54 protein-coding genes and 1 tRNA gene (2 of these 55 cut by a window edge) are annotated in these 55,149 nt (G+C 67.1%); 19 read left to right on the top strand and 36 right to left on the bottom strand.

Annotated elements, in window-relative coordinates:
- Positions 1 to 523, top strand: the 3' portion of a protein-coding gene (locus tag H289_RS0125575; protein ID WP_020103701.1) for a thioesterase family protein. Its footprint begins 269 nt before the window's first position; the window shows 523 of its 792 coding nt (coding positions 270–792); the start codon falls outside the window, past its left edge; its stop codon occupies positions 521 to 523.
- Positions 524 to 530: 7 nt separating this feature from the next.
- On the opposite strand, the gene H289_RS0125570 is transcribed toward H289_RS0125575, so the two are convergent.
- Positions 531 to 1,181 (bottom strand): winged helix-turn-helix transcriptional regulator, encoded by a 651-nt coding sequence (locus tag H289_RS0125570; RefSeq protein WP_029105740.1) that lies wholly within the window; start codon positions 1,179 to 1,181, stop codon positions 531 to 533.
- Between the two features lie 63 nt (positions 1,182 to 1,244).
- On the opposite strand from H289_RS0125570, the gene H289_RS0125565 reads away from it, so the two are divergent.
- Together H289_RS0125565 and H289_RS33505 are read left to right on the top strand one after the other, a co-directional pair.
- Positions 1,245 to 2,819: an MFS transporter gene (locus H289_RS0125565; protein ID WP_020103699.1), complete on the top strand. Its 1,575-nt coding sequence runs from the start codon at positions 1,245 to 1,247 to the stop codon at positions 2,817 to 2,819.
- Positions 2,820 to 3,256: 437 nt separating this feature from the next.
- Positions 3,257 to 3,739 carry a polymorphic toxin-type HINT domain-containing protein gene (locus H289_RS33505; RefSeq protein WP_196810087.1) on the top strand — a complete coding sequence of 161 codons (483 nt, stop codon included), beginning with the start codon at positions 3,257 to 3,259 and terminating at the stop codon, positions 3,737 to 3,739.
- A gap of 20 nt (positions 3,740 to 3,759) precedes the next feature.
- On the opposite strand, the gene H289_RS33185 is transcribed toward H289_RS33505, so the two are convergent.
- The 5 genes from H289_RS33185 to H289_RS0125535 form a co-directional block, all read right to left on the bottom strand.
- Complete coding sequence (locus H289_RS33185; protein ID WP_051634559.1) at positions 3,760 to 4,245, bottom strand: lipoprotein LppJ family protein; 486 nt, start codon at positions 4,243 to 4,245, stop codon at positions 3,760 to 3,762.
- 17 nt (positions 4,246 to 4,262) lie between these two features.
- Positions 4,263 to 5,465, bottom strand: a complete 1,203-nt coding sequence (locus H289_RS33815; RefSeq protein WP_231388125.1) for a hypothetical protein — start codon at positions 5,463 to 5,465, stop codon at positions 4,263 to 4,265.
- A gap of 189 nt (positions 5,466 to 5,654) precedes the next feature.
- A complete protein-coding gene (locus tag H289_RS33500; protein ID WP_020103695.1) occupies positions 5,655 to 6,674 on the bottom strand; it encodes a bifunctional GrpB family protein/GNAT family N-acetyltransferase in 1,020 nt (339 codons plus the stop codon).
- A gap of 72 nt (positions 6,675 to 6,746) precedes the next feature.
- Entirely contained in the window at positions 6,747 to 8,696 is a 1,950-nt protein-coding gene (locus H289_RS0125540) for a glycosyltransferase (RefSeq protein WP_020103694.1), read from the bottom strand.
- Positions 8,697 to 8,787: 91 nt separating this feature from the next.
- Positions 8,788 to 9,471, bottom strand: a complete 684-nt coding sequence (locus H289_RS0125535) for a GAP family protein (RefSeq protein ID WP_029105738.1) — start codon at positions 9,469 to 9,471, stop codon at positions 8,788 to 8,790.
- Between the two features lie 403 nt (positions 9,472 to 9,874).
- On the opposite strand from H289_RS0125535, the gene H289_RS0125530 reads away from it, so the two are divergent.
- Genes H289_RS0125530 through H289_RS0125520 form a run of 3 tightly spaced genes read left to right on the top strand, consistent with a single transcriptional unit; the run spans position 9,875 to position 11,360 of the window.
- Positions 9,875 to 10,201: an ArsR/SmtB family transcription factor gene (locus H289_RS0125530; RefSeq protein WP_020103692.1), complete on the top strand. Its 327-nt coding sequence runs from the start codon at positions 9,875 to 9,877 to the stop codon at positions 10,199 to 10,201.
- Positions 10,188 to 10,715 (top strand): SRPBCC family protein, encoded by a 528-nt coding sequence (locus H289_RS0125525; RefSeq protein WP_020103691.1) that lies wholly within the window; start codon positions 10,188 to 10,190, stop codon positions 10,713 to 10,715. Before H289_RS0125530 ends, H289_RS0125525 begins: the two co-directional genes overlap by 14 nt.
- A gap of 9 nt (positions 10,716 to 10,724) precedes the next feature.
- Positions 10,725 to 11,360, top strand: coding sequence for a flavodoxin family protein (locus H289_RS0125520; RefSeq protein WP_020103690.1), 636 nt, complete (start codon positions 10,725 to 10,727; stop codon positions 11,358 to 11,360).
- Here the strand turns inward: H289_RS0125520 and H289_RS0125515 are convergent.
- From H289_RS0125515 to H289_RS0125500, 4 genes are read right to left on the bottom strand one after another with little or no spacing between them, the layout of a single operon-like run.
- Positions 11,344 to 12,720 (bottom strand): FAD-containing oxidoreductase, encoded by a 1,377-nt coding sequence (locus H289_RS0125515; protein ID WP_020103689.1) that lies wholly within the window; start codon positions 12,718 to 12,720, stop codon positions 11,344 to 11,346. The two genes, H289_RS0125520 and H289_RS0125515, sit on opposite strands and share 17 nt — an antisense overlap.
- Positions 12,707 to 13,210 (bottom strand): DUF4126 family protein, encoded by a 504-nt coding sequence (locus H289_RS0125510; RefSeq protein ID WP_020103688.1) that lies wholly within the window; start codon positions 13,208 to 13,210, stop codon positions 12,707 to 12,709. Before H289_RS0125510 ends, H289_RS0125515 begins: the two co-directional genes overlap by 14 nt.
- Before the next feature lie 52 nt (positions 13,211 to 13,262).
- On the bottom strand, positions 13,263 to 14,108 hold the full coding sequence (gene hisG, locus H289_RS0125505) for an ATP phosphoribosyltransferase (protein WP_029105737.1): 846 nt from the start codon (positions 14,106 to 14,108) through the stop codon (positions 13,263 to 13,265).
- 17 nt (positions 14,109 to 14,125) lie between these two features.
- Positions 14,126 to 14,407, bottom strand: a complete 282-nt coding sequence (locus H289_RS0125500; RefSeq protein WP_029105736.1) for a phosphoribosyl-ATP diphosphatase — start codon at positions 14,405 to 14,407, stop codon at positions 14,126 to 14,128.
- Between the two features lie 162 nt (positions 14,408 to 14,569).
- Here H289_RS0125500 and H289_RS31370 point away from each other — a divergent pair, with 162 nt between their 5' ends.
- Positions 14,570 to 15,973, top strand: coding sequence for an HNH endonuclease signature motif containing protein (locus H289_RS31370; RefSeq protein WP_020103685.1), 1,404 nt, complete (start codon positions 14,570 to 14,572; stop codon positions 15,971 to 15,973).
- Positions 15,974 to 16,102: 129 nt separating this feature from the next.
- Here the strand turns inward: H289_RS31370 and H289_RS0125490 are convergent, their stop codons facing one another.
- From H289_RS0125490 to metH, 4 genes are all read right to left on the bottom strand, one after another.
- Complete coding sequence (locus H289_RS0125490) at positions 16,103 to 17,107, bottom strand: hypothetical protein (protein WP_020103684.1); 1,005 nt, start codon at positions 17,105 to 17,107, stop codon at positions 16,103 to 16,105.
- Positions 17,108 to 17,293: 186 nt separating this feature from the next.
- On the bottom strand, positions 17,294 to 18,748 hold the full coding sequence (locus H289_RS0125485) for a sugar porter family MFS transporter (protein ID WP_020103683.1): 1,455 nt from the start codon (positions 18,746 to 18,748) through the stop codon (positions 17,294 to 17,296).
- A 78-nt stretch (positions 18,749 to 18,826) separates the two neighbouring features.
- Positions 18,827 to 19,492 (bottom strand): HAD family hydrolase, encoded by a 666-nt coding sequence (locus H289_RS0125480; protein WP_020103682.1) that lies wholly within the window; start codon positions 19,490 to 19,492, stop codon positions 18,827 to 18,829.
- A gap of 5 nt (positions 19,493 to 19,497) precedes the next feature.
- A complete protein-coding gene (metH, locus tag H289_RS0125475; protein WP_020103681.1) occupies positions 19,498 to 23,262 on the bottom strand; it encodes a methionine synthase in 3,765 nt (1,254 codons plus the stop codon).
- Positions 23,263 to 23,527: 265 nt separating this feature from the next.
- On the opposite strand from metH, the gene H289_RS0125470 reads away from it, so the two are divergent.
- Complete coding sequence (locus H289_RS0125470; RefSeq protein ID WP_155899670.1) at positions 23,528 to 24,385, top strand: PAC2 family protein; 858 nt, start codon at positions 23,528 to 23,530, stop codon at positions 24,383 to 24,385.
- A 169-nt stretch (positions 24,386 to 24,554) separates the two neighbouring features.
- On the opposite strand, the gene H289_RS0125465 is transcribed toward H289_RS0125470, so the two are convergent.
- Genes H289_RS0125465 through H289_RS0125450 form a run of 4 tightly spaced genes read right to left on the bottom strand, consistent with a single transcriptional unit; the run spans position 24,555 to position 28,672 of the window.
- The gene (locus H289_RS0125465) at positions 24,555 to 25,982 is read right to left on the bottom strand and encodes a DUF1254 domain-containing protein (protein WP_020103679.1); all 1,428 of its coding nucleotides are present in this window, start codon (positions 25,980 to 25,982) and stop codon (positions 24,555 to 24,557) included.
- A complete protein-coding gene (locus tag H289_RS0125460; RefSeq protein ID WP_020103678.1) occupies positions 25,979 to 26,854 on the bottom strand; it encodes an SDR family oxidoreductase in 876 nt (291 codons plus the stop codon). The genes H289_RS0125465 and H289_RS0125460 overlap by 4 nt, the downstream gene beginning before the upstream one ends.
- Before the next feature lie 31 nt (positions 26,855 to 26,885).
- A complete protein-coding gene (mshC, locus tag H289_RS0125455; protein ID WP_020103677.1) occupies positions 26,886 to 28,124 on the bottom strand; it encodes a cysteine--1-D-myo-inosityl 2-amino-2-deoxy-alpha-D-glucopyranoside ligase in 1,239 nt (412 codons plus the stop codon).
- A 20-nt stretch (positions 28,125 to 28,144) separates the two neighbouring features.
- Complete coding sequence (locus H289_RS0125450; protein ID WP_231388124.1) at positions 28,145 to 28,672, bottom strand: tRNA-specific adenosine deaminase; 528 nt, start codon at positions 28,670 to 28,672, stop codon at positions 28,145 to 28,147.
- 116 nt (positions 28,673 to 28,788) lie between these two features.
- Here H289_RS0125450 and H289_RS0125445 point away from each other — a divergent pair, with 116 nt between their 5' ends.
- The gene (locus tag H289_RS0125445) at positions 28,789 to 29,340 is read left to right on the top strand and encodes a nucleotidyltransferase family protein (RefSeq protein WP_036421488.1); all 552 of its coding nucleotides are present in this window, start codon (positions 28,789 to 28,791) and stop codon (positions 29,338 to 29,340) included.
- Here H289_RS0125445 and H289_RS31365 read toward each other — a convergent pair.
- Genes H289_RS31365 through pucL form a run of 6 tightly spaced genes read right to left on the bottom strand, consistent with a single transcriptional unit; the run spans position 29,283 to position 37,325 of the window.
- Entirely contained in the window at positions 29,283 to 30,422 is a 1,140-nt protein-coding gene (locus H289_RS31365; protein WP_020103674.1) for an XdhC family protein, read from the bottom strand. The genes H289_RS0125445 and H289_RS31365 overlap by 58 nt on opposite strands.
- A gap of 2 nt (positions 30,423 to 30,424) precedes the next feature.
- Positions 30,425 to 30,907 carry a nucleoside deaminase gene (locus H289_RS0125435; RefSeq protein WP_020103673.1) on the bottom strand — a complete coding sequence of 161 codons (483 nt, stop codon included), beginning with the start codon at positions 30,905 to 30,907 and terminating at the stop codon, positions 30,425 to 30,427.
- Positions 30,904 to 33,642, bottom strand: coding sequence for a molybdopterin-dependent oxidoreductase (locus H289_RS0125430; protein WP_020103672.1), 2,739 nt, complete (start codon positions 33,640 to 33,642; stop codon positions 30,904 to 30,906). Before H289_RS0125430 ends, H289_RS0125435 begins: the two co-directional genes overlap by 4 nt.
- Before the next feature lie 34 nt (positions 33,643 to 33,676).
- Complete coding sequence (uraD, locus tag H289_RS0125425) at positions 33,677 to 35,602, bottom strand: 2-oxo-4-hydroxy-4-carboxy-5-ureidoimidazoline decarboxylase (protein WP_020103671.1); 1,926 nt, start codon at positions 35,600 to 35,602, stop codon at positions 33,677 to 33,679.
- Complete coding sequence (locus H289_RS0125420; protein WP_020103670.1) at positions 35,592 to 36,419, bottom strand: FAD binding domain-containing protein; 828 nt, start codon at positions 36,417 to 36,419, stop codon at positions 35,592 to 35,594. Before H289_RS0125420 ends, uraD (H289_RS0125425) begins: the two co-directional genes overlap by 11 nt.
- Positions 36,420 to 36,422: 3 nt before the next feature.
- Entirely contained in the window at positions 36,423 to 37,325 is a 903-nt protein-coding gene (gene pucL / locus H289_RS0125415) for a factor-independent urate hydroxylase (protein ID WP_020103669.1), read from the bottom strand.
- Positions 37,326 to 37,526: 201 nt separating this feature from the next.
- Between pucL and uraD (H289_RS0125410) the strand changes: the two genes are divergently transcribed.
- Genes uraD (H289_RS0125410) through H289_RS31360 form a run of 3 tightly spaced genes read left to right on the top strand, consistent with a single transcriptional unit; the run spans position 37,527 to position 39,204 of the window.
- Entirely contained in the window at positions 37,527 to 38,015 is a 489-nt protein-coding gene (gene uraD / locus H289_RS0125410; protein WP_020103668.1) for a 2-oxo-4-hydroxy-4-carboxy-5-ureidoimidazoline decarboxylase, read from the top strand.
- On the top strand, positions 38,012 to 38,341 hold the full coding sequence (gene uraH / locus H289_RS0125405; RefSeq protein ID WP_020103667.1) for a hydroxyisourate hydrolase: 330 nt from the start codon (positions 38,012 to 38,014) through the stop codon (positions 38,339 to 38,341). The genes uraD (H289_RS0125410) and uraH overlap by 4 nt, the downstream gene beginning before the upstream one ends.
- On the top strand, positions 38,341 to 39,204 hold the full coding sequence (locus H289_RS31360) for a MurR/RpiR family transcriptional regulator (RefSeq protein ID WP_051128597.1): 864 nt from the start codon (positions 38,341 to 38,343) through the stop codon (positions 39,202 to 39,204). The genes uraH and H289_RS31360 overlap by 1 nt, the downstream gene beginning before the upstream one ends.
- On the opposite strand, the gene H289_RS0125395 is transcribed toward H289_RS31360, so the two are convergent.
- Positions 39,134 to 39,919, bottom strand: a complete 786-nt coding sequence (locus H289_RS0125395) for a 3'(2'),5'-bisphosphate nucleotidase CysQ (protein WP_020103665.1) — start codon at positions 39,917 to 39,919, stop codon at positions 39,134 to 39,136. The two genes, H289_RS31360 and H289_RS0125395, sit on opposite strands and share 71 nt — an antisense overlap.
- 136 nt (positions 39,920 to 40,055) lie before the next feature.
- Here H289_RS0125395 and H289_RS0125390 point away from each other — a divergent pair, with 136 nt between their 5' ends.
- Positions 40,056 to 40,313 carry a hypothetical protein gene (locus tag H289_RS0125390; protein WP_020103664.1) on the top strand — a complete coding sequence of 86 codons (258 nt, stop codon included), beginning with the start codon at positions 40,056 to 40,058 and terminating at the stop codon, positions 40,311 to 40,313.
- Between the two features lie 64 nt (positions 40,314 to 40,377).
- Here the strand turns inward: H289_RS0125390 and H289_RS0125385 are convergent, their stop codons facing one another.
- The 6 genes from H289_RS0125385 to H289_RS0125360 all read right to left on the bottom strand — a co-directional run bounded on the left by H289_RS0125385 (position 40,378) and on the right by H289_RS0125360 (position 44,479).
- Positions 40,378 to 41,043 carry a GNAT family N-acetyltransferase gene (locus tag H289_RS0125385; protein ID WP_020103663.1) on the bottom strand — a complete coding sequence of 222 codons (666 nt, stop codon included), beginning with the start codon at positions 41,041 to 41,043 and terminating at the stop codon, positions 40,378 to 40,380.
- Positions 41,044 to 41,122: 79 nt separating this feature from the next.
- Positions 41,123 to 41,938 carry an SCO1664 family protein gene (locus tag H289_RS0125380; RefSeq protein WP_020103662.1) on the bottom strand — a complete coding sequence of 272 codons (816 nt, stop codon included), beginning with the start codon at positions 41,936 to 41,938 and terminating at the stop codon, positions 41,123 to 41,125.
- A complete protein-coding gene (locus H289_RS0125375) occupies positions 41,925 to 42,518 on the bottom strand; it encodes a DUF3090 domain-containing protein (RefSeq protein ID WP_020103661.1) in 594 nt (197 codons plus the stop codon). The genes H289_RS0125380 and H289_RS0125375 overlap by 14 nt, the downstream gene beginning before the upstream one ends.
- 29 nt (positions 42,519 to 42,547) lie before the next feature.
- Positions 42,548 to 43,267 carry a histidine phosphatase family protein gene (locus H289_RS0125370; protein WP_020103660.1) on the bottom strand — a complete coding sequence of 240 codons (720 nt, stop codon included), beginning with the start codon at positions 43,265 to 43,267 and terminating at the stop codon, positions 42,548 to 42,550.
- Between the two features lie 16 nt (positions 43,268 to 43,283).
- On the bottom strand, positions 43,284 to 44,114 hold the full coding sequence (locus H289_RS0125365; RefSeq protein ID WP_020103659.1) for an undecaprenyl-diphosphate phosphatase: 831 nt from the start codon (positions 44,112 to 44,114) through the stop codon (positions 43,284 to 43,286).
- A 53-nt stretch (positions 44,115 to 44,167) separates the two neighbouring features.
- Positions 44,168 to 44,479 carry a hypothetical protein gene (locus H289_RS0125360; protein WP_029105734.1) on the bottom strand — a complete coding sequence of 104 codons (312 nt, stop codon included), beginning with the start codon at positions 44,477 to 44,479 and terminating at the stop codon, positions 44,168 to 44,170.
- Between the two features lie 128 nt (positions 44,480 to 44,607).
- Here H289_RS0125360 and H289_RS0125355 point away from each other — a divergent pair, with 128 nt between their 5' ends.
- From H289_RS0125355 to H289_RS0125345, 3 genes are read left to right on the top strand one after another with little or no spacing between them, the layout of a single operon-like run.
- Positions 44,608 to 45,660, top strand: coding sequence for a YncE family protein (locus H289_RS0125355; RefSeq protein WP_051128596.1), 1,053 nt, complete (start codon positions 44,608 to 44,610; stop codon positions 45,658 to 45,660).
- The gene (locus H289_RS31355) at positions 45,660 to 45,959 is read left to right on the top strand and encodes a DUF5703 family protein (protein WP_051128595.1); all 300 of its coding nucleotides are present in this window, start codon (positions 45,660 to 45,662) and stop codon (positions 45,957 to 45,959) included. Before H289_RS0125355 ends, H289_RS31355 begins: the two co-directional genes overlap by 1 nt.
- Positions 45,960 to 45,969: 10 nt before the next feature.
- Positions 45,970 to 47,028, top strand: a complete 1,059-nt coding sequence (locus tag H289_RS0125345) for a quinone-dependent dihydroorotate dehydrogenase (protein ID WP_020103655.1) — start codon at positions 45,970 to 45,972, stop codon at positions 47,026 to 47,028.
- On the opposite strand, the gene H289_RS31350 is transcribed toward H289_RS0125345, so the two are convergent.
- Positions 46,953 to 48,029 carry an AraC family transcriptional regulator gene (locus tag H289_RS31350; RefSeq protein WP_036421440.1) on the bottom strand — a complete coding sequence of 359 codons (1,077 nt, stop codon included), beginning with the start codon at positions 48,027 to 48,029 and terminating at the stop codon, positions 46,953 to 46,955. The two genes, H289_RS0125345 and H289_RS31350, sit on opposite strands and share 76 nt — an antisense overlap.
- Positions 48,030 to 48,136: 107 nt before the next feature.
- Here H289_RS31350 and H289_RS0125335 point away from each other — a divergent pair, with 107 nt between their 5' ends.
- Together H289_RS0125335 and H289_RS0125330 are read left to right on the top strand one after the other, a co-directional pair.
- Complete coding sequence (locus H289_RS0125335) at positions 48,137 to 48,688, top strand: 2,4'-dihydroxyacetophenone dioxygenase family protein (RefSeq protein WP_020103653.1); 552 nt, start codon at positions 48,137 to 48,139, stop codon at positions 48,686 to 48,688.
- A 31-nt stretch (positions 48,689 to 48,719) separates the two neighbouring features.
- Positions 48,720 to 50,189, top strand: coding sequence for a WS/DGAT/MGAT family O-acyltransferase (locus H289_RS0125330; protein ID WP_020103652.1), 1,470 nt, complete (start codon positions 48,720 to 48,722; stop codon positions 50,187 to 50,189).
- Here H289_RS0125330 and H289_RS0125325 read toward each other — a convergent pair.
- From H289_RS0125325 to H289_RS0125315, 3 genes are all read right to left on the bottom strand, one after another.
- Positions 50,167 to 51,522: a hypothetical protein gene (locus H289_RS0125325; RefSeq protein ID WP_020103651.1), complete on the bottom strand. Its 1,356-nt coding sequence runs from the start codon at positions 51,520 to 51,522 to the stop codon at positions 50,167 to 50,169. The two genes, H289_RS0125330 and H289_RS0125325, sit on opposite strands and share 23 nt — an antisense overlap.
- 119 nt (positions 51,523 to 51,641) lie before the next feature.
- A complete protein-coding gene (locus H289_RS0125320) occupies positions 51,642 to 52,166 on the bottom strand; it encodes a YbhB/YbcL family Raf kinase inhibitor-like protein (protein WP_020103650.1) in 525 nt (174 codons plus the stop codon).
- A gap of 28 nt (positions 52,167 to 52,194) precedes the next feature.
- Positions 52,195 to 53,523, bottom strand: coding sequence for a M20/M25/M40 family metallo-hydrolase (locus H289_RS0125315; RefSeq protein WP_020103649.1), 1,329 nt, complete (start codon positions 53,521 to 53,523; stop codon positions 52,195 to 52,197).
- 74 nt (positions 53,524 to 53,597) lie between these two features.
- Between H289_RS0125315 and H289_RS0125310 the strand changes: the two genes are divergently transcribed.
- Positions 53,598 to 53,683: transfer RNA gene (locus H289_RS0125310), tRNA-Leu, on the top strand.
- 83 nt (positions 53,684 to 53,766) lie between these two features.
- On the opposite strand, the gene H289_RS0125305 is transcribed toward H289_RS0125310, so the two are convergent.
- Positions 53,767 to 55,149, bottom strand: the 3' portion of a protein-coding gene (locus H289_RS0125305) for an LLM class flavin-dependent oxidoreductase (protein ID WP_020103648.1). The gene runs 69 nt beyond the window's last position; 1,383 of the gene's 1,452 nt are visible here — the last part of the coding sequence; its start codon lies beyond the right edge, outside the window; it ends in the stop codon at positions 53,767 to 53,769.

The following is a 55,149-nucleotide window of genomic DNA, read 5'->3' as shown; positions in this document are numbered from 1 at the left end:
CGCCGAGATGACGGCGGCGCAGCGGGACGGTTCGGAGCGTGCGGTGGCGCGGATGTCGGCCTGGTTGTTGGCGACGACCGACACGCGGGACGCGGCCCTGGATCGCTACCCGCCGATGAAGCGGTTGCCCGACACCGGTTTCCGGCATCACTGGCAGGGCCGGCCCGGCTATCTCGAGACCGTCACCTGGGAGCCCCAGCCCGACGATGCGGGCGCGGCCGTCGTGTGGATGCAGCCGCTGGTCTCGTTGGTCGACGACGAGAAACTGACCGATCTGCAACGGCTGGCCATGGTCGTCGATTCCGCGAATGGCGTTGGCGCAGCACTGGATCCGAATGAGTTCATGTTCATGAACACCGACACCACGGTGCACCTGCACCGCGCCCCCGTCGGCTCGGAGTTCTGCCTGCGGGCGCGCGGTTCTATCGGGCCCGACGGCCTCGGGTCGACCACTGCCGAGCTGTTCGACGAACAGGGCTTCATCGGGACGTCAGCGCAAACGCTGCTGGTGCAGCGACGCTGAGTCGGGATCACTTCGCGACGTCGACGGCGGACGTGGGCGCGTCGAAGAAGACGCGCAACGCCGCGAGGTCGCCGGTGATGTCGACGAGCGGGGCGACGTCGTCGAGGGCAAGCAAGCCCGCCGCGAGCCCGAGAACAATCTGCGCCTCGGCCGTCAGCACGGCCTCGAGCTTGCCGCCGTCGGGCCAGCCGACGTCGATGCCGGCCGCAGTCGCGCTCAGTTGAACGGTGACACCGTCCACCACGATTCCCACCGTGGTCGGCCGATCGCCGGGCACACGCGCGGACAACAAGGCCGGCAGCGCCAGCAGCAGCCCGTCGGCGCGGAAGGAATCCCCCTCCGGGCCGCGGATCATCAGCGGCGTCGACCACCGGATCATGGCGTAGATCGGCTCCCGCAGCTGAGCACCCCACTCGGTGAGGGCGTACGTGATCGCGTTGGCCCCGTCTGACAGTCGCCGTTCCACCACGCCGGCGGATTCGAGATCGCGAAGCCGGTCTGTCAGCAGGTTCGTCGCGATCCCCGGCAGCCCCTCCCGCAGCTCACCGAAGCGTGCCGGACCGATCAAGAGCTGGCGCACGATCAGCAGGTTCCACCTGTCACCCACCACATCCAACGCCCTGGCAAGCCCGCAGTACTGGCCGTAGTCTCGACTCATCATCACCTACTTGCTAATTTAAAGTACAAATTATTATATCAACCATCTAGAGGGAAGGCGGCCATGACCATCGAACAATCACCAACTCGGCCCGCGCGCCGCAAGGCGGGCATTCTGGCCGCCGTCTACGTCGCCGTGCTCGCCATCAACATCGACGTGACGATCGTCAACGTCGCCCTACCCAGCATCGCGACCCAACTGCACGCCGATACCCGCGGCCTGCAGTGGGTCGTCGACGGCTACACCCTGACCTTCGCGGCGCTTGTGTTGGCAGCAGGCAGCCTGTCGGACCGCTATGGCCGCCGACCGGCGCTCCTCATCGGACTGCTCGGATTCGCCGTCACCAGCGGTATCGGCGCTGCGTCGACGAGCACGGAAGCCCTCGTCGCGGCGCGGTTCGGCATGGGCGTTTTCGCCGCGCTGATCTTCCCCACCACCCTGTCGATCATCACCAACACGTTCGACGACCGCCGCCAGCGCGCCGCGGCACTCGGCGGTTGGGGCGCCGTGGTCGGCGTCGGCGTCGCCGCCGGACCGGTCACCGGAGGCCTTCTGCTCGAACACTTTTCGTGGAGCAGCGTCTTCTGGGCACTCATCCCGTTGGCGCTACTGGCCGCGGTTCTCGGGTTCTTCCTGGTGCCGGAATCACGCGACCCGGGTGTGCCCCCGCTCGACATCCGGGGCCTTGTCACCTCGACCGCGCTCCTCGGAGTGCTCGTCTACACCATCATCGAAGCCCCCGCCCGGGGCTGGCACAGCCCCGCGACGCTGTCCGGATTTGTTGCTGCCGCAGCGCTGACCTTGGCCTTCGTGACGATCGAGCAGGCCGCTGAGCACCCCATGCTCGATGTCAGGTTGTTCACCGACCGCAGATTCAGCGCCGCCAGCGCATCGGTGGCCGTCACCTTCTTCGCGCTGTCCGGCTTCATCTTCCTCATCACGCAGTACTTCCAGGTGCTCCGCGGATTCAGCCCGTTCTCGACCGGCGCCCGCATCCTGCCCGTCGCGGGCTCCATCGCCATCGGCTCCATCGCCGGCGGGTTGCTCGCACCGCGAATCGGTACGCGCGTCGTCGTGGTCAGCGGGCTGGCATCCTTCGGCACCGCCATGGCCTGGATCGCCGGCAGCATCGACACCGCCACCCCCTATTGGGCCACCATCGTTGCGCAGATGGTGCTCATGGGTCTGGGCATCGGCCTGGTCTCCACTCCCGCAACCGAATCCATCATGCTCGTGCTGCCACCAGCCCGAGCTGGTATCGGATCCGCGGTCAACGACGCCACCCGTGAGCTGGGCGCCACGCTTGGCGTGGCCATCGTCGGCTCGCTCTTCTCCTCGATCTTCGGCGACCGTCTCGCCGACAGCGCGTTCGCGGTGACCGGGAAGGCCGAAGAGGCCGGCAACTCCGTGCCGACCGCGTTCGGGATCGCCACTGCGAACCCCGAACTCCTTGCCGCCGTGCAGCATTCGTTCCTCAGCGGCATCACGACGGCGTGCGGCGTCGTCGCGGCGCTGTGCTACATCGCGGCTGCCGCCGGTGTCTTCGCACTACCCGGTCGACGGTTTCAGCCTCCGGTCAGCGCGACGAGCACCTCGGATGAGTCGGAGCCACGCGCATCGGTTGCACAGCAGGCGTGACGTAGGACAACGACCCCGAAAAATCCGGGCGTTCGCGCCGGCGTTGCCGTTTGCTGTGCGCTAGATCACCGCCCCGCGCCATTCGGTTTCGGCGCCGGCTCCCGACTACACCTGCAGAACGTGTCCGACATTGGCGACGGATATCAGAACTCGTGTTTTCAGGGGGAATCGTCGTGACGAACTTCATGTCGGGTGACCGGTCATGGTGGAGTCGCAGTCGTTGGTGGCGGGTGCCGGTGGCTTTGATGGTCACCATCGTCCTGTCGATCTGCGGGATACTCTGGTTGGCCGGCATGGATCGTCCGAGCTCGGAGGAACACGCCGGCGCGCCGCGGGTCTCGGACGCACCGGCCACGCCCCTAGAGGCGCCAACAAGCCCACTGACACAGCGGGTTCCGTGCGCGGGTCAATCATTCAGCCCGGACACGCTGGTACTGATGGCCGATGGCAGCAAGCGCCCCATCGCGGAGCTCAAGGCCGGCGATCGCGTGTGGTCGGTCGACCCGGAAACCGGACACCGCAGCAGTGAGCTGGTGGAAGCGGTCCTGGTCGACCACGACACCGACCTGCTCGACCTCACGATCACCAACCCCGCCGATGTCGCTTCGGTGGTGCACACCACCGCCAAGCACCCCTTCTACAGCACGGGGCGGGCACAAAGCGCGTCGTCTGAGATCTCCGGGTTGGCAGCCACCACCGGCGCACCGAGTCGGCCGGCGGCCGAATGGGTCGATGCGAAAGACCTGCGTTCCGGCGATCGGTTGACCACCCCGTTCCATGACAGCGTTGCGCATGTCGCAGGCAGCACGCCGGTGTTCGGCGCGGCCGACATGTGGGATCTGACGGTCGCGAACACCCACGCCTTCTTCGTCGCTACCCTCACCGCAGCGGTCCTGGTCCATAACTGCCCGGCGCGGTAATCCGGCTGCCGCCGCGGACATCAACTGAGCTGGAGGTCCTCGACGTCGCCTATGGTGGCTTTGGTGGTGGTCGTGTCGCGGCATTCACCCAAGAGCTCGACCGATGCCAGGGCAACGCTGGCATCCGGCGGCGACAGCAGAGCGTTCACTGCACCCTTTTTCAACGCCGTTGAGTGGCTGATGAAGTCGCCGTCCGGAGACCATCCACCGCGCCGGAGGCGCTGGGTCATGTCGTCGAACTCCGCCACCGCAGCCTGCGGGTCAGCGGGCGGGCGATAGGAGATTCTGACGTCGCCGCGAAACGGCCCCTGGTTACCGTCGCTGCACGATGAATGCCAAAAGTGTGCCGATTCAATGGGTTTGGCGATGAGTCGGCTGACTTCTGTTGCAGCGTCGATGACTTGGCTCCTGGACTGCTGCGGTGTCATCGGATGGAGCACACCATTGGCGAGTGCATTCAGCGTGTCGCATCCCGCCAGTACCGTTGCCGCCGCGATTGGGATCACTACACACAGGGCACGGTTCACGGTGTCGAGCTCCGTCCGCGGTGCTCGTGACCGCTGGTCGGCGGCTCGCGAAGGTCGATCAGTCCGCCGTCGGCCCGGTATCCCTCGACGGGTCTCAGCACGTAGCCTTCGCCGATCACGTCGGTCCGGTAGAACCGCTCGAACATCTCGGCTGCCTCCTGTGCAGTGAATACTTCGTGGCGGCTGATCGTCTCGACGCTGCGCGGCAGCACGATGTCGACATCCAGCTTCGCTGTACCGGTATGGGGGTGGCCAACTACCGAACGCACCGACACCGCGCCGATCTCGGCCCCGCCGGGTTCGCAGTACTCGATCGTCATCGCGTCGGCACTGCCCGCGGCTTGCAGGTAGTGCGACGTGGAGAAGTCTGCCGGCACCCCAGCCGGTGGGCGGGCGCTGAGGACGATGGCCCACGGATCGGAGCTGTCCATGTCATGCACGTGATGGGCCATCATGCCGCGGTGGTGTTCCCGGCTCAGGTCGACGGACACGTTGCTGCGTTTGGTCTCGTACATCGCCGAGTAATCATGCGTGGGTTTCAGACTGACCTTGAAGTCGTAATACGCCTGCGGGCCTTTCGCCCACGCGGACAGGTACTTGAGTACGTCGACCGTCGAGGACATGCCACCGCTCTCCCCCGCGGCGATGGCTTGGTCCGCCATCTGTGCAGCCTCTTCGGCGCGGCCGGCGGCGATCAGCGCGGTGACCGTCCGGGTCAATGCCCGGTTCGGGGCAATGCCGTCGCCGCGCTGCTCGAGCGCCGACACGTAGTCGGCCGCAGTGGGGTACGCGGCGATGAATGCAGTTCTGGCGCGGTCGAATGCGTCAAGTACCGGGCTCCAGTTCGGCTCGTCGGTGGCCAACACATCTAGTGAGCCCTCTTCGATGCGCAGCGGCTGAACCCTGAACGCCCCGTTGACCCGGCGGTTGATCCGCATCTGCGGACCCATGACGACGTCGGGAAGGAAGGCGTCCCAGAGGATTTCGTCGACAGCCAGCGGCTTGATGTCGACAGTCCAGATGACGCGCAGCCTGTCTGGGTCTTTGTCCGGATGAAAAACCCGCGGATAACACAGTTCGGTGAGATAGATATCGTCGACCACGAACCCGGAACCACCGACGAACCTCATCCCCCGGGCGCGGCACGCCGGTCGGAGCGCGTCATTCCACGCCTGCTCCACCGATGAGCGTTTCGTCATGCGTCCCCCATGCCGCAGTACTTGTTGGCGCAACGCGCCGGATGCTTTCAGGCTACGAGCAACCAAAGGCCGCACCCGACACCAATTTCCACCGCCCGCTCGGCGATCACGTGGCGTACAGCGAGCGAGTGTCGAGGCCATGGCCGTGGCGTCAAACCCCTTGTCTCGTTTCTAAAGAATGTGGGCGGCTCAGCGCCAGTCTCGGTCATCGGCACGTGTGGCGCGGCCGAGTTCGGCGCGGTATCGCTCTACGCCCGGATACTTCTCACCGAGCGATGTCACCGTGAAGCCTGTGGCCCTGTAGAACTGGACTGCCTCACGGTCCGTCTCCGCGACAACTGGCAACTCAGGTGGCGCGGTTCGGCGCACCTTCACTAGTAACCGTCGGCCGATGCCCATACGACGAACGTGTGAGGCGACAGCGAGGTGCAAAAGCACCACCATGGCGCCGGCCACGACCTTGTAGCCCACCAGGCCCACCGTTTCGTTCCCCAGTGTCGCTGGGAAGAGCTTCGCGCCTGAGTCATTCCGATATTGCAGGACAGCCTCGGCAATGCGGGGCTGGCCGCCGCCGGTCGCAAGCGCAAGTAGCAGACGCACGGCGGCGTCATCGGCGGCGTTGCTGGGCGCCGCGAGTACTTTGATTTGGTCGCCCTTTGCCGCATCCCGGCTGGCGTTGGGTCGTGGCTGCATCTCGATGGCTACCTGCTTCAAGAGCTCGGTCACAAAGTCAGTTTTCGCCGAGGTGTACGCCTCACGATCTGTTCGATACTGCTGTGCCAGTTGCTCTTTGAGTGCTGCGTAGGCCTGCCGCGCTAGTGCGTCTGTCCGCAGCAGGTCACGGAACGCGGTCAGCTCCCGTAGGTGTGGGTCATCGTGTTGTATCAGGTAGAGGTGATGCGTTCGGGTATCCGTTCGCGGACGCAGAAGCCAGAGCCGCCATGCGCTGTTCGGATCGGACGGCCAATACAACCAGCCGGACCGTTCCAGCACGGGTATCGCGCGGCGTGCCTCGACCAACGATCTGATCGGTGCGGCGATGTCGACGATGGGCTTGGCTGCTAAGCCTGGCACTGCGGTCGATCCAACATGCTCGACTGGGCCATACAGCCAGGGCTGCAGAATGACCTCCAACTGGTCGCGCTGCGTAGCGAACCTGTCGGCCCATGCAGCGTTGTACTGCGTGACCTGAACTGGTGCATCCCCCATGAGCCCAGGCTATTCGCGAAGCGGGCTGTGTCTCGTTTCTAGTGAATGTGGACGACTCAGAACTTGTCTCAGCTACATAGGCTTGCTCGCCTCAAAAACCTGCTGCCAGGTGCTAGGGCTTGTGAGGCGCGGTCGGGCGTGGCGGTAGGTGCGGCGCATCCTTGGAAATAGGGTGCTGACACGGATGCTGAGCCCGACTGATTCGCGCAGCAGGGCGAACATTTTGGCCCGGTCGCGCTGACGGTAGACCACGCCGCGCCCGTCGGCGGTTGTCACGGTCACCCCGTCGACCTTGCAGAGGGTGAACCACCGCGCGTCCTGCGTCGCGACGTTGATCTGCGGACGCTGGTGATGGATGGGGTCGTGCGGCTTGAGCTGGTGCACGACACCACGGCTCAGCCGAGTGGCGATCGCCAGCGGGTTGGTCGGGATGTTGACCTTCCTGCGCCACTTCTTGTCCGACGGCGCGGGCAGCGCCGTCGCGCTCTCCAGCACCACCGCGTCCGGGTACTGTGCGCGCAACTTGCGGACGTCGGGTAACGCGGACTCCAGTAGCGAGAATATGTGGTCGGGCCCGGCCAGGAAGTCGCCCATCGCCCTGTTCTGGATGGCAACGGTCGAATACTCAAGGCAGATAAGGTGTTTGATCGTCGCCTTGAAGTGGCTGGCCACCAGGCCGCGAATGTTGCCGTCCCAGTGCATGGCCGCGACGACGAGTCGGTTGCGCAGGTGGAAATACGCCTGCCAGTCGATGGCGTCGTCCTTGTCACTCCAGGCCATGTGCCAGATCGCCGCACCGGGCAGCGTCACCGTCGGATAGCCGTGTTCCCCGGCGCGCAGCCCGTATTCGACGTCGTCCCACTTGATGAACAGCGGCAGCGGCTGACCCAACTCCTCGGCGACCTGGCTCGGGATCATGCACATCCACCAGCCGTTGAAGTCGACGTCGATACGACGGTGCAAGAGCCTGCTGCGGTACTCCTCCTCGTCGCTGAGCCGGTACTTGGCGAAGTTGTGGTCGTATTCGGTGTTGACCGCTCCCGACCACATGAAGTTCTCGGAGTCGACCATCTCACCCATCACGTGCAGGTGCGAGGGCTCCTGCAGGTTGAGCATCTGGCCGCCGACCAGCGTGGGCACCTTCGCGAACCGGTTGAATGCCAGCGCCCGCAGGATCGAGTCGGGTTCAACGCGGACGTCGTCGTCCATGAACAGGATCTGTTCGCAGTCGGTGTTCTTCAGAGCCTCGTACATGACCCGGCTGTAGCCGCCGGACCCGCCGAGGTTGGGCTGATTGTGAATGGACAGCCGATTGCCGAGCGCGGCCGCGGCGGCGTCGAACCCGGGATGATCCTTGGCCTTCTTGGTGCCCTGATCCGAGACGATGACGGCGCTGATCACCTCGTCGACCGCGGGGTCCGAGGTCAGTGCGGCGAGTGCGTTGACGGCGTCCGACGGCCGGTTGAACGTCGGGATGCCGACGGCGATGTTCGCCCTCCCAGGCGCGGCGATCGGCGCGTACCAGCCTGCGTGGTGCAGCGTGGACTTCGCGTCGGTGGTGATGTCGAACCAGATCCAGCCGCCGTCCTCGAACGGGGTCAGCTCGATCTCGACCTCGAGCACCGCGGGCTCACCCTCGGTCGCACTGTGGATCGGGGCGCCGCCGACCGTGATCCGGGCTCCGGTGGACTTGGAGCGGTAGACGTCGACGCGGGCACTGCCGGTCAACTCGACGCGCAGCACGACCGATTCCAAGATCGACCAGCGCCGCCAGTAGCTGGCAGGGAAGGCGTTGAAGTATGTCGCGAACGAGACCTCGGACTCGGCGCCGATCTCCAACGTCGTCCGGGTGGGCGCGTGGGCCCGCCGTGCGTTGGTCTCTGCTTCCTCGACATAGAGCTTGCGAACGTCGAGCGGCTCACCCGGCCGAGGAAGGATGATGCGGGCCAGTGGGCTGACCGCCCGTGACTGCCCGGCCTCCAACGCGCCCGACGAGCCATCTGCGAAAACCAGCTCAGACATATCCGCGATTAGACCACCACCAAACAACTCTCGTTCCTAGCGAAACGAGCATGGTCAGAATCTGCCTCGGCCCTGCATCTCAATTTTGGTGTCACCACCATCGATCGCGGTGAACAACGGCGTCGGCGAACAATGCCACTCCAACTACCAGAAATAAGAGGCGCACCCCGATCGGCCCGTATCGGGTGAGACTTCGCACCAACCAGCGCTGCGCCTGGTCGGCCCGTTTACTTCGGCTGGTGGATAGGCCGAGGAGCACCATGCACGGCAACATGGTGAGGACTGAGTACACGATCACGATTACTGGCCAGGTCGGCGGCCGCGGATGCAGGGCTGAGATCATTGCCAGGCCCGCCAAGTAGGGAACAGCAGTAGGAGCCTGGCCGAGACCGATTGCGGCGCCAAGGAATCCGAGCAACCACGGGCGCTGGCGCATCGCCGCCAGGGCCCAGCCTGGCGCAGTCGTTTGGGCAACCAGCGGGAAGAACGCCAGCAAGATCAGCACCAGCCCCAGCACCATCTCGCCCCAGTACCTCACTGGAGGAGTCAGATGGAAGCTGGTCAGATCGGTGAGTAATCCCAAGCCGAGCACGACGCACAGGCCGAAAGTGGTAGTTACCGCGAGGACCCCGGCAATGAAGCTCACTCCACCCGGGAGCGCAGACTGACGATTCAATCGACTGCCGTAGATCACTGCCGAGACGACGCCGATGTTCAGGACGTTGAGCGAGTCGAGGAACGCCAAACCCGCCAATGTCAGCAGCAGCGCCGTCATCGTCGCGTTTCCCCCGACACCCTTAGAGTGTCGGCAAGGGTGCACCGAAACGTTCGCGATGAACGTCTCATTCACCATACGGCGCCTGGCCGAAACGTAAGCAAACGATAAGACCGTGTCGGTCGCCGAGGGTTGCTTAGTGCGTCACCCGCGATGTCGGATCGATTGCACGAGGACGGGTTATCTCTTATCTAGAGACACGAGACAACAAGGCGCAACAGCTTGGGCGGACCCACGCGGTTGTGACATTGCTTGATATCTGGGGCAATTGGTGACATCGGTGGGACATCGATTTTGAGAATGTGACGTCACGTTTGAGAACGGACAGACAACCGAACCTCGCCGTTCAAGCCTCCGCCTATATCTACTTGCATCTATATAGACGTCTAGGCATACTGACTTCATGGACGTGTTCGAAGCGGTTGCCGAACCGAACCGGCGCGCACTGCTCGACGTACTCGCCGAGGGCGAACGCACCGCGGGCGAGCTGGTCGCCACCCTCCCCGGACTGACCCAGCCGACGGTCTCCCGTCACCTCCGGGTGCTCCGGGAAGTCGGACTGGTCGAGGTGCGGCCCGATGCCCAACGACGCATCTACGCGCTACGCGCCGACGGTCTGGTCGAGATGGACCAGTGGATCGATCGCTACCGCCGCTACTGGACCAACCATCTGGACGCCCTTGAGCGCCATCTGGATTCGACATTCGAGGAGGAACATGACAACCGATGAATTCGAGGGCGTCGTCACGGTCGACGGTGACCGCGCAACGCTCACATTCGAGCGGCGCCTGAAGCACCCCGTCGAGCGGGTGTGGGCCGCGATCACCGAGCCCGCGCATCGCGACATCTGGATGGGCAAGACCGTCATCGACGGACGTGAGGGCGGCTCGATCGAGACGGTCGCCTCCGGCCCGCCCGTGCCACCGGACATGAAGCGCATGACGGGCCGCATCCTGGTCTGGGATCCGCCACACGTGTTCGAACATGAATGGCACCAACAGATCGTCGAACCCGGCGTGGTCCGCTACGAACTCACCGCCGACGGCACCGGCACCCTGCTCCGCATGACCCATCGCGGCCTCGGTGTGCCCAACGCCAACGGATTCCGGCCTGGCACACAGGCTTTCCTCGACCGGCTGCAGGCGCTGCTCGACGGCACTCCCCTGCCCGGCTGGCTGGAGCGATACGCCGAGATCGCCGGGCACAGCCCGCTCGACGCCCCACCCGCAGGTCCCAACACCTAGGAGCACACGATGTCGGACAACACCTTTCACGACGCCCCATCGGTGGCTGTCGCCTACCAGTCCGGGTTCGGCCACACCGCGTTCCTCGCCGAGGCAGTCGCCGCCGGAGCCAGGTCGGCCGGCGCGGCCGTCACCCTGATCCGGTTGGGTGATCTCACCGAAGAGGATTGGCAAACACTGGACACCGCGGACGCGATCATCTTCGGCACTGCCACCTACATGGGCAACGTGTCGGCGGCATTCCAGACGTTCGCCGAGCAGACCGGCCGCCGGTGCCAGCAGGGCACATGGCGCGACAAGGTCGCCGCCGGATTCACCAACTCCGGGAGCAAGAGCGGCGACAAGCTCAATTCGCTTGTCTCGCTGGCGGTCTTCGCCGCCCAGCATCACATGCACTGGGTGAACCTGGGCCTGGGTCCGGGCTGGAATCACTCCACCGCAAGCGCGGACGAACTGAACCGGCTGGGCTTCTGGCTCGGCGCCGCAGCGGCAACCGACGTCGATGCGAACCCCGACCAGGTGCACCCGTCCGATGTCGCGACGTGCGAGCACTTGGGCCGGCGGGTCGCCGAGGTCACCCGGCAACTGGTCGCCGGACGTGTTGCAGCACAGGCTGTTACGGAGCCCGTTACTGCAGGGGCCTGAGCCCCTCGAGCATCGTGGGCACCAACTCGGCGACGGTCGGATGGATGTGCACGGTGTGCGTCATTGTGGTGTACGGGGCTTTGGCGGCCATCAGATCGAGGATGCAGTGCACCACCTCATCACCGCCGACGCCGAGAATGGACGCGCCGAGAATCTGGTTGGTCTCGGCGTCGACCACGACCTTCATGAAACCCTGTGTCTCCCCTTTTTCGACCGCGCGGCCGACGCGGGTCATCGGCCTCTTGCCCACCAACGCTTTTCGGCCCGACTCCCGAACCTGGGCCTCGGTCAGGCCGGCCCGCCCGAGCGGCGGATCGATGTACAGGGCGTAGGTGGGGATGCGGTCGCTGACGCGGCGGGGTTCGTTGTCGAGCAGGTTGGCGGCGACGATCTCGAAGTCGTTGTACGACGTATGGGTGAACGCGCCCTTGCCGTTACAGTCGCCCATGGCCCAGATGTGGTCGGCGGTCGTCCGGAGCTGATCGTCGACGGTGATGTATCCCCGCGAATCCGTCGCCACCCCGGCCTTTTCGAGACCCAGGTCGTCGGTGTTGGGCACCCGGCCGACCGCGACCAGCAGGTGCGAGCCCGATACGACGGCGCTGCCGGTGCTGACCGCCACCCCGTCACCGTCTTTGGCCACCCGAATGTCACTGGCGCCCAGATGAACTGTGATGCCCTCATGTTCGAGGATGTTCTTGATAGCGGCGCAGACGTCGTCGTCTTCGCGTGAGGCGAGCCGTGGTCCCCGCTCGACCACCGTGACCTCGGCGCCGAAGCGGCGGAACATCTGCGCGAACTCCAGACCGATGTAGCTGCCACCGATGATCACCAGATGCTCTGGCACCGTGTCGAGTTCGAGGATGCCGACGTTCGTGAGGTAGTCGACGTCGGACAGACCGGGGATGTCCGGGGCCGTCGCGCGTCCGCCGGTGTTGAGGAAGATCTGCTTGCCGGTGATCTGCTGGTCACCGACCTGGAGGGTGTGTGGGTCGAGAAAGCGTGCGTGGCCGCGCAGCAGCGTGCAGCCGTCCATGCCCTCCAGCCAGCTTTCGACGCCCTCACGGTCTGCGGTGACGATCCCGTCCTTGCGGCCCTTGACTTTTGCCATGTCGACGGTGACGTCGCCGGTGCCGATGCCGTATTCGGCACCGCGGCGGGCCAGGTGTGCTGCGTAGGCGCTGGCGACCAACGTCTTGGTCGGGATACAGCCGTAGTTCACGCACGTGCCGCCGACGAGCTTGCGTTCGATGACGGCGACAGTCCGGCCGGCCTCGGTGAGTCTGCCGGCCAGAGGCGGTCCCGCTTGTCCCGCGCCGACGATGATGGCGTCGAACGCGGTGGACTCAGACGACGACATACGGACCGATGGCACTCAGTGCGACGGCCGCAATCGCGAAGCCACCACCGACCGCAAGCACATCCTCGGCGAGCGCCACCGGCAGGTCGTGTCCGCCGTTGCGCGCCACCAGGATTCGGCGCGCATGAAAGCCAGCCAGCGTCCCGATGACCGCACCGATCATGCCGCCGCCCATCCCGATGAACGTGTGGTGCCACCCGGCGCCGATGACCGCACCGGCGAACGCACCGGTGAACAACCGGGCCCCGAACTGCGACGGCACCGTTCGCGCCGGCGTCTTGGGCAGCTGATCGGTGATCAACTCGACCACCAACAGGATCGTCAGCACCGTCACCGTGATCCAGTTGCCGACCCATTCGGCCCAGGTACCCACCAGCGGCAACCAGCCGAGCTTGGCACCCCAGGCCACCACGGCGGGTGGAGTCAGCGCCCGCAGGCCCGCGACCACACCAATGAGTAAGGCGAACAGCAGAACCAGCGCTTGCGTCACGTGACCCTCCGTCAGATTGCGGACCTCACGGCGACGCTAACACCGGCACGGGTCAGAAGCGACAGAACCGGATATCGGACGCCAAGATCGCCTTGGCCCCGATGGCCGCCAGCTCATCCATGATGGCGTTGACCTGGCGCCGCGGCACCAGAGCGCGCACCGCGACCCAGTCTGCGTCAGCCAGCGGCGCGATGGTCGGCGATTCAAGGCCCGGCGTGATGGCCGTCGCCTGCTCCAAAACGCTGCGCGGGCAGTCATAGTCGAGCATCAGGTACTGCTGCCCAAACACGACGCCCTGGATGCGGGCCGCGAGCTGGTCGCGAGCCGGGTCCGGCGCGACGTCGGCGCGCTCGATGAGAACTGCTTCCGAATCGCACAGCGATTCACCGAAGGCCACCAGGTTGTGCAGTGCGAGGGTCCGGCCGGATCCGACGACGTCGGCGATGGCGTCAGCGACACCGAGCTGGATCGAGATTTCCACCGCGCCGTCGAGGCGGATCACCGTGGCGTCAATCCCCTTGTCGGCCAAGTCTTTCCGCACCAAGTTGGGGTACGCGCTGGCGATGCGCTTGCCTGCCAGATCCGCGACGGTCCAGTCCCGACCCTTGGGTGCGGCATAACGGAATGTCGAGGATCCGAACCCCAGGGCCAACCGCTCGTTGACGGGTGCCATCGACTCGGCGGCCAGGTCACGGCCGGTGATGCCGAAGTCCAACTGCCCGGAGCCCACGTAGATCGCAATGTCCTTGGGGCGCAGGAAGAAGAACTCGACCTTGTTCACCGGGTCGACGACCGTCAGATCCTTGGGATCGGTACGGCGGCGGTATCCGGCTTCGGACAGGATGTGGGCGGCGGACTCGCTGAGCGCGCCCTTGTTCGGGACGGCAACGCGGAGCAGGCCGTTCGATGCGGCGGTCACAGCTTGCCGTAGACGTCGTCGAGGGTCAGGCCGCGCTTGATCATCAATACCTGCGTCCAGTACAGGAGCTGGCTGATCTCGCCGGCCAGCTCGTCGTCGCTCTCGTGCTCGGCGGCGATCCACACTTCGCCGGCCTCTTCGATGATCTTCTTGCCCAGATGATGCACGCCGGCGTCCAACGCCGCGACGGTGCCGCTGCCGGCCGGTCGGGTCTTCGCTCGCTCACTGAGCTCGGCGAATAGCGCATCGAAGGTCTTCACGGGCTGCAATTGTTTCACGCTGCGGGCGCGGGCCGTGCACGTGGCCACCTGGGGGCAGGCCGCGGGACTACAACCGCTCTCGAAAAAACTTTGGTCACTTTGATTCCGCTGGTCACAGTGGGTAACTAGCGTCACATCCCTGGCGGTTTCTTGTCGGCGCTTCGAACTAATGTTCGATGCATGGGATTGACCGATCCAGCCGCTGTCGAGGAGGCCTACGCCGCCTACGAAGCTGCGCACGCGCGGCTCGCGTCCCTGGACTACACCGGCCTGGACGTGCGGACATTGTTGGCGCTGCAGTCCCGCCGCGAAACCCTGAAGTGCGCCGCCGAAGCGGTCGACCATCAGATTCTGGCTGCGGCACAAACCCAGGCGACGGCCAAGGATATCGGGGCCAAGGATTGGCCTGAGGTGTTGCATGTGCGGCACCGCATCAGCCGGGAGGAGGCCCGCCGCCGGGTGCGGGACTGCGATCACCTGGGTCCGCGCTCGGCGATCACCGGGGAGGCGTTGGGCCCGGTGTGGGAGCTGGTCGCCGCCGCCCTGGCTGAGGGGGCGATCAATGCCGAGCACGTCGCGGTGATCACCTGGTTTTTCGGCAAGGTCCCGTTGTGGGCGGCCGACCCGGTCACCCTGGCCCAGTGCGAAACAGATCTGGTGGCCGACGCCAGGGTGAAAACCCCCGAAGACCTGCGCAAAGCCGCGGCGGATTTGTTGTACCGGCTCGATCAGGACGGGCCCGAACCCGACGACGATGAGCCCGACCCGAAACGGTCGTTCGTCATGGGCAAGCAGCGACCTGACGGCCGTACCGACGTCACCGCCGAACTGGATCCGGAAGGCCGGGCCTACTGGGACGTGCTGTTCGACAAGTACGCCGCCCCGGGCATGTGCAACCCCGCCGACCCGCACCCCTGCTTCTCGGGGACGCCGACGCAGGAGCAGATCGACAACGACACAAGAACTGTGGCGCAGCGGCAGTACGACGCCTTCAAATTCGTGGGCCGGATGATGCTGGCCTCGGGAACCTCCGGGGTGCACAACGGCTTCCCGGTCGCGGTGGTCGGCACCTGCACTGTCACCGAGCTGGAAAAACGTGCCGGGATGGCGCTCACGCACACCGGTACCAAGCTCCCGGTGAAAGACCTGATCCGGATGGCCGCCCAGGGCTCGGACAACTACCTGGCGGTGTTCGACGAGCACACCGGCCAACCCCTGTATCTGGGCCGAGCGGCCCGCACCGCCAGCACCGCGCAACGGTTGGCGTTGTTCGCCCGCGACCTGGGCTGCACCAAACCCAACTGCACCGCCCCCGCATCCCGCTCCCAGGCCCATCACGTCAACACCAACTGGCGCGATGACGGCCCCACCGACATCACCAACCTCACCCTGGCCTGCGGACCCGACAACCGCCTCGCCGACACCGGCGGCTGGACCACCACCATGAAGAACGGCCGCACCCACTGGACCCCACCACCACTCCTGGACGTCGGCCAACCCCGAACCAACCACTACCACCACCCCACGCTCTACCCGACAGAGAGCGGAGACGATGACGGTGAAACAAACAGGCCCGCAAGCTAATCGGGCACCCGCCACGGCATCCCATGCCGCGACGGCAGTGCCGCACGCGCCGCGGCGCTACGGGCCGAAAAAGAGCCGCCACGCCCGAGAGCCGCCTACGCCAACGCCAACGCCGAGACCCAACCGCTCCTAGGAGTTGCCCTTGTCACCGCGAACCGACCGGCTACCGTGGCCCGCCTTCGAGGAACGGGACGGCGCAGCCCCCGCTTTGCCGGCACCCTTGGGATTGCCCGCCTGCGATCCCGAACCCGGGCCGCCGGCATCGCGATCCTGGGACTGGCCGCCGGCAGCAGGCGTCAGGCCGAGGGACACCGACTGCCGCGCCGTCGACTTGAGCTGCCCCGCCACGTCGTCACCGGTCGTGTCCGCAGTCGCGACCGCGCCTTTCGGTGTGCGCGACGTCGGCAACGCCCGCCCTTTGTGGGTCGCCTTGGGAGATGGCGTCACCGGGTCGGAGACGGTCACGGTGGGCGCGACGGTGCCAGTCGACTCGGCTGCCGTCGGCGTGGGCGCCGCGAAGACCGGTGCCGGCACCGCCGCGAACGGCAGCAAGTTGAGTATCGGGGCAGCGATGGAGTTGAAAATTGTGAGCGGCACACCCACGACCAAGCCGTACAAGATGATGCCCAAGAACACGAAGGGGCCGAAGATCGCGGCCAACTGGGGCGTACTGACCAGCGGCTGGGCCAACGTCAGGAACGCCGTCGACAGCGCAGACACGATCGCCTGCTCGATAACGGCTACGGCGCCAGCGGGCTGCGGGGTGGGTAGCGCTGTTGACGTGGCTGCCAGAGACGTTGGTGCCGTGCCGGTCCCCGCCAGAGGCGTTGGCGCCGTGCCGGATCCGATCCTCGGCGTCGCTGCGGCCGCAGCACTGAGATTCGAGCCACCACCTACCACCACGTGCGCTGCGGCCGCCATCAAATCGGCGTGGGTGGCCGCGAATTGGTCCAGCGCGGCCCACTGCACCGCCATCGACGCCTTCGCGGCCGCTAGCCGGACGGCGCTGACGCTGACCGTGGAATCACGGCCGGGAGGGGCCGCGCCCACAAAGCCGATCACCACGATCGCGGCGGTGGCGACCGCGACAACGACGTTCAGACGAGCCACACAACGAGAACCGGCGTCGACCATGGCGCACCCCTTCCACGAAGGAGCGTCAGAACCACGGCAGCACCAACGCTCACCGCCGGTAATTATCTCGAACGTCAATACCGTGGGCATCAGCCATCTGGTGGAGATTCACGGGGTTCGAGGCCGGATTCAGCCCGTCAGGTCAGCCGAGTCAGCCACATCAGCTACCCGGCACACCCAACGACCTCACTTCGCCAGCAACTCGGCGTGCATATCTTCCAGCGCAACACCTTTGGTCTCGCGAACCCACTTGGCGACGAACACCAGCGACAGGAACGCGCACAGCGCGTAGAAGCCGTACGCGACGCCGAGCATGCTGCGCAGTTCGGGGAAGGTGACGGTGATGGCCCAGTTGGCGACCCACTGGCCGGCCGCAGCGAGACCCAGCGCGGCGGCCCGGATGCGGTTGGGGAACATCTCCCCCAGCAGCACCCACACCACCGGTCCCCAGGACATGCCGAACGCGACGACGAACAGGTTGGCGGCGACGAGGGCGACGGGCCCCTCGACGCCACTGAGCTGCGGCACCCCGTTCACCTGTGGGGCGGTGCCGAAGATGACCGCCATGGTGGCCAGCGTCAGCGTCATGCCGGCGGAGCCGATGAGCAAGAGCGGTTTGCGGCCGATCTTGTCGATCAGCATGATCGCGATGACCGTCGTCAGGATGTTCACCACCGACGTGATGACGGTGATCAGGAACGACGAGCTCTCGTCGAATCCGACGGCCTCCCACAGCACGTTCGAGTAGTAGAAGATCACGTTGATCCCGACGAACTGCTGGAACACCGACAGCGCCAGACCTACCCAGACGATGCCGTAGAGGCTCAGCGGTCCGCCGCCGGGCTTGCACATGTCGCGCCACGTGGGCTTCTCTTCGGATTCGAGCGTCTGCTGGATGCGACCGATGGTGATCTCGAGGTTCTTCTCCCCCAGCAACGTGGTGAGCACCTTGCGCGCTTCCGGAATGCGATGTGTGGCAACCAGATAACGCGGGGACTCGGGAATGGTGAAGGCCAGCAGTCCGTACACGGCGGCGGGGATGGCCATCAGGATGAACATCCAGCGCCAGGCCTCCTGGCCCAGCCACAGCATGTTGCTCGCGCCACCGGCCAGATGCGCCAGCAGCGCATCCACAGCCAACGACAGGAAGATGCCACTGACGATGGCCAGCTGCTGTAGGGACCCGAGCCGGCCACGGATGCTCGCCGGGGAGGTTTCAGCGATGTAGGCCGGCGCGATCACCGACGCGATACCGACGCCGAGACCCCCGACGACCCGGAACGCAACCAGCACCCAGATGTTCCACGCCAGCCCGGCCCCGATCGCGCTGATCAGAAACAGCAGCGCGGCCAGCTTCATCACCGAGAGCCGGCCGATCCGGTCGGCGAGCCGGCCGGCCGTCATGGCGCCGACGGCCGCACCGAGCAGCGCCGAGGCCACCGCGATCCCCAGAGACTGGTCGTCGATCGCAAAGTGCAACTGGATCGACTTCACCGCACCGTTGATGACGGCGCTGTCATAGCCGAACAGCAGACCACCGAGCGCGGCTACCGACGCTATGCGCACCGCACTGCGACCGGAGTCGAACTCCTCGCCATCGAAGATCGCTGTTGTGTCGTCACCGATCGGGCCATGGGACATCGGACGTCCTTTCGCAACGCTGCGTGGGGTGCGTCAACAATCGCACAGCAGGCCGCGCCGCAGGACCAGAACCAGCGGCTACGAACACATTTCGGTGTAGATGTCGCGGAGGTCGGAGACCCCGAGGCCGGCCAGCGACTCGATGTGCCGGCGGCGTGGTCCGTCGGGCACCTCGACATCGTTGGGCACGACGAGCACGACGCAGCCCGCGGCATCGGCGGACGTCGCACCGGTCACCGAATCCTCGATGGCCAGGCAGTCCTCCGCCGCAACCCCCAGCAGTTCGGCGGCCCGCAGGTACGGCGCCGGGTGCGGCTTACCGTCGGGCACCTCGTCGCCGCAGACCGTGACCGTGAAGTAGTGGCTACCAATGGTTTTCAGCGCCTGCTCGGTCAGTGTCCGCCGAGTGTTGGTCACCAGCGCAAGCGGAATGTCGCTGGCGGCCAACGTCTCCAGCAACTCCTGCGCACCCGGCCGCCAGGGCAGCCCCTGCTCGAACAGCTCACCGGTGTAGTCGTGCAACCAGTCCGCGGACTCGGCCATGGACTCCGGCGTCGGGTCCAGGCCGAGGTCGTCGTAGACGATCCGCATGACGTTCTCGGCCGAGCCGCCGACCGTCGTCTCCCGCACGGCGTCGGTCAGCACCCCGCCCTTTTCGGCGTAAAAGGCGTGCATCGCGACGTCCCACAGCTTTTCGGAGTCGACGAGCGTGCCGTCCATGTCGAACAGGACAGCTTTGAACATCTACCTCAGTCCTCCGGGTTGTAGCCGAGGTTGGGCGCGAGCCAGCGCTCGGCTTCCTTCAAGGTCCAGCCCTTGCGCCGCGCGTAATCGGCGACCTGGTCCTGGGCCAAGCGGCCGACCACGAAATACTGCGACTGCGGGTGCGAGAAGTACCAGCCGCTGACGGCGGCGCCGGGCCACATCGCCATCGACTCGGTCAGCTCGATGCCGGTCCGCTCGGTGACGTCCATCATGGAGAACAGCGTCGTCTTCTCGGTGTGCTCGGGGCAGGCCGGATAGCCCGGCGCCGGGCGGATGCCGACGTACTTCTCCCCGATGAGCGCCTCGTTGTCGAGCTGCTCGTCGGGCCGGTATCCCCAGAACTCCTCGCGCACGCGCTGGTGCATCCGCTCGGCGAACGCCTCGGCAAGGCGGTCGGCGACCGATTCCAGCAGGATGGCGCTGTAGTCGTCGAGCGCCGCTTTGAATTCGGAGATCTTGTCGGCGCTACCCAACCCGGCAGTGACCGCGAAGGCGCCGACGTAGTCGGCCAGACCCGTGTCTTTGGGCGCGATGAAGTCACCCAGCGACTTGTTCGGGATGCCGTCGCGGTGCTCGCCCTGCTGACGCAGGTTGTGCAGCGTGGTGAGCACCTCGGTGCGGGTTTCGTCGGTGTAGACCTCGATGTCGTCGCCGACGGCGTTGGCCGGGAAGAAACCGATCACGCCGTTGGCGCGCAGCCACTTCTCCTTGATCAGGGTGTCGAGCATCTCCTGGGCGTCGTCGTACAGCTTGCGGGCGGCCTCACCCGACGCCGGGTTGTTGAGGATGTCGGGGAACTTGCCCTTCATCTCCCAGGCGTTGAAGAACGGCTGCCAGTCGATGTACTCGCGGAGCTCGGCCAGGTCGTAGTCGAGGAACTCGCGAACGCCGACGCCCTGGGCCGGCACCGGCGGCGTGTAGCCGTCCCACTCGATCGGCGTGCGGTTGGCGCGCGCCTTCTCGAGCGTCAGCATCGGCCGCTCGTTCTTCTGCGAGTGCCGTTCGCGAAGGGCCGCGTAGTCCTTCTCGGTGGCCTCCATCAGGGCCGGACGCTGCTTGTCGTCGAGCAGCGCGGCCGCCACCGGCACCGACCGCGACGCGTCCTTGACCCAGACCACCGGGCCGCTGCGGCGCGGCGAAATCTTCACGGCCGTATGAGCGCGCGAGGTCGTCGCGCCACCGATCAGCAGCGGAATCTCCAGGCCTTCACGTTCCATCTCGACGGCGAAGTTCACCATCTCGTCGAGTGACGGCGTGATCAGGCCGGACAGCCCGATGATGTCGGCGTTGTGCTCCTTGGCGGCGTCCAGGATCTTCTGGGCCGGCACCATCACACCGAGGTCGATAACCTCGAAGTTGTTGCACTGCAGGACGACCCCGACGATGTTCTTGCCGATGTCGTGGACGTCGCCCTTCACGGTCGCCATCACGATGGTGCCGTTGGTGTCCTTGCTGTCAGCCGTCCCGTTCTCGGCCTTCTCCGCCTCGATGAACGGCAGCAGGTAGGCCACGGCCTTCTTCATCACGCGGGCCGATTTCACGACCTGGGGCAGGAACATCTTGCCCGCACCGAAGAGGTCACCGACGACGTTCATGCCGTCCATCAGCGGACCCTCGATCACCTCGATGGGCCGCCCGCCGGCGGCGGCGATCTCGGCGCGCAGCTCCTCGGTGTCGGCGTCGACGTGGGCGTCGATGCCCTTCACCAGGGCGTGCGTGATGCGCTCGCGGACCGGCAGGCTGCGCCACTGCGCCGCGACCGGATCCTCTTCCTTGCCCTTGGTGTTGAACCGCTCGGCGATCTCGAGCAGTCGCTCGGCCGCGTCCTCGCGCCGGTTCAGTACGACGTCCTCGATGCGGTCCCGCAGCTCGGGGTCGATCTCGTCGTACGGCACCAGCGCGCCGGCGTTGACGATGCCCATGTCCAGGCCCGCCTTGATGGCGTGGAACAGGAACACGGCGTGGATCGCCTCGCGGACCGGGTTGTTGCCGCGGAACGAGAACGACACGTTCGAGATGCCGCCCGAGATGTGGACGCCGGGCAGGTTCTCCTTGATCCAGGCGCACGCCTCGATGAAGTCGATGCCGTAGGTCGCGTGCTCCTCGATGCCGGTCGCCAGCGCGAAGCAGTTCGGGTCGAAGATGATGTCCTCGGCCGGGAAGCCGACCTCCTCGGTCAGAATCCGGTACGCGCGTCCACAAATCTCCTTGCGGCGCTCCAGGTTGTCGGCCTGCCCCTGCTCGTCGAAGGCCATTACGACGACGGCGGCGCCGTACTTACGGCACAGCCGCGCCTCCCGGATGAACTTCTCCTCGCCCTCCTTCAGGGAGATCGAGTTGACGATCGGCTTGCCCTGCACGTTCTTCAGGCCGGCTTCGATGACCTCGAACTTGGAGGAGTCGATCATCACCGGCACGCGGCTGATGTCGGGCTCGGCCGCGATCAACTTGGTGAAGCGGTCCATCGCGGCGACGCCGTCGATCATGCCCTCGTCCATGTTGATGTCGATGACCTGCGCACCGACCTCGACCTGCTGCAGCGCGACCGACAGCGCGGTGTCGTAGTCCTCGGCCTTGATCAGATTGCGGAACCTGGCCGAACCGGTGATGTTGGTGCGCTCACCGATATTCACGAACAGCGAGTCCTTGGTGATGTTGAGCGGCTCCAGCCCCGACAGGCGGGTGGCCACCGGGATCTCCGGCAACTCGCGAGGCGCCTTGCCCTCGACAACCTTGGCGATCTCGGCGATGTGCGGCGGCGCGGTGCCGCAGCAGCCGCCGACCAGGTTCACCAGACCGGCCTCGGCGAACTCCTCGATGTAGCCGGCCTGACGCTCCGGGGACTCGTCGTACTCGCCAAAGGCGTTGGGCAGACCCGCATTCGGGTAGCAGGAGACGAAGGTGTCCGCGATACGCGCCACCTCGGCGATGTACGGGCGCATCTCGGGCGCGCCGAGGGCGCAGTTGAGGCCGACCGCCAGCGGCTTGGCATGCCGGATCGCATTCCAGAACGCCTCGGTGACCTGACCGGACAGGGTGCGGCCGGACGCGTCGGTGATGGTGCCCGAGATGATCAACGGCCAACGGCGGCCGCGCTCCTCGAACAGCGTCTCGATGGCGAACACCGCGGCCTTGGCGTTCAGCGAGTCGAAGATCGTCTCGATGATGAGAATGTCGGCGCCGCCGTCGACGAGGCCGTTCGCCGCTTCGAGGTAGGCCGCGACCAGCTGGTCGTAGGAGACGTTGCGCGCGCCGGGGTCGTTGACGTCGGGCGAGATCGACGCGGTCCGCGTCGTCGGGCCCAGGGCGCCGGCGACGTAGCGCGGCTTCTCCGGGGTACTGAACTCGTCGGCGGCCTGACGGGCCAGGGCGGCGCCGGCGTAGTTCAGCTCGTAGGCGAACTCCTCCATGCCGTAGTCGGCGAGCGAGACCGCGTTCGCGTTGAACGTGTTGGTCTCGAGGATGTCGGCGCCCGCCTCGAGGTACTCGCGGTGGATGCCCTCGATGATCTGCGGCTGCGTCAGCGTGAGCAGGTCGTTGTTGCCGACCAGATCGCTCGGCCAGTCCTTGAACCGCTCGCCGCGGTAGCCGGCCTCATCGGGGCGGTCACGCTGGATCGCCGTGCCCATCGCGCCGTCGATGACCATGATCCGCTGACCCAGCGCAGCCGTGAGTTCGGCGGTGCAGTCCGGGCGGATGTTCGGCACGAAGGTTTTCACCGGGGCGGCAGTCACATGCGTTCCTTCCATTGCGGAAGGCGTCCTTAACTCTGCCGAGCGTGGCGGACACCGGAAAACCCGGATCCGTTGCAACGCCTCTCGACGCCAAAGAGTCTACGTCGTCAGCCGACAGACGTTCGGACGCCCACGTTGGACAGTCGTTTGTCCAGTGCAGTCACATCACCATGGTAGGTGGAGCCGCCAAACCGGTTTGCCGGCCCGACCCGCCCGGGGGTAGCACTCGCGGGTGCCGATAAGGGCTTACGCTGGCGTTGTGAGCCCGTCCGACCGGCCCTTGCCACAGGGACTTGACCTGCCCGAACTGCACGACGCCGTCGTCGTCGCGGCGTTCGAGGGGTGGAACGACGCCGGAGACGCCGCCAGTGACGCCCTCGAGCACCTCGATGCCATGTGGGAGGCGCGGACCATCGTCGACATCGACGATGAGAGCTACTACGACTACCAGGTGAATCGCCCCGTGATCCGCCAGGTCGACGGCGTCACGCGCGAGCTGGTGTGGCCGTCGATGAGCATCTCCCACTGCCGCCCGCCGGGTTCGGATCGTGATGTGGTGCTGATGCACGGCGTCGAACCGAACATGCGCTGGCGCACCTTCTGTGCCGAGCTGCTGGCGATCCTGGACAAGCTGAACGTGCAGACCGTCGTCATCCTCGGTGCGCTGCTCGCCGACACCCCGCACACCCGCCCGGTGCCGGTGTCCGGCGCGGCGTACTCGGCTGATTCGGCCAAGTTCTTCGGGCTCGAAGAGACCCGCTACGAGGGACCGACCGGCATCGCCGGGGTCTTCCAGGACGCCTGTGTGCAGGCCGGTATCCCGGCCGTCACGTTCTGGGCGGCGGTTCCCCACTACGTGTCGCAGCCGCCGTGTCCCAAGGCCACCGTCGCCCTGCTGCGTCGGGTCGAGGACGCCCTGGACGTCGAGGTGCCCCTCGGCGACCTGCCGGCGCAGGCCGAGGAGTGGGAGCAGTCGGTCACCGAGATGACGGCCGACGACGAGGAGATCGCCGAGTACGTGCAGTCCCTCGAGGAACGCGGCGACGCCGAGGTCGACATGAACGAAGCGCTCGGCAAGATCGACGGCGACGCGCTGGCCGCGGAGTTCGAGCGGTACCTGAAGCGCAGAGGGCGTTAGCCCGGTAACCGCGAGCGTGCGTGTCTGCGCCCGACACGCCGCTGGCCCGGTGCCGAACTCGCACCCTCGACGTCGCCGAGCGGCCCCGTTTTGTACGCGAACACCGGTGTGTCGCGTACAAACACGGCCGCTCGCGGGAGGTGTCCCTTAGGCCGGCTCGCGGGAATGACTAGGCGCGGACGGGCTTGGGGGCCTTCCAAGTGCCGTCGAGCGCTTCGGGTTTGGGCCAGTACAGCCGCATGGCGATGACGAACGGGCCGGTCGGGGCGGGCAGCCAGTTGGCTTCGCGGGCCGGTCCGGGCGACTTGTTCTGCACGTTCAGCGTGATGCCGCCGTCGGGGTCTTTGATCAGGGCGGGCAGCATCGCCGAGTTGATCAGGTAGCGGTTGATGGGGTTGGCCACCAACAGGCTCTGCGGCATCTCGTACATGGTCACCGACCAGAAGGCGTTGACCGGCGGCAGCTGCCCCGGGGCGAACCGCAGCGTGTAGTTGTTGGCGCCGGTCAGCGGCGCTCCAGCGCTGTCGTTCGACGCGCCCGGGTAGATCGCCTCGGCCGCCGTGTTGCCGTAGATGCCGAGCACCGCGCCGGCCATGCGGTACAGGTAGTTGCCCCTGAGATCAGTTGCGGTGCCGAACAATTGGGCCGACGTCACCTCGCCGGTGTCGAACTTGTCCTTCTTGAAGGTCTCGAAGGCCGCCCAGGCATCCGCCATTCCGTCCGTCACGGCCTTGCGGTTCTCGGGCGTCAGCTGGTCCGCGCGGAACGAGCCGTCGGGACCGATCCCGATGGCTGCGAAGCGCTGGCGCATGACCTCCTCTGCGGGCTGCGCCGGCGCGAACTTCATTGCGAAGTTGAGGATTTCGAAGAACTTCGGTGAGGTGCGCTCGTCCTGCGCCGACAGCGGGGCGACGAAGTCGACGGGCGGCGCCGGCGGTGCAGGCGGCTGCTTCAGGAACGCCGACAGCGGCGTCACCTGATAACCGGCCTGAATCTTCTTGACGTTCTCGATGTCCGTCGGTCCGAACAGCTGGGTGCGGTACAGGACGAAGGCCAGGTCGGTCGAGCTGCGGATGACCCGTTCGATGCCCGGCGGTGTCGCGCCGTGCCAATTCGGCCCCGCCAGAAGGTAATTGCCCGCGCCATTGCCGGTCGCGCGGCTGCCGACGTACGCGATGTTGTAGGTGTAGCCGTCGACGAACTGCAGCGAGTAGTAACGGCCCGGCTCGACCTCCGGCACGCTGAGTACCAGGGGCTCGGCCCGCAGATCGGCACCCAGGAACGAGTACGGGGTGTCCGAGTTTGGCGTCTGGATCGCTTTGTCCTCGGGGGTGAAGACGCGTGCGACGTTGTGGATCTGATTCCAGGCGCCCTTGTATTCGGGACCGGCCTTGTCGGCGAAGTACGAGTACTGGACCCGGTAGTTGTCGACCATCGGAAACCCGTACGTGTACGCGGATTTCGCGATGGCCCGCACCTGCTCCGGAGTGGGTGGCTGCGGGGTGGAGGGGCTCGACGAATCGTGGCCGGAACACCCGGTCGCCGCCAGCAGCAGTGCGACGAGACCCAACCGCGCCAGACCGACCCGCACCGTCATCCCTTGTCGAGCTGCTCGGTGTGCGCGCTGGACGAGCGGCCCAGGGCGACCACCTCGGCGTCCATGCGGGGCAGCAGATCCGGCACGAACTTGGCCACCGGCACCTCACCGATGCGCGTCGCCAGCAGCGGCCGCAGCCAGCGCAGCGCGCCGACCCAGCCGGGGCAGTTCACGCGCGTCTTGCGCCCCTCGATACCGGCGACGAAGGCCTCGCCGCACTTGTCGACCGACGTGGTCTTGCTGATGGGCCACGGCAGCTTCGTCAGCATCTCGGCGAACGTCGACAGGTCGGACTTGGTGTCGCGGACCATGGCGGTGTCGATCCAGGACATGTGCGCCGAGCCGACGTCGACACCGCGGTAGCCGACCTCCAGGCGCAGCGCGTTGGCGAAATGCTCGACGGCGGCCTTGGAAGCGTTGTAGGGCGCCAGGCCCGGTGCCGCGGTGTACGCGGCCAGCGACGACACGATCAGGACGTAGCCGCGGCGGTCGATGACCGACGGCAGCGTGGCGCGCACGGTGTGGAACACCCCGAGGACGTTGATGTCGAGCAGCCGCTTGAAGGCCTCGGGATCGACCTGCAGCACCGAGCCGTAGGTCGCGATACCGGCGTTCGCCATCACCACGTCGATGCCACCGAAGCAATCTACGGCCGCATCGGCCGCGGCCTGCATGGACGACAGGTCGCGGACGTCGGCGACCACCGTCAGGACGTCGTCACCGAGCGTCGCGGCGGTGGCGTCCAGCGCCGCCGCGTCGACGTCGGTCAGCACCAGCTTGGCGCCCTTGCGGTGCAACCGGCGGGCCACCTCGGCCCCGACCCCCGCAGCACCACCGGTGATGAAGACGACTTTTCCGTACACAGAACCCATGGTGGCAAAAAGTACTCTCACGCCGAAGTGACTAGAGGGTCACCCCGAGCAGCGCGTCGACGGCCGAGGCCACCAACCGCGGCGACGCGGGGTCGTGACCCCCGTACTCGAGCGCGTCGGTCGACCAGCCATCAAGGGCGGCAAGGACTTTCGGGGTGTCGAGATCGTCGGCCAGGTACCGGCGGACCCGGGCGAGGAGATCGGTGGCATCGGGTCCGGCGGGCAGCGCGGTGGCCGCGCGCCAGCGCTGCAACCGCACCTGAGCGGTGCTGAGAACCTCGGGGCTCCAGAAGCGGTCGGCGCGGTAGTGCCCGGCCATCAGACCCAGTCGAATGGCGCCCGGGTCGACACCCTCGGCCCGCAGCTGCGACACCAGCACCAGGTTGCCGCGACTCTTGCTCATCTTGTGGCCGTCCCAGCCGATCATCCCGCCGTGCACGTAGTGGCGGGCGAAACGCCGCTCCCCCGTTACCGATTCGGCGTGTGCGGCCGAGAACTCATGGTGCGGGAAAGTGAGGTCGCTGCCGCCGCCCTGGATGTCGAGACCGGGGCCGATGCGGTTCAGCGCGATGGCGGCGCACTCGATGTGCCAGCCCGGGCGGCCCGCGCCGAACGGCGACGGCCAGCTCGGCTCGCCCGGCCGCTGCACCCGCCACAGCAGGGCGTCCAACGGACTGGCCTTGCCGGCACGGTCGGGATCGCCGCCGCGCTCGCCGAACAACGTCAGCATGGTGTCGCGGTCGTAACCGGACTCGTAGCCGAACTGGGCGGTGGCGTCGGCCCGGAAGTAGACGTCGGGGTATTCGGAGTCGTCGATCACGTACGCCGCGCCCGAGGCCAGCAGCTTCTCGACGAGCTCGACGACCTCGGCGATCGACTCGACAGCGCCGACGTAGTCGTGCGGCGGCAGCACCCGCAGCGCCGTCATGTCCTGGCGGAAGAGCTCGGTCTCACGGTCGCCGAGGGCGCGCCAGTCGATGCCGTCACGCGCGGCCCGCTCGAACAGCGGATCGTCGACGTCGGTGACGTTCTCCACGAACTGGACGTCGTGGCCGGCGTCGAGCCAGTACCGGTGCACCAGGTCGAAGGTCAGGTAGGTGGCGGCGTGGCCGAGGTGCGTGGCGTCGTACGGCGTGATGCCACAGACGTACATGGTGGCCTTCGGACCGGCCGAGACCGGCCGGACCTGACGGTCAGCGGTGTCATAGAGCCGGAGTTCGGGGCCGCGGCCCGGCAGGTTCGGGACACTGGGCGCCAGCCACGATCGCATGACGTCGACTTTAGCCGTCGTCAACTCAGTGGAATGCCGCTGCCCGGCTTCGACTCCTGATACTGCTCCGAGAGTTCTTGATACCGCCGTGCAATCCGCGCGATGCGATCGTGCAGGTCGCCGCGGCGCGGTTCCGGCTCTTCGTCGGCAAGATCGCGAATCCCGTGAGCGGTCCAGAACGCGTTGGTTCGTCGATAGCCGCCCGGATCCAGCCCGAACAGCTCTTTCAGGATTCGCAGATCATGCGGAATCGCGAAGCTGTCGCGCGAATCCTCGTGGCTGAACAGGTAGTAGTAGTTGTCGAAACCGGCCCAGGTGATCGCCGACATGCACAGGGTGCAGGGCTCGTGCGTGCTCAGGAACAGCAGGTCACGCGTCGCCGGGCGGTCTGCGATCTCGTAGAACTGGTTGAGCGTGCTGATCTCGCCGTGAAAAAGCGGATTACGCGTTTCCGCGTTGGTCCCCGCCAGCACCAACGACAGATCCGATTTGCGCAGCAGCGCAGCCCCGAAGACCTTGTTGCCCGCGGCAACGCCCTGCGCGGTCAACGGAAGGATGTCGGACTCGATCACGTCGAGCAGTCTCGGGACGAGCTCCATGTGAATACTCCTCATCGGTGGTTTTCGGAGCGGATGGTTACGCCTGGGCCGGTATCGTCCGCACGGTGAGGCCGCCTGATCAACCCCGAGTCGCCGGGCTGTTGTTGGCCGCGGGCGCGGGCCGCCGGTTCGGCATGCCGAAAGCCTTGGTACCCGGGGCAATTGAACGCGCCGTCGACGTGTTGTTCTCGGGTGGCTGCGCCTCTGTCGCCGTCGTTCTCGGCGCCGAACACGAACGCGCCGCGGCGCTCGTGCCCGACACGGCGACGACCATCGTGGCGACGGATTGGGAGGAAGGCATCGCGGCATCGCTGCGCGCGGGACTCGCGGCGATCGATGGTGAGGCCGCGCTGATTCATCTCGTGGATCTGCCGGATGTCGGGCCGGCCGTCGTCGCGCGCTTGTGTGCTCTGGCAGATCGCGACCGGCTCGCCAGGGCGACCTACTCCGGCACGCCCGGGCATCCCGTCGTGATCGGCCGCAGTCACTGGGACCGGGTCAGTGCGAGTGCTCGCGGCGACCGCGGCGCTCAGGAATACCTGAACAGCGTTGGCGTGCTTCATGTTCCCTGCGAGGACCTGGCGACGGGTGCAGACACGGACACACCGGCCCGCTGATGAACATCGCCGTCGCGGTCACGCAGCGGAAGGCCTGTGCCGCCTTCACGCCGGCTGATGATCTCCGCCATGATCGCGATCGCGATCTCCTCGGGAGTTCGGCCGCCCAGATCCAGTCCGATCGGAGAGGACAGCCGGGCCAGTTGACTGTCGTCGATCCCCCGCTCGCGCAGCCGTGCCACCCGGTCGTCATGGGTTCTGCGCGAGCCCATCGCGCCGACGAAACCGATCTCGGGCACCGCCAGGGCCACCTCGAGTAGCGGCACGTCGAAGCGGTCGTCGTGCGTCAGGACGCAGATCGCGGTGCGGGCATCGATCAGCCCGGCATCGACCTGTTGTCTGAGGTAGCGATCGGGCCAGTCCACGACAACGTCGTCGGCCATCGGGAACCGGTCTTTCGTGGCGAACACCGCTCGCGCATCGCACACCGTCACGCGGTAACCGGTGAATGCGGCCGCATGCGCGACAGCGGCGACGAAGTCGGTCGCGCCGAAGACGATCATCCGCGGTTTGGGCGTCAGTACGCGCGCGAAGACGACGTCGCCGTCGGGGCCGGTCAGCGTCTGACTGCTGGTCAACGCGTCCGCGGCGCGCACCACGGCGTCGTCCAGCGAGCCGACGCCGAGGCTGCCCTTCACCGACCGATCGGCGATCACCAGGTGGGCACCGCTGCGCGGCGGAGCCGGCCCAGTAGAGCTGACGAGCGTGGCCAGCACAGCAGTCTGGCCCCGGTCGGCGACCTTTGCCGCGAACTCGAGCTCCGCGACGTTCGACGGGCCGACGCGCTCGACGAAGACGTCGATGGTTCCACCGCACAACAGACCGACAGCGAACACCGACTCCTGACCGGCGCCGTAGCTGACGAGCCTCGGTTCGCCCGAGGCCAGCACCTCCAGCGCCAGCTCGTACACCGCGCTCTCCACGCAACCACCGCTGATGGAGCCGACGACGCAGCCGTCGCCCGTCACGAGCATCGACGTACCCGGGCCGCGCGGCGTGGATCCACCGGCCGCGACCACCGTGCACAGCGCCACCGACTCACCGAGCCGGGTGCGGGCCAACAGATCCTCGATGACGTCCATGGTCAGTACTGAACCCGGTTGCTGTTGCCGATCCACGTCTCGAACGGCAGGAATGACCGGTCCAGGCGGTGCTGCTGGACGGGGACATCCCAGTGCGCCCGCGGCTTGTCGAACAGTTCGTAGAAAGCCCGGTCGTCGAATCCGCCGACGGCCGCGTCATGGCGGTCCGCCGCGAACACGATGCGATCGACCCGGGCCCATAAGGCCGCGGACAGGCACAGCGGGCAGGGTTCGCACGACGAGTAGAGCGTGTGCCCCGCAAGGCTGAAGTTCCCGACCCGCTCGCAAGCGGCCCGGATCGCCATGACCTCGGCGTGTGCGGTCGGATCGAGGTTCTGCGTCACCCGGTTCTGGCCGGTGGAGACCAGCTCGCCGGCGCCGACAACCACCGCACCGAACGGCCCGCCGCCGGCTTCGACATTGGCCGTTGCCAGGTCGATCGCGACGCCGAGCCACTTCGGATCGGTACCCGTGAAAGCGTTCATTGTGGTGTTCCTTCCTGCGCCAGCCGCCAGACCCGGTCCCTCGACATGGGGAGTTCGTATGGACGCACACCGAGGGCGCGACGAATCGCGTTGGCCAGGGCGGGCGCCACGGGGTTGTACGGGGATTCGCTCATCGATTTCGCGCCGTACGGACCGAGGTCGTCGGCGGTCTCGGCGAACAGCACGGTCGTCTCCGGAATGTCGGCCATCTGGGGCACCCGGTACAGGCGGAATGTGGGCGTCGATACCCGGCCCGATTCGTCGATCATGATCTCTTCGTAGAGCGCCGATCCGATGCCCTGGGCGACGCCGCCTTCGACCTGCCCCCGGCATTGCGCCGGATTGACGACGGTGCCCGCGTCGGCGGCGTGCACCGACTGCAGAATCTTGACCGTCCCGGTCTCGGTATCGACCGCGACCCGGAATCCCTGCACGTTGAACGCGATCGAACGCAGGTCACCCGTTTCGGCACCCGTCGTCTGGATGCCGTCGCCCACCCGATACTGCGCCGGCGCGGCCGCGATGATGTCGCCGAATCGCACCAACCCGCTCGAGGTCTGCACCCCGTGTTCGCCCAGCACGCCGACTTCGCCGGTCAGCTGAAAGGCCGTGTCCAGGATCAGCTCTCGCATGCTCGACGCCGCGGCGTACAACGCCTTGCCCGCGACCGTGGTCCCCGCCGAGGCGAAGGCCCCCGTGTCGTAGTCGGCGGCATCGGTATCGCCGTTGCGCAGCGTGATCCGCTCCGGTGTGGTGGCCAGCGCGGTGGCGGCGATCTGCGTGTGGACCGTCGAGGTTCCGTTGCCGAATTCCACGGTCCCGATGCCGACCTCGTAGCCGCCGCTCGGGGTGAGCCGAACGTTGACCGAGGAGAAATGGCCCCGCGGAGCCATGGTGGCGATCGCCGACAATGCGATGCCCTCCCCTGTCCGCCACTGAGCTCCCGCCGGGGCACTCTCGCCGTCGACACCGGCCAGGGCCCGCTCGACGAGGTCGAGGCACTGGTCGAGCCCGTAGCTGCCGTAGACCAGGTCTGGTTCGGGTTCGGGATGCGCGATCAACAAGTCGTCGCCTTCGCGCACCATGTTCGTGCGACGAATGGTGAACGGGTCGATGCCCAGCTGCAGCGCCAGCTCATCGAGTGCGCTCTCGATGGCGAAGATCACCTGACCGAGCCCATACCCGCGGAACGCGCCCGACGGCGGGTTGTTGGTGTAGACGGCCTCGGCGTCGACCCGCTTGACGGGGCATCGATAGACCGAAATCGACTCCGCGCAGCCGTGGAACATGACGCCCGGCGAGTGGTTTCCGTAGGCGCCGCCGTCGCTCAGCACGGCCAGCTTCATCGCCGTCAACGTGCCGTCGGAGCGGGCGCCGAGGGTCACGTCGACACGCATGGGATGGCGATAGGCGGTCGCGGTGAGCTCATCGGTCCGCGACATCTCGTACGCGACCGGCCGCCCGGTACGCAACACGGCGACCGCGACGAGGTCTTCGGTGAACATCTCCTGCTTGCCGCCGAAACCGCCTCCGACACGCGCGGTGTACACGCGCAGCCGGTCCTCGGGCAGACCGAGCAGGTAAGAGAGTTCCTTGCGAACCAGAAACGGAACCTGTGAGCTGGTGCGCAGGGTGAGCCGGCCGTCGTCGTCCAACCAGCCGATGGTGCCGTGGGCCTCCAGCTGCGCGTGCGTAACCCGCGCGGTCCGCCACGTACCGCCGACCGTGACATCCGCGTTCGCCAGGGCCTCGTCGATGTCGCCGCCGAAACCGTCGTGCATCGCCGCGATCACGTTGCGCGACGCGTCGGCGACGCCATCCTCGAGCGTCCGGTCCGGATGCAACAGCGGCGCGCCCGCCGACCTCGCGGCCTCCGGATCGAACACCGCGGGCAGCAGCTCGTACTCGACCACGATGCGCCGTGCCGCGTCCTGCGCGGCCGCAGGCGTGTCGGCGACCACCGCCGCAACCCGTTGACCGATGAAACGGACAACCGGGTCGAACACGAGGGTGTCGTCCGGGTCGTCGGTCCGGATCTCGTGGCGCGCAGTGGAAAAGCGCGGCGTCTCGACGTTGCGGTGCGTGAGGATCACTTCGACACCGGGCACCTGCTCGGCGGCCGCGGTATCGATCGCCAGGATGCGGGCGTGCGCATGAGGTGACCGCAGCACCGCGAGATGCAGCAGCCCGGGCACGTCGATGTCGAAGGTGAAGGGCTCGCACCCGGTGACGATGCGTCGGCCGGCGGGCGGCCGCAATGACTGTCCGATGGCCGGACCCGCAACGGCCACGCCGTCGCCACTGCCCGTGACGGCCGCATGGATCGCTTCGCGAATCGGACGGTAACCCGTGCAACGACACAGGTTGCCCTTCATCCGGCGGTCGAGATCACCGAGGTCGTCCGGCTTCAGGGTGGACGCGGTGACGATCATTCCGGCGGTGCAGAAGCCGCACTGAAAGGCGAAGTTATCGCAGAACGCGCGCTGCACCGGATGCAGCTCGTCGCCGTCGGCGAGCCCGGCAACCGTGGTGACGGCGCGGCCGCCGGCCCGGGCGGCGGGGAAAATGCAGGAGTGCACCGGCACGCCGTCGAGGATGACCGCACACGCTCCGCAGTCGCCGGCGTCGCATCCTCGCTTGACGTCGAGGTGCCCGGTTTCCCGGAGCAGGGTGCGCAAGCACTGCCCCGGGCGAGCATCGGCTTCGACGGTCGTGCCGTTGACATCAAATCTCATACGCCCGCCATTACGCGGTGCCGCCGGACGGTCGTCATCGCGCGATTCGCAGGCGTCGGGCAGAGGCAATGGGATTCGCGTCGGCCACCAGGTCGTCGAATCGCCACGCCGCGATCCGCGAGATCTCACTGAGCGCCGCCATGTGCTCAACCTGCGGGGAATTGTCCAGGCGCCGCCAGCCGAGGGTCAGGATGTGCTCGCGCCTTTCCAGATCCCGAAGGCAGATGATGAGGGGGAAGCCGAATTTGGCTTCGTAGGCCGCCGACAGCTCGCTGAATTCCTCGGCTTCCTCCTCGGTGAGACCGTCGAGACCCAGGTAGGCCAGATCGACTTTCGACACGTTGTGTTCCTGGGTCTGGGCGAGGTCCGGATACGCCTGCATCAACTCCATCTGCTCGGCGGGGGTGGCCGCGAGCAGCGCCGTCTGGACGGCGCCACGCAGTGCGCGGGTGTCGGCGAACGGCCGTTGCGCGAACGCGCGCTCGACCGGCCAGGCGAGGCCCTGATAGAGGACCGAGAACGTCTTGACGAACTCCTCCTGCGTCATCTTGTTGACGGCATCGAGTCCGACTTCGCCGGTCCGTGGCGTGCCCGCAACCATCGGGCCGCGGTTCGGCCCGATGTGGAAGAACACGATGTTCAGGACGATCGCGGCAAGGGCGCCCAGCGTGATCCCTGAGCCACAGATGATCTGGGCCCACGCGGGAAAACTGAATTTCAACAGCGGTTGGGCGGTGACGAGCATGCCGAGGCCGAGTGCGGTGCCGACGATCACCGCGTTGCGGTGGTCGTTGAAGTCGACCTTCGACAGGGTCTGGATGCCCACCACAGCCACCGTGGCGAACAGCGCCAGCGACGCCCCGCCGAGCACCGAATGCGGGATCGCGGCCACGACGGCCGCAGCCTTGGGGAGATAGCCCAGCACGATCATGATGACCCCCGCGGTGGCGACCACCCAGCGGCTCTTGACCTGCGTCAAGCGAACGAGCCCGACGTTCTCCGCGAAGCACGTGTACGGGAACGAGTTGAGGACGCCGCCGATCGTGGTCGCCATGCCGTCGGCGCGCAGTGCTCTGGCAATGTCGCCCGCGCCCACGCGCTTACCCACGATCTCGGCGGTCGCGAAGACATCACCCGTGGTTTCCACCGCGGTGATGATCATGACGACGATCATCGAGATGATCGCGGTGGCGCTGAATGTGGGCCAGCCGAAATAGAACGGCGTGGTCACGCCGAGCCAGTGGGACGTACCTACCGCACTGAAATCGACATCCCCGAGCACTGCGGCAACCGCAGTGCCGAGGACCAGCCCGGCCAGCACGGCGATCGTCGCGAGGAAACCGCGGAAGAGGCGTTGCATCACGATGATGATCAGCAGCGTGCCCGCGGCATACGCGAGATCCTTCAGCGCCACATCCGTTTTCATCGCCTCGGTGGTCGTGCCACCGACGATGTCGTTGGCCGCGACGGGCAGGAGCGCGATCCCGATGATCGTGATGACCGATCCGGTCACGACCGGCGGGAAGAAGCGCAGCAGCTTAGAGAAGTACGGCGCCATGAAGAAGGTGAAGAGCCCGGCGACGATCACCGACCCGTACACCGACAGCAGACCGGGAACGCCTGACAGGCCGCCGGCTGTGCCGATCGCGATCATCGGGCTGACCGCCGCGAAGGTCACCCCCTGGATCAACGGGAGTTTGACGCCCACTTTCCAGAAGCCGACGGACTGGATGATCGTCGCGATGCCACACGTGAACAGGTCGGCATTGATGAGGTGGATCGTCTGCTCGGGCGACAGCTTCAGGGCGCCGGCGACGATGATCGGAACCAGCACCGCGCCGGCATAGAACGCCAGCACGTGCTGCATCCCGTAAACCGCGAGCTTGGGAATCGGCAACACTTCGTCGACGGGATGCACGGCCTTGCGCGCGACGTCGGCTCGGTCCGTCTCAATCGGCATGGCCCACCTCCAGGCGAGAAGAAATTTCTGAGCGAATGTCCACAGCGAGCACCGCGCTGACGGCCCGGCGCCAATCCGCGGACCCGAGTGGGTCGGTGTAGTAACCGGATGCGGCCAGGACGTCGGACCGGAGAGCTTCGGCGTCGGGCAGCTCCGGATAGCGAAAGACGGTGGGCGCGAGCGTCGCAGCCGTGACGGTGAAGACCGCCGATCCGTCGTCGTCGCGGCGGCCGCTGACGACGGCACCGGAGCGTCCGTACTCTGCCAGCGCGATGGTGCGCAGTGCCGCCGTGGACCGCAGCGCCCGCTCGGGCAGGTGCAAGGCCCGCAGCACCTCGCCGTGCGCCAGCGAGTTGGTCCCGTTGCCGGTGACCAGATCCGCGACCGGCTCCCATCGGGTCTGGCCGTCAGGAGTCCAGATCTCGGCCACGCCGTCGAGCGCGACGGCAAGCGACACCATCGATGCGGCCGCGAACGACCGGCAGATGTTGCCTCCGACAGTGGCGATGTTCCAGATCTTGAACGAGGCGAGTAGCGCGTTGGCGCAGTCGCCGAAGAGCTGCTGGGCCGGCCACTCGGCGCGGCGCGGATAGTGCACGAGTTCGGCGATGGTGCAGGTGGCGGCGATGCGCAGTCCGTCGCCGGTGCGCTCGATGGGGCACCAGTCCATGGTCGTGAGGTCGACGACACCGGTGAGCTCGGCCTGCGGTTCGGAGAACGTCCACGTCCCCCCGGCGACGAAAGATTCGCCGTCGGCAAGGCGCAGGTCGTCGCGTGTTCGCGCGAATCGATACCGGCTGATGGTGTGCAGGTCCATGGCTCAGCAGAAACCTGGAATCGTGGCCCACGCCTCCGGCACCTGATCCGCGCCTTCGCGGGTGATGGTGGCCTGGATCAAGCCGTACGGCCGGTCGGCGGCGTAGAAGACCTCGTTCGGGTTCTCCAGACCGAACGGGCTGAGGTCGACGACGAAGTGGTGCTTGTTGGGACATGACAACTTCACTTCGGCGACCACGTCGAACTTCTCGAGGATCGCCTTGCCGATCTCGAACAGCGTCTGTTGCAACGCGAGTGAGTGGACGCCGGCGAACGTGGCGAGCACGACCTCGGTGATGGCCTCGTGCAGCGCGTTGAAGTCGAGGTCGGTGTCAGTGCTCAGGTAGCGCCACCAGGCGGTGATGGACGTGGCCATGATGCGGTCGTCCGTCTCGACGAGCGTGGTGTATTGGTCGCGGGGGAAGCCGTGGAACTCCGATCCGGTCGACTTGAGCACGACGCAGTCCTTGATGCCGGACACCACCCACGTCGTGTCGCCGGCCATCTGGACGACCGTCGTCCTGACGAACTTGCCGGCCCGCACAAACGAGTGGTCGTGCGGCTTGCCGTCGACGATGATTCGCTCCCACGCGTATTCCTCTGCCTCCCAACGGCCTCCGGTGACCCACTCGAAATCACCGACGAAGTGCCGGCCCAGGGCGATCAGGAAATTCTCGGGCGACTTGACGCCCACTTCTTTCGCGTAGGCGTACACGGTGTTCTTCTGCGTGTCGGTCGCGACGACGTGCGAGTTGTCACCCGCGTAGTGGCATGCGCTGAAATCGCCCCGCAACTGCGAGGTGACGTTCAGATCGATGATGCGATGTACGGGGGTGTCCCGGACGATGCGCACGAGGCGGTTCTCCGCCTTGCCGTACTGATTCGACCCGAGGACGATGTCACCCACTGCCACGATTTCCCCTGACGCACGTTGAACGGCTTACCGCTGCAACGTACGTTTCAGTTTTTGTTGTGGCGTCACCATTTCGTTTCAACCGTGTGACGGTGTTTCCGCCTCACGGACGACCGGAATGGCCTGGACCTGGACGTAAACGGATCGTAACAATCTCGTCAGGGCGAATCTTTGCTGCAACGCTAGATTCAGTCCATGGATCTTCAGACCTTCAACGCTGCGTTGCCTGAGGAAGCCGAAGAGGTGCTGCGTCCCTGCGCCGATATTGCGTCCTGGCTCAGCGCGGTTGTCGCCGCGCGGCCTTTTGCGACCATCGGTGAACTCGAGTCGACGGCCGCGCGCGCCGCCGCCGACTGGAGCGTCGACAACCTGGACCAGGCACTGGCACAGCACCCGCGCATCGGTGAACGAGCCGACGGAACGTCGGTCGAGTCTGGCCTCTCGCGCGGCGAACAGCCGGCCATGCCCGACGAGCTTGCGACAACGATGGCCAGGGCCAACGCGGACTATGAAGCGAAGTTCGGGCGCATCTTCCTCATCCGCGCGAAGGGCCGCAGCGCTGCCGACATCTATGACGCCCTGCGGTATCGGCTGTCACTCGACCGCGAGGAGGAAGCCGCCATCGCCATCGGCCAGCTTCGTGAGATCGCACTGCTCCGCCTGGCAGAAAGGGTGACGCCATGACATCGCCGGCCACGCAGACATCCCTGTCCACTCATGTGCTCGACGCCGCCCGCGGGAAACCCGCCGCGGATCTCGAGGTCGTCCTGAGCCGAACGAACGAGCAGGTGGCGACCGCGCACACCGACGAAGACGGCCGAATTCGTTGGGACGTCCCACTGAATCCCGGTGACTACCTACTGCATTTCGCGACGGGCGCCTGGTTCGCGAGTGCCGGTCGGGAGACGTTCTACCCCGCCGTCGACGTGCACGTCACGGTCGGAGCGGGCCATACGCACGTCGCGCTGTTGCTCAGCCCGTTCGCATACACCACCTACAGGGGCAGCTGATGCGCGCGGACGAGCCGGACTCGCTGGAGGCGAGAATCGCGAATTGCTATGCGTCCCTTAGCCCGCAGGAACGCCGCGCTGCCGATGTGCTGCTCGCGCATGCGGGCGATGCCGGTACCTATCGCGCCAGCGAACTCGCCACCATGGCCGACGTCTCGAAGGCGACGTTCTCGCGGCTGGTGCGCGCCCTGGAATTCAGCAACTTCGACGCCATGCGTGAGCACCTGCGTGCCCTGCGGCGATCAGGTGTGCCCGTCGCCATCGAGCGCGCGCCCGACGTCAGCGCCATCATCTCGCAGGACATCGCGAACCTGCACGCCATGCACGCGCTGCTGGATGAGGCGGTGGTCGAGGCTGTCGCAGAGAAGATCGCCACTTCCCGTCGCGTCGCCGTCTGCGGCTACCGGAGCAGCCTGGCCGCGGCAACCGTGCTGAGGCTGAACCTCGCACAAATCCGGCCCGATACCTGGTTGGCCCCCAGTTCGGGTCAGTCCGTCGCCGAGGACATCGCGGACTTCGATGAGCGGGACCTCGTCATCGCGATGTCGTTCCGGCGCCACGGCCGGTGGGCCAGAGAACTCGTCGACTGGGCTTCCGACTCGCGAATTCCGTTGGCGCTCTTCGCCGATGACCAACTGCGTGCGCTCGCGCCACGCTCCACGTGGTGGCTCGAATGCCCCAACGTCTCCCCCGGCGCGTTCGACAGCCACGCTGCGGTGATGAGCCTCGTTGCCGTCCTGTCCGATCGCGTCCTGGCCCTCACGCCCGACGGGGCGCAGCGCATCGACCGCGTCAACTCGGTCCACGAGACACTTGGCGCACCGCCTCGAGCAACGAATCGGCGAACTCCGGGCGGCACATGACGAAGTCCGGCAGGTACGGATCGGGCCGGTTGTACCGCAGCGGCGAGCCGTCCAGGCGCGACGCGAACAGCCCCGCCGCCTGCACCACGCCGGCCGGTGCCGCCGAATCCCATTCCCACTGCCCGCCGGCGTGCACGTAGGCGTCGACGTCGCCGCGCACCACAGCCATGGCCTTGGCGCCAGCCGAGCCGATGCCGACGAGCTCCATGTCGAGCACATCGCGCAGCCACCAGACGATGGCCGGCGGCCGGTAGGTACTGGTGGCGACGCGAATGGGGCCGGGACGACGCGGCGGCGGTCCGGTCACCGTGTCGGTGCGGTGCACCTCGCCGTGCGCGGGTAGCGCGACAGCCGCGTCGGTAATGGACCCGTGCGGGGTGCCGTCGCGCTGCCACAGCGCGATGTGGACGGCCCAGTCCGGCCGGCCCCGCCCGAACTCGCGGGTGCCGTCGACCGGGTCGACGATCCACACCCGGTCCGAGCGGAGCCGGACGAGGTCGTCGGCGGCCTCCTCCGACAGGATGGCGTCGTCGGGGCGCGCCGTGCGCAGCCGGTCGAGAATCAGCGTGTTGGCGTGCCGGTCGCCTGCCGCGCCGAGGGTGTACGGATCGTGGGAGCCGAGCCGGTCGCGGACCGACAGCAGGAACTCCCCTGCCTCCTGCGCGACCTCGGCGGCCAGCGTGACATCACTGCGCTCGCTGTCCGCCATGCCCATGAGTATCGCCGAGGGCAAGGTCACAGCCGAAATCGCCTATTCACAGGCACGTTGCAGGCTGCTGGCAGGTCCTGCCGAAATAGGCCTCATAACATTTCGAACAACTATTTACCGAGTAGTCATTAAGGAGGACGTCATGAAGGTGGCGAAGACATTCGGATTCGTGGGCATCGCCGCAGCAGTGACGATGGGCGTACTCGGCGTGACCAACGCACCTGCGCCGGACAACACGCCCGTCGCCTCGTCGGGTCACGGTTCGAGTTCCGGCGAATACACCCAGCCGACGGTCGCCGATATCAACATGGGCGCGACCGCCACTCCGACGACGCCCAGCAGCGTCGAGCCCGTCACTGTCGCTTCCCCGCCAGTGAAGGCCAAGCCGTACTCCGGCTGAGCCACCCACAGGCACGAAAAGGGCTCCGGGAGATTCCCGGAGCCCTTTTCCGTTGCGGCACAGCCTAACTCGGGGTGGCTCCCGGAGCGCGGACGACCATGGGCACGGCCGGGAAGTACGACGCCATCTCCGACCGCGACCGGCGCAGCGCCGCGGTGCCGTAGCCACGGTGGCGGTATTCCGGGTGGACCCAGATCCGGACGTTGACCTCGCCGCCGACCAGTTCACCGAACACCATGCCGACCTTGGCGCCGTCTTCCTCGGCGACGAACCACACCGCTTCCTCGGCGTTGACGCGGCCGAGAGCGGCCTTGATCTCGTCGTCCAGGTCGCCGGCAGCACGGCCCGAGCCGTCACCGGAAGCACCGACATCGGCGGTGCGGGTGGCGAAGATGTCGCGGTCGTCGGCACCGGAGAACGGGCGCAGCGACAGGTTGTCCCCGAAGCTGGCGGGGCGGTCTTTCACCGTGAAAGACAGCTGGCTGTTCAGGTCTTCGAGCTCGTCGGCGATGCGCTTGCGGGCGTCCTTGGTCAGCAGATCGAAGGACATCGCCATGACCTGCTCGCCGCCGGCATGCGAGGTGCCGAGCAGCGTGGCGATGGCATCAACGGCGGCGGCCTTGTTGTCGGCTTCGACGATGACGTCCAGCACCTCGTGCCGGCGGTCCAGTGCTTTCTGGAGGGCATCGGTGATCTCGCGGCGGGCTGCGGCCTTGTCGTGGTCGGTCATGCCGACGAGCCTAGAGCACTACCGATCGGTAGGGCTGCCGAAATCACTACGCAAATCGCTACCTGTGTGCAAACTGCGATCAAAAGGCCGGCCACGGGATCGGCCGGTGCCGATCCGGGCTGGGCATGATCGGATTGTCAAGCAGCTCAACAACTCTCGCCTGCAACGCGGCGATCTCGTGCCGGGTGAGGTGCGGTGCCAGCGTCGCGGCGAGGCCGTCGCGCAGGGTGTCCCGCAATACGGCGACCGCACCAAGCACGTCGTCGTCGATCGGTTTTCCGGCCCAACCCCACAGCACGGTCCGCAGCTTGTCCTCGGCATGCAGGCTCACGCCGTGGTCGACGCCGTACACCTGGCCGTCGGCGCCGGCCAGCACGTGCCCGCCCTTGCGGTCGGCGTTGTTGATCAGCACGTCGAACACCGCGAGCCGGTGCAACCGGGCGTCGTCGGCGTGCACCAGCACCACTTCGTCACCCTTGTGGTCGTAGGCCCGCAGGATCGGCAGGTACCCCGCCGGCACCCGGCCGGCGGGAACGAGATCGACGAGTTCCGGTCCGGGCGGGGGCTCGGTCTCACTGAGCGCGTCGCCGGGCTGGTCGACCCAGCGCTGCACCATGCCCGGGCCCGCCGGTCCGTCACGAATAATGGTGTGCGGCACCAGGTCCCAGCCCAGGGCGGCAGACACCAGGTAGGCCGCCAGCTCCCGTCCGGCCAAAGTGCCATCGGGGAAGTCCCACAGCGGCGCCTCCCCGGAGATCGGCTTGTACACGCAATGCAGCAGGGCGCCGTCGAGCTCGGCCTCGCACAGGAACGTCGCGTTGCTGGCCGACCTGATGCGCCCGAGCGCCGTCAGCGCACCGCGCTGCAGAACCTGCTGCGCGTCAGGAGGCGTCATCCGGCTCATCACCGTCGGCATCCAGCATGCCGCGCCGATATCCGTTGGTGCGCACGCAGATATGGCCCTCAGGGTCGAGCGGCTCCTCGCACAGCGGGCACGGCGGCCGGCCGGCGGAGATCACCCGGTTCGAGCGGTTCGCGAAGTCGCGGGCCGACTGCGGACTCAGGAACACCCGCACGGCGTCGGGGCCTTCCTCGGCGTCGTCGAGCACGACGGAGGCGTCGAACTCCGAGTCGGTGACGGCCAGCAGTTCCACCACGACGGTCTGCGCTTCGGAGTCCCAGCCGAGACCCATGGTGCCGACCCGGAATTCGGCGTCCACGGGCATGACGAGCGGGTTGAGGTCGGTCACCTCGCCGGTGTCGGGCGGGATCGGCGTACCGAACCGGCGGTTGATCTCGACCAGCAGCGCGGAGATGCGTTCGGCCAGGACCGCGACTTGCTGCTTCTCCAGCATGACCGAGACGACCCGCTGCTCGTGCACGGCCTGCAGGTAGAACGTCCGGTTACCAGGCTGCCCAACGGTCCCGGCCACGAAGCGGTCGGGAGATCGGAAGACGTGAATTGCGCGAGCCATGGCACCTTTCAAAATACCGGTTCACCGGTCTAATCGGTCGAGCCGCCGACGGTTGCGTCGTGTGTCGGGACGGCATCGTCGGGCTTGCCGGCTTCGTCGGATTTGGGCTGCTCGGGCTGCGGGCGCAGCGACGAGCTGAGATCCGTGCCGGTGTGGTTGACGTGCAGGACGAACGGCCGGTGCGGCGTGTAGCGGATGACGCTCATCGAGGCCGGGTCGGCGACGATCCGCTGGAACCCGTCGAGGTGGACGCCGAGAGCGTCGGCCAGGACCGCCTTGATGACGTCGCCGTGGGTGCAGGCGATCCACAGCGTGTCGCCGTCGTGTTCCTGCGCCAGCGCACGGTCGATCTCGCGGACCGCCGCGACGGCGCGGGACTGCACCTGTGCCAGCCCCTCACCGTCCGGGAACACCGCTGCGCTGGGCTGCTGCTGGATGACGGGCCACAGCGGTTCTTTGACCAGTTCGGCGATCTTGCGGCCGGTCCAGCCGCCGTAGTCGACCTCGGTCAGCCGGTCGTCGACGCGCGGTTCGATACCGAGCGCCGCGGCCAGTGGGGCGACGGTGTTCTGGCAGCGCAGCAGCGGCGACCGGACGATGGCCTTGACCGGCAGTTCGCCGATTCGGGCGACGACCCCCTCGGCCTGGGCGCGGCCCTTGTCGTCGAGGTCGACGCCCTCGGACCGGCCGGCCAGGGTGTGCGCGGTGTTGGACGTCGAGCGCCCGTGCCGCAGCAGGATGACGGTCATCTGGTCCCCTCGAGTGTCACTGTGCGGCCACCACCCCGGTACCGAGCAGCGCCAGCACCGTCACGCCGAGCACGACGCGGTAGCCGACGAACCAGTACATGCTGTGCCGCACCAGGAATTTCAGGAACCAGGACACCGCGGCGTAGCCGACCACGAACGCGATCGCGATGGCGACGGCCAGCTGCGCGCCGGTGGCGCTCATGCCTTCGGTGACGGGCTTGAAGGCGTCGGGCAGCGAGAACAGCCCGGAGGCCAGCACCGCCGGGATGGCGAGCAGGAAGCCGAAGCGCGCCGCCAGCTCACGGTTCATGCCGAGGAACAGGCCGGCGCTGATCGTCGCGCCGGAGCGCGACACTCCCGGCACCAGCGCCAGGCACTGCGCCAGGCCGACGATGACGCTGTCCTTCCACGTCAGCTGCTCGACGTCGCGGGTCTGCTTGCCGACGTACTCGGCGAGGGCGATGACTGCGGAGAAGACGATCATCGCGGTGGCGATGACCCAGAGATTGCGGGCGCCGGAACGGATCTGGTCTTTGAAGAGCAGTCCCAGCACGCAGATCGGAATGGTGCCGATGATGACCCACCAACCCAGCCAGTAGTCGGCGGTGCGGCGGGCGGCGTCGGTCAGCCCACCGAACCAGGCGGTGAGGATGCGCCAGATGTCCTTGGCGAAATAGATCAGCACCGCGGCTTCGGTCCCCAGCTGGGTGACCGCGGTGAACGAAGCGCCGGCGTCCCCGGCGAAGAAGAGGCGGGAGGCGATGGCGAGATGGCCCGACGACGACACCGGCAGAAATTCGGTGAGCCCCTGCAGGACAGCCAGCACGATCGTCTGCCACCAGCTCATGGCTGCCACGTCAGTCACGCCGACGACCGTACCGTGAGCGGCGGACGCAGGCGTTAGTGGTTGCGCTGCACCGGTTGTGCGTCGGCGACGGCGTCACGGACGGCGGCGGCCAGACTGCGCTCGTCGTGCACGTCGACGTGCGCCAGGCTTCGCGAGGACACCGCGACGACGTCCTCTTCCTGCGGCACCGGCCCGGACAGACGCGGGCGGTAAATCTCCACAATCAGCACGCGCTTGTCGTCCAGGCGAAACGAAAAACTCCGACCGTCGCCAACTTGGCCAAACCCGCTGGCCCGCAGACCTGTGGAAAGGTCTTCGATAGCAAAATTACCGTTGGCCAGATCGCCGTCGGTGGCAATGCTCATGCCTCCGACCATACCCCTCCGGTACGTGACGTACCCGCCGGAAGCAGATAATTGACGCCAATATATTTGCCTAAGCTTGTAATTACGGATCCCCCGCCGTTCGCCGAACCGAAAGACAGCCTGTGTCAATGGATCACCATCCCATTAATTGTCGGCTGCGTGAATATGGGGCGAACATAACAAGATTCGCGACGGCCGCGCTGGCCATCGGCGCGTTGGCGGCCTGCTCGTCGCATCCGGCCGAGACGCCGCCGCCCACCATCTCCCCCGCCCGTGCCGCGGTATCGCCTGCGGTCACCGCCGCCCCCGACGGCGTCGTCCACCTCCTTCCCGGCCCTGGCACGGGCGCCAGCTTCGACGCGGCGACATCGTCGCTCGTGGTGCTCGGCACCGACGGCACCGGGCGTCCGGTGGTGACGGTCCCCGGCACTCCGCCGGTGGTGCTGCCGACGGCCGCGACGGGTGTGACGGGCGACGGCGCGGGCACGGCGTTCCTGTCCACCCGTGGCGGCTACCTGCGGTTCGACATCGGCAAGCGTGCGGTGCAAGCCGTCGCGGTGGACGGCCAGTCGGGCACCGACTTCACCTCGATCGCCCGGCGGACCGACGGGAAACTGGCGCTGGGGACGGCCGACGGCGCGGTGCTGATCGTCGACGGCAGCGCCGTGCGGTCCCGGATGAAGGCCTTCGCCCGCGTGGACGGGCTTGCCGCGCAAGGCAATACCGTCGTGGTCCTGGACCGCGGGCAGACGTCCGTGACCGAGGTGAACGCCGACGGCACCGACGTCGCCCAGGCGCTGCGCGCCGGTGAGGGCGCCACCACGCTGGCCGCCGACCCCGCCGGTCGCGTGCTGGTGGCCGACACCCGCGGCGACGGCCTGCTGGTCTTCGGGACGACGCCGCTCATGCTTCGCCAGCAGGCGCCGGTGCGGGGCGCGCCGTACGGCATCGTCGGATCGTCGAAACTCGCCTGGGTTTCACAGACCGCGACAAACAGCGTGGTTGGTTACGATCTTTCGACTGGTATCCCTGTCGAGAAAGTCCGATATCGCACCGTGCAGCAGCCCGACGTCCTGTCCTTCGACGATCGCACCGGCACCTTGTTCGTGGTGTCGGGGTCGGGCGCCGGGGTCCAGGTGATCGCGAACGCCGCCGCGGGGCCGGGGTCGGGCGGCCACTGATGCAGCGGGGGCGGATGCCGGCAGCGTGGGCGGAGGACTTGTCCGACGACTACGAATGGATTCCGCTCCGGTTGCCCCCGGAGGTGACCAGGCTGACGGCATCCACCCGATTGTCGATCGAGGCCGAATATCGCGGGTGGGAACTGACCCGGGTGCGCCTCTACACCGACGGTTCGCGCCGCGTGCTGCTGCGCCGCCGCAAGATCAGGGCGAGCGAAGCGACGGGAAATGGTTCCAGGGCGGGCGAAGCTCCGGAACAGCTGCCCGATAGGTTGGCGCCCGAACAGCCGTCGATGTGAGGAGCCGTTGATGTATCGCGCCCTGCGCTGGGTGTTCTTCCTGGTGTCTCCGGAACGGATCCATACCTGGGTGTTCGCGCTACTGCGTGTCGCGACCGGGTTGGCCGTCAGCCGGCGGCTGCTGGCGAAGTGGCTCGCCCCGTCGGACCCGGTGCTGGAGACGACGGTGTTCGGCGTGACGTTCCCGGGCCCGGTGGGCCTGGCGGCCGGCTTCGACAAGAACGGCAGCGGCATCAACGCTTGGGGCCCACTGGGTTTCGGCTACGCCGAGGTGGGCACCGTGACGGCGCAGGCGCAGCCGGGTAATCCGGCGCCGCGGCTGTTCCGGCTGCCCGAGGACCGCGCCCTGCTGAACCGCATGGGCTTCAACAACCATGGGGCCGGCGAGCTCGCCATCCGGCTGACCCGCAGCCAGTCCACCGTGCCGATCGGCGTGAACATCGGCAAGACCAAGGTCACCCCGCCCGAGCGTGCCGTCGACGACTACGCCGAGAGCGCCCGGCTGTGCGGGCCGCTCGCCGATTTCGTGGTGGTGAATGTCAGCTCGCCGAACACGCCCGGGCTGCGTGACCTGCAGGCCGTGGCGTCGCTGCGGCCCATCCTGGCCGCCGTGCGCGCCGAGACCACCAAGCCCGTGCTGGTGAAGATCGCGCCCGACCTGTCCGATGACGACGTCGACGAAATCGCCGACCTGGCCGTCGAATTGGGGCTGGCGGGCATCGTCGCGACCAACACCACGATTTCCCGCGAAGGGCTGCGGACCCCCGGCGTGGCCGAGCTCGGTGCCGGTGGCGTGTCCGGCGCCCCGGTGGCCGCGCGGTCGCTCGAGATCCTGCGGCGGCTGCACAAGCGCGTCGGCGATCAGCTGGTGCTGATCAGCGTCGGCGGCATCGAGACCGCCGACGACGCCTGGGAGCGCATCCTCGCCGGTGCCTCGCTGGTGCAGGGCTACACCGGCTTCATCTACGGCGGTGGCCTGTGGGCCAAGCACATTCACGACGGCGTGGCGGCGAAGCTCAAGGCCGGCGGGTTCGCGTCGCTGGCCGACGCGGTTGGTTCGGGAGCCTGATCGCGCACGGCTGAGCGCCGATGCGCTGACGCCGAGGTGCCGAACCAGCGTTGGCTCGATCGCGACAGCACGCTCTGCTCGCTGTAGCCGAGCAACCCCGCCAGCTGTCCCAACGGGATGTCGGTGCTGCGGAGATAGCGGTCGGCCTCCTCGCGGCGCACCTGGTCGACGAGTGCGGCAAACGACGTGGCCTGCGTCTCCAGTTGCCGCTGCAGGGTGCGCGGATGCACCGCAAGATGCTGCGCGACCAGGTCGAGGGTCAGGCCCCCGGTGGGCAGCATCCGGCGGATCAGCAGCCGCACCGGTTCGGCGATCTGCGAATCGGCCGGTACCGCGATCGTGTTCAGGTAGTCCCGCACGACGTCGTGCACCGCGGCGTCGGCCGCCAGCGGCCGGGCAAGCACCGACCTCGGGAAGCGAAAACCGTTGTCGGGCTGAGCAAAACGCACCGGGCACCCGAAATACTCGGCGTAGTTCTGCGGGCTGGTCAGCGGTTCGTGTCGGAAGTGCACCGCCGCCGGCGTGAAGTCGGGACCTGTCAGCAGCCGGAACACCCGCAGCGAGACGCCGAGGGCTAGCTCGGCCGCCTGCCGGTGCGCGATGGAGCGGGGTACCGCGAGGCGCCAGTCGAACCGGGCATGGCGTGCCGCCGGCTGCGCGTCGATGGTCGCCGTCAGAGCCGGGCTGTAAACGGACATGTACTGGTCAATGGCCTCGAACGCGGCACCGACGGTCGCCGCGGTCCGGGCGGCGATCCCAACCGGGCCGAGGATATCCAGGCCCTGGCGCAGCGCCAGCTGCCTGCCGAAGTCGGGCGTCGCCGTCATCGTGGCCGCAGTCTCCAGCGTGGTGACGACGCTGCGGTAGTTGATGAAGCTGTCCTGGTCACCGACCGCCTCGATCGGAATGTGGCTCAGGGCGAGCAGGGGCGCGGGGTCTTCACCGAGTTCCCGGACGAGTTCCAGGAAGCCCTGCAACGACGTGCCGCGCACAAATGGCATGTCGTCTACTGTCAAGAAATTGTCATTTGATGTCAAGTATTGGACTCCGGCGCACCGCAGAATCGATGCATACCAACCGAAGCCACCCGACATCGAAAGGCCCGAAAATGACCGCCATCGCCTCCCCCGAAATGGTCACCACCCGCAGCGGCGCTCCTCTTCCGCTGGTCGCGCTGCCGCAGGGTGAACTGCTGAGCGTCAACCTCGCCGAGACCTCGCTGCTGAAGGACGCCCTCGGCCCGGGCATGAGCTTCCACCCCCTGCGACTGGACACCGAGCGTGGCGAGTACGTCATCCTCGCCAGGATGGCCCCGGGCGTCGGCCTGCAAATCCACTACCACACCGGACCCGCGCAGGTGTACACCATGCAGGGCTGCTGGCTTTACCGCGAATACCCCGACCAGCCCCAGACGGCCGGCTCCTACCTCTACGAACCCGGCGGCTCCGTCCACACCTTCTACACGCCTGAGGACAACACCGAGGACACCGTCGCGCTCATCTGGGTCGACGGCGCGAATGTCAACTTCAACGAGGACGGCACGTTCCACTCGATCCTCGACGCGGTGTCCCTGCACTACCTGACCGAGACAGTGTCCGCAGCTCAAGGCACCAAACCCGTCTTCGTCCACGGTGGCGCCGCCGGCGTCGCCAAATCCTGATCCACAAGCCGAGACCCTGAAAGGACCGGCCATGACCTTCCGGAAATTGACCAGCCTCGATGCCCAGTTCCTGGCGATGGAGGACGGGCGCGCACACGGCCACGTCAGCGTGCTGAGCACCTACGCGCCGTACACCGCAGACGGCCGCCGGCTGACCGCCGAGGTGATCCGGGACCTCGTGGCCGAGCGGTTGCCGCTCCTGCCGCCGTTCCGCTGGCGACTCGTCAGGGTGCCATTCGACCTCGACCACCCGTACTGGGTCGACGCAGACGACGTCGATGTCACCTATCACGTACAGGAATCCGCGCTGTGGGCACCGGGTGACGATCGCCGGCTCGCCGACCACGTCGCCGAGATCATCGCGAGGCCCCTGGATCGGTCACGGCCGTTGTGGGAGATCCACGTGATCAGCGGACTGGCCGACGACTCCGTGGCACTGCTGATCAAGATGCACCACGCCGCGGTCGACGGCGTCTCGGGCGCCGAGGTGCTGCGGGTGCTGCTCGATGACACCGTAGAAGGACAGCCAGTGGTGGCTCCCCACAGCGTGGAACCGCAGCACCGGCCGTCCCAGGCCGAACTTCTCGGCCGCGGGTTGACCAACATGTGCCGATACCCCGCACGGTCCATTCGCGCCGCGGTGCGTGCGCTGCCTCACCTCGACGAGGTGCCCACGCTGCGAGGTGTGCCCGGCGTCAGCACGGTGGCGCGGCACAGCCGGTCCGCCAAGGCGATCCTGGAGCGCACGAACACAGCCGAAGGCACCGAACTCGTCGCACCGCGCACGCGGTTCCAGACCGCGATCTCGCCGCGCCGAAGTGTGGCGTTCGGTTCGGTGTCACTGGCTGAGGTGAAAGCCGTCAAGGATCACTTCGGATGCAGCATCAACGACGTCGTGATGGCGATGTGCGCGTCGGGGTTGCGGTCGTGGTTGGCCGACGAAGGCGAACTGCCGGACGGACCACTGCTGTCGTTCGTGCCCGTGTCCGTCCGCACCCCTGAGCAAACCGGCACGTTCGGTAACCGGGTCACGGTCATGATGGCCGAACTGCCGACCGATGAGGCCGATCCCGTCGAGCGGCTACACCGGGCGCAGGCCACCATGACCGCAGCGAAACTGCGTCACCAGGCACTGCCGGCGTCCCTGTTGGAAGACGCCAACGACCTCATCCCGCCGGCGCTGTTCGCCCGCGCCACCGGCACGGCGTTGCGCCACGGGGCAGCGTTCCTGCAGCCGGCCGTGAACGCCGCGATCTCCAACGTGCCCGGTTCCCCCACGACGCTGTACTGCGCAGGCGCCGAACAGCTTTCGCAGTTTCCGATCTCCGGCGTACTGCACGGAGTCGGGCTGAACATCACGGTGTTCAGCTACCGCCAAGAGCTGTCGATCGGCATCGTCGTCGACCGCGATCAACTCGACGACCCGTGGCCGTTGCTCGACGCGGTGCGCGCCTCCCTGTCAGACCTGACTGCGGCGATCAGTAGACGACCGTCGGCGTGACGCCGAGTTCGTCCAGGGTCTGCTGCACGTGGTCGCGCAGGACGGCCTTGGTGTTCTCGGCACCGACCTGGTACCCGACGATGCCCAGGGTGACCTTGCCGTTGTGACGTAGGGCCGTCACCACGAGTAGACCACCGGGCTGCTCGATGTCCGCCTTCTTCACGTTCTGCTCGACGCCCCAGCAGTTCACGAAATCGGCCTGGTGCGTCCCGTCGATGCGGCCGACCAGCTCCGGTACGTCACCCACGTTGGAGCAGGTGACCGGTAGCTCGCCGAGCACCATGGCCGCGGTGTGACGGACCGCGCGCCGTGGGATGAACGGCGTCAGCGGCAGCAGCTGGAAGGACTCGTCCGGCTCCTCCCGGGCCCGGCGCAGGGCGGCGCGGATCTCGCCGCGGAGTTCGGTCAGGTCCGTCGTCGCCAGTGCGGGGTCGACGGTGAACGTCGTGAACGTCATCGCGTTGGCCCGGGTGTCTTCGAAGGACGTGCGGTCGTTGATGGCGACCATCAACGAGATGGCGCCGTCCCGCGCACGCTGGCGACCCATCCGCACACCGAGGCGCGTGGCGAACGCCGAGACCAGCGAATAACTGTTGCCGCCGAGCTCGGCGGCGCGCGCGTCGAAATGGCCGATGTCGATGTTGGCGGAGGCGAACGGCACGTGCACGATCTCGTCGCCGCCCGTCGCATCCACTGTCGCCGGCGCTGCCGTCATCTCACCGCGTCGCTGGTAGGCGAGCTTGGCGGCCACGGCGATCGTGCGGCGCACTTCGGGCAGGTCCCGCAGCGTCTGGCGCAGGTCGGAACGGATCGCCTGCCACCGGCTGCGCGAGTGCGGCTGCCCGTAACCGAGATCGCGTTCGTTGCCGAGGACCGCGTCCATGAACGCGACGACCGATCCGGTGCCGTCGATGAGGCAGTGCGACAACACCATCGCGACCGCCGTCGAGCCGTCGGTGAAGGGCTGCACGCCGAGATGCCAGCCCGGCCCATGCTCCGGATCAATCGGGATGCGTGACCGCGCCTCCAGCCAGTCGCTCAGTTCGGAACGCGGACAAGCTGTTTCGGCAATGTCGATCGGGCGTGGGGCGCCCGTTGCGGCCACCCAGCGATGCCGGCCGAACGGGACCGGCGACCGCTCGATATACCGCGCCACCAAGCCCTTGCCGAAGTTCTCGTTGAAGCGGCGCAACCCGTCGAGATCCACCGGGCCCTCGTAGAACCACAGCGCCATGCCGACCTGGACCCGCCCGCTGGCCCGGTACGACAGGAAGGTCGCCTGGTCGATGTAGTCGAGGCGGTCCTGATCCGTCGGTGCCGCGCGCTTACTCACCGGCGCAGATGTGGACAAAGCGGATGGCCCCCTCGCTTCAGGCTCGGTGAGCGTCGCTGCCACCGACCTCGGTCTGATGGTAGGTCGGGCCGCGAGCAGTCGCGACCCGACCGGCCGGGCTACTTCTGCTCGTACGTGCCGTGGACGACGGCCCGCGCGATCGCCTGCATGAACAGGTTGAAGCCCAGGAACGCCGGGGTGGCGTCCTCGGGGATGTCGAGCTTCTCGACGGGCAGCGCGTGCACCGCGATGTAGTACCGGTGCGGGCCGTGGCCGGCCGGCGGGGCGGCGCCCAAGAAGCGCTTGAGGCTCGCGTCGTTGGCCAGGGTGATAGCGCCGCCGGGCAGCGCGTCGCCGTTGCCCGCGTCCTCGGGCAGCTCGGTGACGTCGGCGGGCAGGTTGGCGACGGCCCAGTGCCAGAAGCCCGACGCGGTCGGGGCGTCGGGGTCGTAGACGGTGACGGCGAAGCTGCGCGTCTCGGCCGGGAAGCCCGACCAGCTCAGCTGCGGCGAGACGTCTTCTCCCCCGGCGCCGAAGATGCCACTGACCTGGGCGTTGGCCAGCGGGCCGCCGTCGGTCAGCGACGTCGAGGTCAGGGTGAAGGTCGGCAGCTGCGGCAGGTTGTCATACGGCGAAGCGGTCATGATGTCCTTTCGATGGCGGGCAGAGCTGTCAGCAGTGCGTCAGGAAGTGTTCGAGGACCTTGGCGCCGAACTGTAGTGCGTCCACAGGGACGCGCTCGTCGACCCCGTGGAACAGCGCGGCGAAATCCAGCTCGGGCGGCAGCCGCAGCGGGGCGAAGCCGAAGCACCGGATGCCCAGGCGGACAAACGCTTTCGCGTCGGTGCCGCCCGACATCATGTAGGGCACCGTGCGGGCGTCGGGGTCGACGGCCAGGATCGCGGCGTTCATCGCGTCGACGAGGTCGCCGTCGAAGGTGGTCTCCACGCTCGGCAGGTCCCGCTCCCAGGTGCGGGTGATGTTGGGGCCGAGCAGCGCGTCGAGTTCACGCTCGAAGGCCTCCTTGCGCCCCGGCAGGACACGGCAGTCGACCATGGCCTCGGCGGTGGCCGGAATGACGTTGGCCTTGTAGCCGGCCTTGAGCATCGTGGGGTTCGCGGTGTCACGCAGAGTGGCGCCGACGATGCGCGCGATGCCACCCAGCTTGGCGATGCTGCCTTCCAGGTCCGGCGAGGTCGGGTCGAGGTCGTAGCCGGTCTCTTCCGACACCGCGGCCAGGAACTGCTCGACCGACTCGGACAGGACCAGGGGGAACTGGTGCCGGCCCAGTTTGGCGACGGCTTCGGCGATCTCGGTGACGGCGTTGTCGTCGTGCACCATCGAGCCGTGCCCGGCCCGGCCGCGGGCCGTCAGCCGCATCCAGGACAGGCCCTTCTCGGCCGTCTCGATGAGGTACAGGCGGCGTTCGCCGCCCGCCTTGGTCGGGACCGTCAGCGAGAAGCCGCCGACCTCGCCGATGGCCTCGGTGATGCCGTCGAACAGGTCGGGCCGGTGGTCGACGAGCCACTGGCAGCCGTAGGTGCCGCCGTGCTCCTCGTCGGAGACGAAAGCGAACACCAGCTCTCTCGGCGGCACGATGTTGTTGCGTTTCAGATGCCGCGCGACGGCGATCATCATGCCGCACATGTCCTTCATGTCGACCGCGCCGCGGCCCCACACGTAGCCGTCCTTCACCGCGCCGGAGAACGGGTGCACGCTCCAGTCGGCGGGCTCGGCGGGGACGACGTCGAGGTGGCCGTGGATCAGCAGCGCGCCGCGGTTGGGGTCGGCGCCGGGCAGCCGCGTGAAGACGTTGCCGCGGCCGGGCGCCGTTTCGACATACTCCGTTTCGTACCCCACCTCTTCGAGCTGAGTGGCCACCCAGCGGGCACATTCGGCCTCGCCATTTGTGGTCTCCGGCTCCCCGGTATTGGACGTATCGAACCGGATGAGCGAGCTGACGAGCTCAACGACTTCGTCTTCGGGCGCAGTCACAGTCACATTCGTACCACCTCGGTTTTGGACTGAGCACCTCGATCCGTTAGCCTAAGCTGCCCGGCCAGACGGCAGGGCAGGTCCGAGTGGCGGAATGGCAGACGCGCTAGCTTGAGGTGCTAGTGCCCTATTAACGGGCGTGGGGGTTCAAGTCCCCCCTCGGACACACTGAGCGGCTCAGCCGCGATCACACACCAGCGACAGAAACCCCGGCCTTTGGGCCGGGGTTTCTTCGTCTCGGCTGACCACTCAGCGGCCGCGCGCCGGTTGCGCCGCGGTCGATCCCGACGACGACGGCAGCGTGGACGGACGATCGATGATCGTCGACGACGGCCCACCGACCCGGTATCGCGCGCCGCGGTGCTCCTGCGGCAGCCTGTCGCCATTGCCGAGCAGCTTGTGCCGCAACGACCCCGGCTGGTAATCCGCCTGGTAGGCACCCCGTTCGGTCAGCACCGGAACCACGTGCTCGATCACGTCGGCGAAGGAACCGGGGGTGATGGCGTAGGCGAGGTTGAAACCGTCGACATCGGTCTCGGCGACCCACTCCTGCAAGGTGTCGGCCACCGTGGCGCCCGAGCCGACGATCCGCGGACCCATGCCGCCGATCTCGCCCCACTCGGCGATGTCCCGGACCGTCCACTCCCGGCCGTCGGGATCGGCCGACTGGAACGCCTTGACCGCGGACAGGATGGCATTCGAGTCGACGTTGCCGATCGGCTCGTCCAACCCGTAGCGGGCCAGGTCCACACCCATCCACCCGGACATGAACACCAGCGCGCCTTCCGGGTCACCATAGGAGAGCAACTCGCGGTGCTTGGCGTGCGCCTCGGCGTCGGTGGCCGCGGTGATCACCGTCGACAGATTGAAAATCTTGGCCGAGTACGGATCCCGGCCTGCCAATTCCAGCTCCCGGCGAATCGTTGAAACCGTCTCGGCCAGAATGGCTTTGGTCGGTGCCGCGGTGAAGATCGCCTCGGCGTTCTCGGCGGCGAACCGTACCCCGCGCGGCGACGAGCCGGCCTGGTAGATCACCGGGGTCCGCTGCGGCGACGGCTCGGCGAGGTGCACTCCCGGCACACTGAAATGCGTTCCGGAGTGCCCGATGTGGTGCACCTTGTCGGGGTCGGTGAACACCCCGCGCTCGCGGTCGCGGACCACCGCGTCGTCCTCCCAGGAGCCCTCCCACAACTTGTAGAGCACCTCGAGATATTCGTCGGCGTGGTCGTACCGGGCGTCGTGGGCCGGCTGGTCGGTCTGGCCCATGTTGCGCGCCGCCGCGGGCAGATAACCGGTGACCACATTCCAGCCGATCCGCCCCTTGGTCAGGTGATCCAGGGTCGATATCCGGCGAGCGAAGGGATACGGGTGCTCGAACCCGGTGCCGGTGGTGATGCCGAAGCCCAGATGCTCGGTGACCAGCGCCATCGCCGATACCAACAACAGCGGGTCGCCCACCGGAATCTGCGCGGCCTGCCGGATGGCGGCCTCGTCGCTGGCTCCGTAGACGTCGTAGGTACCGAGCACATCGGCGATGAACAGGCCGTCAAACCTGCCGCGCTCCAACAACTTCGCCAGTTCGGTCCAGTACTCCAGGTCCTTGTAACGCCAGGACTGATCCTCTGGATGCCG

Source organism: Mycobacterium sp. 360MFTsu5.1 (assembly GCF_000383495.1).
In the GTDB taxonomy this organism is placed as follows: Bacteria; Actinomycetota; Actinomycetes; order Mycobacteriales; family Mycobacteriaceae; genus Mycobacterium; species Mycobacterium mucogenicum_B.
The sequence above is the reverse complement of the archived record's forward strand: the minus strand, read 5'-3'. Positions and strand labels throughout refer to the sequence as shown.

Bases quoted from the DNA above. Each gene is read 5' to 3' on its own strand.
- H289_RS0125570 (WP_029105740.1), bottom strand. From the start codon at position 1,181: ATGAGTCGAGACTACGGCCAGTACTGCGGGCTTGCCAGGGCGTTGGAT.
- H289_RS0125565 (WP_020103699.1), top strand. From the start codon at position 1,245: ATGACCATCGAACAATCACCAACTCGGCCCGCGCGCCGCAAGGCGGGC.
- H289_RS33505 (WP_196810087.1), top strand. From the start codon at position 3,257: ATGGCCGATGGCAGCAAGCGCCCCATCGCGGAGCTCAAGGCCGGCGAT.
- H289_RS33815 (WP_231388125.1), bottom strand. From the start codon at position 5,465: ATGACGAAACGCTCATCGGTGGAGCAGGCGTGGAATGACGCGCTCCGA.
- H289_RS33500 (WP_020103695.1), bottom strand. From the start codon at position 6,674: ATGGGGGATGCACCAGTTCAGGTCACGCAGTACAACGCTGCATGGGCC.
- H289_RS0125540 (WP_020103694.1), bottom strand. From the start codon at position 8,696: ATGTCTGAGCTGGTTTTCGCAGATGGCTCGTCGGGCGCGTTGGAGGCC.
- H289_RS0125535 (WP_029105738.1), bottom strand. From the start codon at position 9,471: ATGACGGCGCTGCTGCTGACATTGGCGGGTTTGGCGTTCCTCGACTCG.
- H289_RS0125530 (WP_020103692.1), top strand. From the start codon at position 9,875: ATGGACGTGTTCGAAGCGGTTGCCGAACCGAACCGGCGCGCACTGCTC.
- H289_RS0125525 (WP_020103691.1), top strand. From the start codon at position 10,188: ATGACAACCGATGAATTCGAGGGCGTCGTCACGGTCGACGGTGACCGC.
- H289_RS0125520 (WP_020103690.1), top strand. From the start codon at position 10,725: ATGTCGGACAACACCTTTCACGACGCCCCATCGGTGGCTGTCGCCTAC.
- H289_RS0125515 (WP_020103689.1), bottom strand. From the start codon at position 12,720: ATGTCGTCGTCTGAGTCCACCGCGTTCGACGCCATCATCGTCGGCGCG.
- H289_RS31370 (WP_020103685.1), top strand. From the start codon at position 14,570: ATGGGATTGACCGATCCAGCCGCTGTCGAGGAGGCCTACGCCGCCTAC.
- H289_RS0125490 (WP_020103684.1), bottom strand. From the start codon at position 17,107: ATGGTCGACGCCGGTTCTCGTTGTGTGGCTCGTCTGAACGTCGTTGTC.
- H289_RS0125485 (WP_020103683.1), bottom strand. From the start codon at position 18,748: ATGTCCCATGGCCCGATCGGTGACGACACAACAGCGATCTTCGATGGC.
- H289_RS0125480 (WP_020103682.1), bottom strand. From the start codon at position 19,492: ATGTTCAAAGCTGTCCTGTTCGACATGGACGGCACGCTCGTCGACTCC.
- metH (WP_020103681.1), bottom strand. From the start codon at position 23,262: ATGGAAGGAACGCATGTGACTGCCGCCCCGGTGAAAACCTTCGTGCCG.
- H289_RS0125465 (WP_020103679.1), bottom strand. From the start codon at position 25,982: ATGACGGTGCGGGTCGGTCTGGCGCGGTTGGGTCTCGTCGCACTGCTG.
- H289_RS0125460 (WP_020103678.1), bottom strand. From the start codon at position 26,854: ATGGGTTCTGTGTACGGAAAAGTCGTCTTCATCACCGGTGGTGCTGCG.
- mshC (WP_020103677.1), bottom strand. From the start codon at position 28,124: ATGCGATCGTGGCTGGCGCCCAGTGTCCCGAACCTGCCGGGCCGCGGC.
- H289_RS31365 (WP_020103674.1), bottom strand. From the start codon at position 30,422: ATGGACGTCATCGAGGATCTGTTGGCCCGCACCCGGCTCGGTGAGTCG.
- H289_RS0125435 (WP_020103673.1), bottom strand. From the start codon at position 30,907: ATGAACGCTTTCACGGGTACCGATCCGAAGTGGCTCGGCGTCGCGATC.
- H289_RS0125430 (WP_020103672.1), bottom strand. From the start codon at position 33,642: ATGAGATTTGATGTCAACGGCACGACCGTCGAAGCCGATGCTCGCCCG.
- uraD (WP_020103671.1), bottom strand. From the start codon at position 35,602: ATGCCGATTGAGACGGACCGAGCCGACGTCGCGCGCAAGGCCGTGCAT.
- H289_RS0125420 (WP_020103670.1), bottom strand. From the start codon at position 36,419: ATGGACCTGCACACCATCAGCCGGTATCGATTCGCGCGAACACGCGAC.
- uraD (WP_020103668.1), top strand. From the start codon at position 37,527: ATGGATCTTCAGACCTTCAACGCTGCGTTGCCTGAGGAAGCCGAAGAG.
- uraH (WP_020103667.1), top strand. From the start codon at position 38,012: ATGACATCGCCGGCCACGCAGACATCCCTGTCCACTCATGTGCTCGAC.
- H289_RS31360 (WP_051128597.1), top strand. From the start codon at position 38,341: ATGCGCGCGGACGAGCCGGACTCGCTGGAGGCGAGAATCGCGAATTGC.
- H289_RS0125395 (WP_020103665.1), bottom strand. From the start codon at position 39,919: ATGGGCATGGCGGACAGCGAGCGCAGTGATGTCACGCTGGCCGCCGAG.
- H289_RS0125390 (WP_020103664.1), top strand. From the start codon at position 40,056: ATGAAGGTGGCGAAGACATTCGGATTCGTGGGCATCGCCGCAGCAGTG.
- H289_RS0125385 (WP_020103663.1), bottom strand. From the start codon at position 41,043: ATGACCGACCACGACAAGGCCGCAGCCCGCCGCGAGATCACCGATGCC.
- H289_RS0125380 (WP_020103662.1), bottom strand. From the start codon at position 41,938: ATGACGCCTCCTGACGCGCAGCAGGTTCTGCAGCGCGGTGCGCTGACG.
- H289_RS0125375 (WP_020103661.1), bottom strand. From the start codon at position 42,518: ATGGCTCGCGCAATTCACGTCTTCCGATCTCCCGACCGCTTCGTGGCC.
- H289_RS0125370 (WP_020103660.1), bottom strand. From the start codon at position 43,267: ATGACCGTCATCCTGCTGCGGCACGGGCGCTCGACGTCCAACACCGCG.
- H289_RS0125365 (WP_020103659.1), bottom strand. From the start codon at position 44,114: ATGAGCTGGTGGCAGACGATCGTGCTGGCTGTCCTGCAGGGGCTCACC.
- H289_RS0125360 (WP_029105734.1), bottom strand. From the start codon at position 44,479: ATGAGCATTGCCACCGACGGCGATCTGGCCAACGGTAATTTTGCTATC.
- H289_RS0125355 (WP_051128596.1), top strand. From the start codon at position 44,608: ATGGATCACCATCCCATTAATTGTCGGCTGCGTGAATATGGGGCGAAC.
- H289_RS31355 (WP_051128595.1), top strand. From the start codon at position 45,660: ATGCAGCGGGGGCGGATGCCGGCAGCGTGGGCGGAGGACTTGTCCGAC.
- H289_RS0125345 (WP_020103655.1), top strand. From the start codon at position 45,970: ATGTATCGCGCCCTGCGCTGGGTGTTCTTCCTGGTGTCTCCGGAACGG.
- H289_RS31350 (WP_036421440.1), bottom strand. From the start codon at position 48,029: ATGCCATTTGTGCGCGGCACGTCGTTGCAGGGCTTCCTGGAACTCGTC.
- H289_RS0125335 (WP_020103653.1), top strand. From the start codon at position 48,137: ATGACCGCCATCGCCTCCCCCGAAATGGTCACCACCCGCAGCGGCGCT.
- H289_RS0125330 (WP_020103652.1), top strand. From the start codon at position 48,720: ATGACCTTCCGGAAATTGACCAGCCTCGATGCCCAGTTCCTGGCGATG.
- H289_RS0125320 (WP_020103650.1), bottom strand. From the start codon at position 52,166: ATGACCGCTTCGCCGTATGACAACCTGCCGCAGCTGCCGACCTTCACC.